At 60.1% G+C, this 56,776-nt stretch carries 52 protein-coding genes and 4 tRNA genes (1 of these 56 running past the window's edge); 22 read left to right on the top strand and 34 right to left on the bottom strand.

Translation table 11 applies throughout. From position 1 onward, the window contains the following. Window positions 1-69: 69 nt before the first annotated feature. The 5 genes from relA to J1G18_RS19385 all read right to left on the bottom strand — a co-directional run bounded on the left by relA (window position 70) and on the right by J1G18_RS19385 (window position 7,029). Window positions 70-2,313 carry a GTP diphosphokinase gene (gene relA / locus J1G18_RS19405; protein WP_223008293.1) on the bottom strand — a complete coding sequence of 748 codons (2,244 nt, stop codon included), beginning with the start codon at window positions 2,311-2,313 and terminating at the stop codon, window positions 70-72. Between the two features lie 101 nt (window positions 2,314-2,414). Next, complete coding sequence (rlmD, locus tag J1G18_RS19400; RefSeq protein WP_223008292.1) at window positions 2,415-3,791, bottom strand: 23S rRNA (uracil(1939)-C(5))-methyltransferase RlmD; 1,377 nt, start codon at window positions 3,789-3,791, stop codon at window positions 2,415-2,417. Next, window positions 3,791-4,693, bottom strand: coding sequence for a cysteine synthase CysM (gene cysM, locus J1G18_RS19395; RefSeq protein WP_027612303.1), 903 nt, complete (start codon window positions 4,691-4,693; stop codon window positions 3,791-3,793). The genes rlmD and cysM overlap by 1 nt, the downstream gene beginning before the upstream one ends. 202 nt (window positions 4,694-4,895) lie before the next feature. Continuing rightward, complete coding sequence (locus J1G18_RS19390) at window positions 4,896-6,320, bottom strand: sensor histidine kinase (protein ID WP_223008291.1); 1,425 nt, start codon at window positions 6,318-6,320, stop codon at window positions 4,896-4,898. Further along, complete coding sequence (locus J1G18_RS19385) at window positions 6,307-7,029, bottom strand: response regulator transcription factor (RefSeq protein ID WP_223008290.1); 723 nt, start codon at window positions 7,027-7,029, stop codon at window positions 6,307-6,309. Before J1G18_RS19385 ends, J1G18_RS19390 begins: the two co-directional genes overlap by 14 nt. A gap of 217 nt (window positions 7,030-7,246) precedes the next feature. Between J1G18_RS19385 and J1G18_RS19380 the strand changes: the two genes are divergently transcribed. Both J1G18_RS19380 and J1G18_RS19375 read left to right on the top strand, forming a co-directional pair. Next, window positions 7,247-10,000 (top strand): response regulator, encoded by a 2,754-nt coding sequence (locus tag J1G18_RS19380; RefSeq protein ID WP_098968440.1) that lies wholly within the window; start codon window positions 7,247-7,249, stop codon window positions 9,998-10,000. Between the two features lie 83 nt (window positions 10,001-10,083). Continuing rightward, complete coding sequence (locus J1G18_RS19375) at window positions 10,084-11,073, top strand: 2-hydroxyacid dehydrogenase (RefSeq protein WP_135296355.1); 990 nt, start codon at window positions 10,084-10,086, stop codon at window positions 11,071-11,073. Window positions 11,074-11,085: 12 nt separating this feature from the next. On the opposite strand, the gene J1G18_RS19370 is transcribed toward J1G18_RS19375, so the two are convergent. Beyond that, on the bottom strand, window positions 11,086-11,526 hold the full coding sequence (locus J1G18_RS19370; RefSeq protein WP_098965080.1) for a hypothetical protein: 441 nt from the start codon (window positions 11,524-11,526) through the stop codon (window positions 11,086-11,088). Between the two features lie 133 nt (window positions 11,527-11,659). Between J1G18_RS19370 and J1G18_RS19365 the strand changes: the two genes are divergently transcribed. Next, entirely contained in the window at window positions 11,660-12,094 is a 435-nt protein-coding gene (locus J1G18_RS19365; protein WP_025112952.1) for a hypothetical protein, read from the top strand. Beyond that, window positions 12,094-12,498, top strand: coding sequence for an META domain-containing protein (locus J1G18_RS19360; RefSeq protein ID WP_098965082.1), 405 nt, complete (start codon window positions 12,094-12,096; stop codon window positions 12,496-12,498). The genes J1G18_RS19365 and J1G18_RS19360 overlap by 1 nt, the downstream gene beginning before the upstream one ends. Window positions 12,499-12,708: 210 nt before the next feature. Here the strand turns inward: J1G18_RS19360 and J1G18_RS19355 are convergent, their stop codons facing one another. Next, entirely contained in the window at window positions 12,709-13,176 is a 468-nt protein-coding gene (locus J1G18_RS19355) for a TlpA disulfide reductase family protein (protein ID WP_096796797.1), read from the bottom strand. A gap of 114 nt (window positions 13,177-13,290) precedes the next feature. On the opposite strand from J1G18_RS19355, the gene arsC reads away from it, so the two are divergent. Genes arsC through J1G18_RS19340 form a run of 3 tightly spaced genes read left to right on the top strand, consistent with a single transcriptional unit; the run spans window position 13,291 to window position 14,665 of the window. Next, on the top strand, window positions 13,291-13,644 hold the full coding sequence (arsC, locus tag J1G18_RS19350) for an arsenate reductase (glutaredoxin) (protein WP_134787104.1): 354 nt from the start codon (window positions 13,291-13,293) through the stop codon (window positions 13,642-13,644). Continuing rightward, entirely contained in the window at window positions 13,641-14,237 is a 597-nt protein-coding gene (gene wrbA, locus J1G18_RS19345) for an NAD(P)H:quinone oxidoreductase (RefSeq protein WP_134787105.1), read from the top strand. Before arsC ends, wrbA begins: the two co-directional genes overlap by 4 nt. Before the next feature lie 2 nt (window positions 14,238-14,239). Beyond that, on the top strand, window positions 14,240-14,665 hold the full coding sequence (locus tag J1G18_RS19340) for a DUF2069 domain-containing protein (protein WP_098965087.1): 426 nt from the start codon (window positions 14,240-14,242) through the stop codon (window positions 14,663-14,665). Window positions 14,666-14,778: 113 nt separating this feature from the next. On the opposite strand, the gene J1G18_RS19335 is transcribed toward J1G18_RS19340, so the two are convergent. Together J1G18_RS19335 and ttcA are read right to left on the bottom strand one after the other, a co-directional pair. Next, window positions 14,779-15,453 carry a DNA-3-methyladenine glycosylase I gene (locus J1G18_RS19335; RefSeq protein WP_098965089.1) on the bottom strand — a complete coding sequence of 225 codons (675 nt, stop codon included), beginning with the start codon at window positions 15,451-15,453 and terminating at the stop codon, window positions 14,779-14,781. 132 nt (window positions 15,454-15,585) lie between these two features. Further along, window positions 15,586-16,410: a tRNA 2-thiocytidine(32) synthetase TtcA gene (gene ttcA / locus J1G18_RS19330; RefSeq protein WP_007968702.1), complete on the bottom strand. Its 825-nt coding sequence runs from the start codon at window positions 16,408-16,410 to the stop codon at window positions 15,586-15,588. A gap of 445 nt (window positions 16,411-16,855) precedes the next feature. Here ttcA and J1G18_RS19325 point away from each other — a divergent pair, with 445 nt between their 5' ends. Continuing rightward, entirely contained in the window at window positions 16,856-17,458 is a 603-nt protein-coding gene (locus tag J1G18_RS19325; protein ID WP_007917515.1) for a Yip1 family protein, read from the top strand. Between the two features lie 148 nt (window positions 17,459-17,606). Next, the gene (locus J1G18_RS19320) at window positions 17,607-18,101 is read left to right on the top strand and encodes a SprT family zinc-dependent metalloprotease (protein ID WP_003227192.1); all 495 of its coding nucleotides are present in this window, start codon (window positions 17,607-17,609) and stop codon (window positions 18,099-18,101) included. A 110-nt stretch (window positions 18,102-18,211) separates the two neighbouring features. On the opposite strand, the gene J1G18_RS19315 is transcribed toward J1G18_RS19320, so the two are convergent. Beyond that, entirely contained in the window at window positions 18,212-19,393 is a 1,182-nt protein-coding gene (locus tag J1G18_RS19315) for a CaiB/BaiF CoA transferase family protein (protein WP_223008289.1), read from the bottom strand. Window positions 19,394-19,650: 257 nt separating this feature from the next. After that, window positions 19,651-20,985: a dicarboxylate/amino acid:cation symporter gene (locus tag J1G18_RS19310; protein ID WP_027612291.1), complete on the bottom strand. Its 1,335-nt coding sequence runs from the start codon at window positions 20,983-20,985 to the stop codon at window positions 19,651-19,653. A 350-nt stretch (window positions 20,986-21,335) separates the two neighbouring features. Between J1G18_RS19310 and J1G18_RS19305 the strand changes: the two genes are divergently transcribed. Then, the gene (locus J1G18_RS19305) at window positions 21,336-22,334 is read left to right on the top strand and encodes an AraC family transcriptional regulator (protein ID WP_223008288.1); all 999 of its coding nucleotides are present in this window, start codon (window positions 21,336-21,338) and stop codon (window positions 22,332-22,334) included. A gap of 205 nt (window positions 22,335-22,539) precedes the next feature. Here J1G18_RS19305 and J1G18_RS19300 read toward each other — a convergent pair whose 3' ends face one another. Together J1G18_RS19300 and J1G18_RS19295 are read right to left on the bottom strand one after the other, a co-directional pair. After that, entirely contained in the window at window positions 22,540-23,886 is a 1,347-nt protein-coding gene (locus tag J1G18_RS19300) for an ATP-binding protein (RefSeq protein WP_223008287.1), read from the bottom strand. Then, on the bottom strand, window positions 23,883-24,560 hold the full coding sequence (locus tag J1G18_RS19295; protein ID WP_134787108.1) for a response regulator transcription factor: 678 nt from the start codon (window positions 24,558-24,560) through the stop codon (window positions 23,883-23,885). The genes J1G18_RS19300 and J1G18_RS19295 overlap by 4 nt, the downstream gene beginning before the upstream one ends. 221 nt (window positions 24,561-24,781) lie before the next feature. Here J1G18_RS19295 and J1G18_RS19290 point away from each other — a divergent pair, with 221 nt between their 5' ends. Together J1G18_RS19290 and J1G18_RS19285 are read left to right on the top strand one after the other, a co-directional pair. Next, window positions 24,782-25,573, top strand: a complete 792-nt coding sequence (locus J1G18_RS19290) for a dienelactone hydrolase family protein (protein ID WP_135296360.1) — start codon at window positions 24,782-24,784, stop codon at window positions 25,571-25,573. A gap of 161 nt (window positions 25,574-25,734) precedes the next feature. Beyond that, window positions 25,735-26,460, top strand: coding sequence for a 4'-phosphopantetheinyl transferase (locus J1G18_RS19285; RefSeq protein ID WP_223008286.1), 726 nt, complete (start codon window positions 25,735-25,737; stop codon window positions 26,458-26,460). 117 nt (window positions 26,461-26,577) lie between these two features. On the opposite strand, the gene J1G18_RS19280 is transcribed toward J1G18_RS19285, so the two are convergent. Together J1G18_RS19280 and J1G18_RS19275 are read right to left on the bottom strand one after the other, a co-directional pair. After that, on the bottom strand, window positions 26,578-28,188 hold the full coding sequence (locus tag J1G18_RS19280) for an ATP-binding protein (RefSeq protein WP_223008285.1): 1,611 nt from the start codon (window positions 28,186-28,188) through the stop codon (window positions 26,578-26,580). Continuing rightward, the gene (locus tag J1G18_RS19275) at window positions 28,185-28,907 is read right to left on the bottom strand and encodes a response regulator (protein WP_098965100.1); all 723 of its coding nucleotides are present in this window, start codon (window positions 28,905-28,907) and stop codon (window positions 28,185-28,187) included. Before J1G18_RS19275 ends, J1G18_RS19280 begins: the two co-directional genes overlap by 4 nt. Before the next feature lie 850 nt (window positions 28,908-29,757). Here J1G18_RS19275 and J1G18_RS19270 point away from each other — a divergent pair. After that, on the top strand, window positions 29,758-32,652 hold the full coding sequence (locus J1G18_RS19270; protein WP_095137143.1) for a ribonucleoside-diphosphate reductase subunit alpha: 2,895 nt from the start codon (window positions 29,758-29,760) through the stop codon (window positions 32,650-32,652). Window positions 32,653-33,412: 760 nt separating this feature from the next. On the opposite strand, the gene flgE is transcribed toward J1G18_RS19270, so the two are convergent. From flgE to J1G18_RS19240, 6 genes are all read right to left on the bottom strand, one after another. Then, on the bottom strand, window positions 33,413-34,729 hold the full coding sequence (flgE, locus tag J1G18_RS19265) for a flagellar hook protein FlgE (RefSeq protein ID WP_098965102.1): 1,317 nt from the start codon (window positions 34,727-34,729) through the stop codon (window positions 33,413-33,415). 30 nt (window positions 34,730-34,759) lie between these two features. Then, window positions 34,760-35,488, bottom strand: a complete 729-nt coding sequence (gene flgD / locus J1G18_RS19260) for a flagellar hook assembly protein FlgD (protein ID WP_223008284.1) — start codon at window positions 35,486-35,488, stop codon at window positions 34,760-34,762. 15 nt (window positions 35,489-35,503) lie between these two features. Next, a complete protein-coding gene (gene flgC, locus J1G18_RS19255; protein ID WP_007963049.1) occupies window positions 35,504-35,947 on the bottom strand; it encodes a flagellar basal body rod protein FlgC in 444 nt (147 codons plus the stop codon). Between the two features lie 3 nt (window positions 35,948-35,950). After that, window positions 35,951-36,358, bottom strand: a complete 408-nt coding sequence (gene flgB, locus J1G18_RS19250; protein WP_007917581.1) for a flagellar basal body rod protein FlgB — start codon at window positions 36,356-36,358, stop codon at window positions 35,951-35,953. Window positions 36,359-36,722: 364 nt separating this feature from the next. Further along, a complete protein-coding gene (gene cheR, locus J1G18_RS19245; RefSeq protein WP_007963053.1) occupies window positions 36,723-37,550 on the bottom strand; it encodes a protein-glutamate O-methyltransferase CheR in 828 nt (275 codons plus the stop codon). Window positions 37,551-37,596: 46 nt separating this feature from the next. Then, the gene (locus J1G18_RS19240; protein ID WP_095137138.1) at window positions 37,597-38,529 is read right to left on the bottom strand and encodes a chemotaxis protein CheV; all 933 of its coding nucleotides are present in this window, start codon (window positions 38,527-38,529) and stop codon (window positions 37,597-37,599) included. Window positions 38,530-38,611: 82 nt separating this feature from the next. Between J1G18_RS19240 and flgA the strand changes: the two genes are divergently transcribed. The 4 genes from flgA (at window position 38,612) to J1G18_RS19220 (ending at window position 41,215) form a co-directional block, all read left to right on the top strand. Beyond that, window positions 38,612-39,373 carry a flagellar basal body P-ring formation chaperone FlgA gene (flgA, locus tag J1G18_RS19235; protein WP_223008283.1) on the top strand — a complete coding sequence of 254 codons (762 nt, stop codon included), beginning with the start codon at window positions 38,612-38,614 and terminating at the stop codon, window positions 39,371-39,373. A gap of 160 nt (window positions 39,374-39,533) precedes the next feature. After that, complete coding sequence (flgM, locus tag J1G18_RS19230; protein ID WP_007917589.1) at window positions 39,534-39,860, top strand: flagellar biosynthesis anti-sigma factor FlgM; 327 nt, start codon at window positions 39,534-39,536, stop codon at window positions 39,858-39,860. A gap of 48 nt (window positions 39,861-39,908) precedes the next feature. Beyond that, window positions 39,909-40,376 (top strand): flagella synthesis protein FlgN, encoded by a 468-nt coding sequence (locus tag J1G18_RS19225; protein WP_007963060.1) that lies wholly within the window; start codon window positions 39,909-39,911, stop codon window positions 40,374-40,376. Between the two features lie 92 nt (window positions 40,377-40,468). Continuing rightward, window positions 40,469-41,215 carry a flagellar brake protein gene (locus J1G18_RS19220; protein ID WP_134787111.1) on the top strand — a complete coding sequence of 249 codons (747 nt, stop codon included), beginning with the start codon at window positions 40,469-40,471 and terminating at the stop codon, window positions 41,213-41,215. A 257-nt stretch (window positions 41,216-41,472) separates the two neighbouring features. Here the strand turns inward: J1G18_RS19220 and J1G18_RS19215 are convergent, their stop codons facing one another. The 4 genes from J1G18_RS19215 to J1G18_RS19200 form a co-directional block, all read right to left on the bottom strand. After that, window positions 41,473-42,849: an MFS transporter gene (locus J1G18_RS19215; protein ID WP_134787112.1), complete on the bottom strand. Its 1,377-nt coding sequence runs from the start codon at window positions 42,847-42,849 to the stop codon at window positions 41,473-41,475. 69 nt (window positions 42,850-42,918) lie between these two features. After that, the gene (locus J1G18_RS19210) at window positions 42,919-44,160 is read right to left on the bottom strand and encodes a glutamine synthetase family protein (RefSeq protein ID WP_177416214.1); all 1,242 of its coding nucleotides are present in this window, start codon (window positions 44,158-44,160) and stop codon (window positions 42,919-42,921) included. 200 nt (window positions 44,161-44,360) lie between these two features. Continuing rightward, entirely contained in the window at window positions 44,361-45,053 is a 693-nt protein-coding gene (locus J1G18_RS19205) for a sensor histidine kinase (RefSeq protein WP_223008282.1), read from the bottom strand. Beyond that, window positions 45,050-46,654: a tetratricopeptide repeat-containing response regulator gene (locus J1G18_RS19200; protein WP_047295822.1), complete on the bottom strand. Its 1,605-nt coding sequence runs from the start codon at window positions 46,652-46,654 to the stop codon at window positions 45,050-45,052. Before J1G18_RS19200 ends, J1G18_RS19205 begins: the two co-directional genes overlap by 4 nt. Window positions 46,655-46,786: 132 nt before the next feature. Between J1G18_RS19200 and J1G18_RS19195 the strand changes: the two genes are divergently transcribed. After that, a complete protein-coding gene (locus J1G18_RS19195; protein ID WP_316851790.1) occupies window positions 46,787-48,238 on the top strand; it encodes a lysozyme inhibitor LprI family protein in 1,452 nt (483 codons plus the stop codon). Window positions 48,239-48,320: 82 nt separating this feature from the next. Here the strand turns inward: J1G18_RS19195 and J1G18_RS19190 are convergent. After that, window positions 48,321-48,397: transfer RNA gene (locus J1G18_RS19190), tRNA-Arg, on the bottom strand. A gap of 294 nt (window positions 48,398-48,691) precedes the next feature. Between J1G18_RS19190 and J1G18_RS19185 the strand changes: the two genes are divergently transcribed. Then, window positions 48,692-48,922 carry a hypothetical protein gene (locus tag J1G18_RS19185; RefSeq protein ID WP_098965150.1) on the top strand — a complete coding sequence of 77 codons (231 nt, stop codon included), beginning with the start codon at window positions 48,692-48,694 and terminating at the stop codon, window positions 48,920-48,922. Between the two features lie 20 nt (window positions 48,923-48,942). Beyond that, a complete protein-coding gene (locus J1G18_RS19180) occupies window positions 48,943-49,122 on the top strand; it encodes a PA3371 family protein (protein ID WP_098965152.1) in 180 nt (59 codons plus the stop codon). Here J1G18_RS19180 and phnN read toward each other — a convergent pair. Then, complete coding sequence (gene phnN, locus J1G18_RS19175) at window positions 49,097-49,666, bottom strand: phosphonate metabolism protein/1,5-bisphosphokinase (PRPP-forming) PhnN (protein WP_098965153.1); 570 nt, start codon at window positions 49,664-49,666, stop codon at window positions 49,097-49,099. The two genes, J1G18_RS19180 and phnN, sit on opposite strands and share 26 nt — an antisense overlap. 388 nt (window positions 49,667-50,054) lie before the next feature. On the opposite strand from phnN, the gene J1G18_RS19170 reads away from it, so the two are divergent. Next, complete coding sequence (locus tag J1G18_RS19170; protein WP_003178899.1) at window positions 50,055-50,381, top strand: Arc family DNA-binding protein; 327 nt, start codon at window positions 50,055-50,057, stop codon at window positions 50,379-50,381. Between the two features lie 232 nt (window positions 50,382-50,613). Here J1G18_RS19170 and mgtE read toward each other — a convergent pair whose 3' ends face one another. Beyond that, a complete protein-coding gene (gene mgtE / locus J1G18_RS19165; protein WP_027612263.1) occupies window positions 50,614-52,056 on the bottom strand; it encodes a magnesium transporter in 1,443 nt (480 codons plus the stop codon). 321 nt (window positions 52,057-52,377) lie between these two features. Between mgtE and J1G18_RS19160 the strand changes: the two genes are divergently transcribed. Continuing rightward, window positions 52,378-52,896: a cell envelope protein SmpA gene (locus J1G18_RS19160; RefSeq protein ID WP_223008281.1), complete on the top strand. Its 519-nt coding sequence runs from the start codon at window positions 52,378-52,380 to the stop codon at window positions 52,894-52,896. An 18-nt stretch (window positions 52,897-52,914) separates the two neighbouring features. On the opposite strand, the gene J1G18_RS19155 is transcribed toward J1G18_RS19160, so the two are convergent. From J1G18_RS19155 to alaS, 6 genes are all read right to left on the bottom strand, one after another. Next, window positions 52,915-52,991: transfer RNA gene (locus J1G18_RS19155), tRNA-Arg, on the bottom strand. A gap of 71 nt (window positions 52,992-53,062) precedes the next feature. After that, window positions 53,063-53,139, bottom strand: a tRNA-Arg gene (locus J1G18_RS19150). 107 nt (window positions 53,140-53,246) lie between these two features. Beyond that, window positions 53,247-53,337, bottom strand: a tRNA-Ser gene (locus J1G18_RS19145). A gap of 62 nt (window positions 53,338-53,399) precedes the next feature. After that, window positions 53,400-53,588: a carbon storage regulator CsrA gene (gene csrA, locus J1G18_RS19140; RefSeq protein WP_002554426.1), complete on the bottom strand. Its 189-nt coding sequence runs from the start codon at window positions 53,586-53,588 to the stop codon at window positions 53,400-53,402. 188 nt (window positions 53,589-53,776) lie between these two features. Next, window positions 53,777-55,018, bottom strand: coding sequence for an aspartate kinase (locus J1G18_RS19135; protein ID WP_025112914.1), 1,242 nt, complete (start codon window positions 55,016-55,018; stop codon window positions 53,777-53,779). Between the two features lie 90 nt (window positions 55,019-55,108). Continuing rightward, on the bottom strand, window positions 55,109-56,776 hold the 3' portion of the coding sequence (gene alaS / locus J1G18_RS19130; protein WP_223008280.1) for an alanine--tRNA ligase. It continues 951 nt past the right edge of the window; the window shows 1,668 of its 2,619 coding nt (coding positions 952-2,619); the start codon falls outside the window, past its right edge; it ends in the stop codon at window positions 55,109-55,111.

The following is a 56,776-nucleotide window of genomic DNA, read 5'->3' as shown; positions in this document are numbered from 1 at the left end:
CAGCGCAAATATCGACTGACACGCCCTCTTCGCGAGCAAGCCCGCTCCCACCTTCGAACGAAGCCATCTTCACGGAGTACGGTTACGCCGCGTCTCGATGATGTTCGGCAACTGCGAAATCCGCCCCAGCAAGCGCCCCAGCGCATCCAGCCCGGGAATCTCGATGGTCAGCGACATCAGCGCGGTGTTGTCTTCCTTGTTCGAGCGGGTATTGACCGCCAGCACGTTGATCCGCTCGTTGAGCAGCACCTGCGAGACGTCCCGCAGCAGACCGGAACGGTCGTAGGCGCGGATGACGATGTCCACCGGATAGGTGAGCACCGGCACCGGGCCCCAGTTGACCTGGATGATCCGCTCCGGCTCGCGCCCGGCCAGTTGCAGCACCGAGGCGCAGTCCTGCCGGTGAATGCTCACGCCGCGGCCCTGGGTGATGTAGCCGACAATCGCGTCGCCCGGCAGCGGCTGGCAGCAGCCGGCCATCTGCGTCATCAGGTTGCCGACACCCTGAATCTGAATGTCGCCGCGCTTGCCCGGCTTGTAGCCAGTGGCTTTGCGCGGGATCAACTCCAGCTGTTCGTTGCCGCGTTCCGGCTCGACCAGTTGCTGCGCCAGGTTGACCAGTTGCGCCAGACGCAAGTCGCCGGCACCGAGGGCGGCGAACATGTCTTCGGCGGTCTTCATGTTGGCCTTTTCGGCCAGCTTGTCGAAGTCCACCGCCGGCAGACCGAGGCGATTGAGTTCGCGCTCGATCAGGGTTTTACCGGCCGCGACGTTCTGGTCACGGGCCTGCAACTTGAACCAGTGAACGATCTTCGCCCGCGCCCGCGAGGTGGTGACGTAACCCAGGTTCGGGTTCAACCAGTCGCGGCTCGGCGTACCGTGCTTGCTGGTGATGATCTCGACCTGTTCACCGGTCTGCAGGCTGTAGTTGAGCGGCACGATCCGCCCGTTGATCTTCGCGCCCCGGCAGTTGTGACCGATTTCGGTGTGCACGCGGTAAGCGAAGTCCAGCGGCGTCGCGCCTTTCGGCAAATCGATGGCGTGGCCGTCGGGGGTGAAGATGTACACCCGGTCCGGTTCGATATCGACCCGCAGCTGTTCGGCCAGACCACCGATATCGCCCAGCTCCTCGTGCCACTCCAGCACCTGACGCAGCCAGGAGATTTTCTCTTCGTAGTGGTTCGAGCCGGATTTGACGTCGGTGCCTTTGTAGCGCCAGTGCGCGCAGACGCCGAGCTCGGCCTCCTCGTGCATCGAGTGCGTACGGATCTGTACTTCCAGCACCTTGCCTTCCGGACCGATTACCGCGGTGTGCAGCGAGCGGTAGCCGTTCTCTTTCGGGTTGGCGATGTAGTCGTCGAATTCCTTCGGGATGTGCCGCCACAGGGTGTGGACGATGCCGAGCGCGGTGTAGCAGTCGCGCATTTCCGGCACCAGCACGCGCACGGCGCGCACGTCGTAGATCTGGCTGAACTCCAGACCCTTGCGCTGCATTTTGCGCCAGATCGAATAGATGTGTTTGGCCCGGCCGCTGATGTCGGCGTCGACGCCGGTGGCCTGCAATTCGTCCTTGAGCTGGGTCATCACATCGCTGATGAACCGCTCACGGTCCAGCCGCCGCTCATGGAGCAGCTTGGCGATCTGTTTGTATTGATCGGGTTCCAGGTAACGGAAGGACAAGTCCTCCAGCTCCCACTTGATATGACCGATGCCGAGCCGGTGCGCGAGCGGCGCATAGATGTCGAAGACTTCCCGGGCGACGCGGTTGCGCTTCTCGTCGTCAGCGGTTTTCACCGCGCGAATGGCGCAGGTACGTTCGGCCAGTTTGATCAGCGCGACACGAACGTCGTCGACCATCGCCACCAGCATCTTGCGCAGGTTTTCCACCTGGCCCTGAGTGCCCATCACCATCGACTGGCGCGGGCTGAGGCTGGCACTGATTGCCGCCATGCGCTGCACGCCGTCGATCAGTTTGGCCACGACGGGACCGAAGCGCTGGCTGACCGCCGCGAGTTCGATCTGACCTTCGCGGACGCCGCGATACAGCACCGCCGCGACCAGCGAATCCTGATCGAGTTTGAGGTCGGCGAGGATCTCGGCGATCTCCAGTCCCGTGCTGAAACTGCCGGAGCCTTCGGCCCACAGATTCTTCTTGGCATTGGACTGCTGTTCGGCCTCGCGAGCGAACTCGCAGGCTTCTTTCAAGGCTTCGCGATCCAGTGCCATGTCGACACTGACCGCGTGATCGAGCCAAGCCTCGAGATTGATACTGCCGTCAGTGTTGATCGGCTGGTGTGCTCTCACCTGTACCATGCTGCTTTACCTTCCCTACGACGCAGATTCAATGCGTCAAATCGCTGACCCTCAACGCCCGTATGCGCTCGCGGGGCTAAAGCGAGCGCCGCCCGGACAGGTCAGACGGATTCAGACGAGCCATCCTGGCTCGCTTCAAATAACGCCATGGCCTCGACATGTGCCGTCTGAGGAAACATATCGAGAATCCCGGCACGTTTTAACCGGTAGCCCTGCTTGATCAATTCGACCGTATCGCGCGCCAGAGTTGCAGGGTTGCACGATACATACACCAACCGTTTCGCACCCAGGGTCGCGAGCTTGCGCACCACCTCGAAAGCACCGTCACGCGGTGGGTCCAAGAGTACCGCAGAAAAGCCGTTTCCGATCCACTGGGCATCGGTCAAAGGCTGGGATAAATCGGCTTGAAAAAACTTTGTGTTATGCAAATTGTTGCTAGCAGCATTGGCAGCGGCACGGTCGACCATGGTCTGCACGCCCTCCACCGCCACCACTTCACGCACGCTTTTGGCCAGCGGCAAGGCGAAGTTACCCAGACCGCAGAACAGGTCGAGCACGCGCTCGTCACCGGTCGGCTTCAGCCAGTCCAGCGCCTGCGCGACCATCGCCTCGTTGACCCCAGCGTTGACCTGGATGAAATCCCCTGGCCGCCAGGCCAGATCCAGATCCCACTGCTCCAGGCGATAGCCCAGCGCCTGCGTGGCATCCACCGGTTGCGGCTGGCCTTCGCCATGCAACCACAGTTGCGCTGCATGGAACTGGCAGAAATCCTTGAGGATCGTCAGGTCGGCTTCGGACAGCGGCGCCATGTGTCGCAACAACACCGCCAGCGATGAACCACTGAACAACTCGACATGCCCCAGCGCCTGCGGTTTGCTCAAACGACGGAGCATCTCCGGCAAGCGGGTCATGATCGGTTGCAAGGGCTGTACCAGCACCGGGCATTCGTTGATGGCGACGATGTCCTGACTGCCGGCAGCGCGGAAACCGACTTCAAGCTGCTTGGCTTTCATGTCCCAGCGCACGGCGATCCGCGCGCGGCGGCGATAGCCGAATTCCGGGCCAGTCAACGGCGCAGCCCATTCGTCAGGCGCGACCCCGGCGACCTTCGACAGCTGCTCGGCGAGCATGCGCTGTTTCAGGGCAAGCTGCTCGGCGTGGGGCAAGTGTTGCACGCTGCACCCGCCGCAGCGGCCGGCATGCTGACAGGCTGCCGCACGACGCAACTCGCTGGCCTTGAACACGCGCTCGGTGCGCGCCTCGACCACTTTGCCGTGGGCGCCAAGTACCCGCGCCTCGACCTCTTCACCGGCAAGGGCGCCGAGGACGAACCAGGTTTTGCCTTCGAAAAACGCGATGCCGCGACCGTCATTGGCCAGGCGCTCGATGTTCAAGCGCTGTTTTTTGCCGGTCGGAATTTGCGCGGCCTTGCTGCCGCCGGTGGGCTGGAAGCGCAGGCCTCTCTCGTGCTTGGCCATCAGTTGGGCGCGTCGAAAATGCCGGTCGACAGATAACGGTCGCCACGGTCGCAGATGATCGCGACGATCACCGCGTTTTCAACTTCTTTGGACAGGCGCAGCATGGCTGCCACCGCACCACCCGAGGACACGCCACAGAAGATGCCTTCTTCGCGGGCCAGACGCCGGGTGACATCCTCGGCTTCGCTTTGCGCCATGTCGACAATACGGTCGACGCGGTCGGCCTGATAGATCTTCGGCAGGTATTCCTGCGGCCAGCGACGGATACCGGGAATGGCCGAGCCTTCCATCGGTTGCAGCCCGATGATCTGCACGCTGTCGCTCTGCTCTTTCAAGTAGCGCGAGACGCCCATGATGGTGCCGGTGGTGCCCATCGAACTGACGAAATGGGTGATGGTGCCCTGGGTCTGACGCCAGATTTCCGGGCCGGTGGTGGTGTAGTGCGCTTCAGGGTTGTCGCCATTGGCGAACTGATCAAGCACCTTGCCACGGCCTTCGGCTTCCATCCGCTGGGCGAGATCGCGAGCGCCTTCCATGCCCTCTTCCTGACTGACCAGAATCAGCTCGGCACCGTAAGCGGTCATCGCCGCTTTACGTTCGGCACTGGAGTTGTCCGGCATGATCAGGATCATCTTGTAACCCTTGATCGCGGCGGCCATGGCCAGCGCAATCCCGGTGTTGCCCGAGGTCGCTTCGATCAGCGTGTCACCGGCGTGGATCTGCCCGCGCAGTTCGGCACGGGTGATCATCGACAGCGCCGGACGGTCCTTGACCGAACCCGCCGGGTTGTTCCCTTCGAGCTTGAGCAATAGGGTGTTGCTGGTGGCACCGGGCAGGCGCTGCAAACGCACCAGCGGAGTGTTGCCGACGCAATCGGCGATGGTTGGGTACTGCAGGGTCATGGCGTATTCGCAATCCAGACGTGCGGGGGCGCCTATCATACCGGCAAACGTTCGCAGGCCATATCACGCAAAGTGCGGTGCTTATGGTTTCTGGGAATAAGCAGATGAATGTCGCACCGGTGGTGCGACTTTTGAGTTCAGCGGTGAATCGAAGGGCCCCTTCGCGAGCAAGCCCGCTCCCACAGGAGGGTGGCGGTGTTGGTTATACAATCTGCGGACGACACACATCCAAAGTGGGAGCGGGCTTGCTCGCGAAGGCGTCAGCCGTCACGCCGCCGTCATCGGCAATCAGCCGAAAATTCAAGCGCAACCCTGCCCCACCATTCTCCGCCCACACCATCCCGCCCTGGCGCTGCACCGCATTCCTCGCAATGCTCAACCCCAGCCCAAACCCGCCATCCCCCGGGCGCGAGCCGTCGAGGCGGGTGAAGGGCGAGAAGATCCGTTGCAGATCGCCCTCGGCCACCCCGCCGCCCTGATCCTCCAGCCATAAATGCCAGTAATCGCCGTCACGCCGTCCATCGAGGCGCACGATGCCGCCCTCGGGCGAATGCCGAATGGCGTTGCGCAGAATGTTCTCCAGCGCCTGCGCCAAAGTATTGAGGTTGCCGCGCACCCAGCACGACGCCGGCACCGCGCACTGCAATTGCAGGCTCAGCCAGCCGCTTTCATAACAGGCATTGTCGGTGAGCATTTCCCACAAGGCCTGAATCTGGATCGCCTCGTCCGGCAGCGGCGCACGCTCGGTGTCGAGCCACGCCAGTTGCAGGGTGTCTTCGACCAGTCGTTGCATGCCGTCGACTTCACGGCCGATGCGCTCGCGCAGTTGCCGTAGATCCTGTTCGCTTTCACTGGCCACCCGCAGCCGGCTCAGCGGCGTGCGCAGTTCATGGGACAGGTCGCGCAGCAATTGCTGTTGCAAGGCGACGGTGGATTGCAGGCGTTCGGACATTGAATCGAAGGCCCGCGCCAGTTCACCGAGTTCGTCCGGGCGCTGGGTAATGCCGCTCGACAGACGCACATTCAATTGGTCGGCACGCCACGCATTGGCCTGCTTGCGTAGATTGTTCAGCGGCACCACCAGCAAGCGATACAGGCCGACACACAGCAACAGAGTGAACAGCCCCGGAATCACGCCATTGGTGATCACCCGCCAGAACACCCGGTATTTCCCCGGCAGGAAGCGCTCGGGCAACTCGATCACCAGACTGCCGGCGGACGGATTCTGCGGAAACGGTACGCGCAGCCATGGCCGGCCTTGCTTGTGGATCGGCCAGTCGAGGCCGCGTAAAAAGGTCAGGTGCTGGATTTCCTGTTCATTCAGCGGATCGCTGCTCAACGACTGCAGATTGCGGTCGATCACCCCGACCCAGGCGGCCTCACGCAGCTCCATGCTCTGCAACCAGTTATCGACCCCGTCACGCTCACCGCGCTGCCACGCCCGCTCGGCTTCGCCGGCATAGCGGCTGAGGGTGCCGCGCGCCTCGTCGGAGAGATACTGGTTGCGCTCTTCCATGTAGCGGCCCCAGGACCAGCTCAGCCAGATCATCAACAGACAGAACGCTACCAGCAGACACGCCAGTTTCCAGAACAGCGAATGCCGCCCCGGCAGGTCAGAGACTTTCATCGGTGGCACTCAGCACATAACCCTTGCCCCACACCGTGCGCACTTCCCGTTCGGCGTAACCGATGGCCTTGAGTTTGCGGCGGATCTGGCTGATGTGCATGTCGAGGCTGCGGTCGTGGGCCGCGTAGCCGCGTTGCAGCACATGCTGATAAAGGAAGGCCTTGCTCAGCACTTCTTCGTCGTTGCGATTGAGGGTTTCCAGCAGACGGTATTCGCTGCGGGTCAGGCCGGCAGCATGCTGGTTATAGAAGACTTCGCACTGTTCGTCGTCGAAACGCAGCGCGCCGTGGATCGTAGCCGGGGCAATCGCTGCCGGACGTCGATCCAGCGCCACCCGGCGCAGGATCGCTTCGATCCGCACATGCAACTCGGCCATGCTGAACGGCTTGGGCAGGTAATCATCGGCGCCCAGGCGAAAACCGCTGATGCGATCGGCCTCGGCGCCCAGCGCCGACATCAGCAGCACCGGCGTCGAATGGCTCTGGCGCAATTGCGTCAGCACCTTCAGGCCGTCGAGCCCCGGCAGCAGAATGTCCATCAGCACCACGTCGAACGGCTGGTGACGCGCAATGTTCAGCCCTTCCTGACCGTTCTGGCACCAGGTCACCGCAAAGCCGCTGCGGCCCAGATGCTCGTGAACATAGGCGCCCAGCACCGGGTCGTCCTCAATGGCGAGAATGCGTGGCAGGTCGGTGGAAACAGGAGTCATGAGTATCTGCTAATAATTCTCAGTTGGCCGATTATTCAAGATTGCCCGCCATCGGGCAACCCAAGCTTGACCGGCCGGACAAACGCGCCAGGCCGCGCCGACCAATGGCGACATGATTTTTCCGAAGATTGCCCGCCTGCAAATCGCTACACTGCGCCAATGTCGCGTGCCGGACGCACGTGCGAGTCAACAGTTCAGCGGGATGCAGGAGATGGGTGTGCTCAAGAAACTGGGAATCAAAGGTCGCGTGTTGTTGCTGACCCTGTTGCCCACCAGCCTGATGGCGTTGGTGCTCGGTGGCTATTTCACCTGGATGCAACAGTCCGATTTGCAGACCCAATTGATGCAGCGCGGTGAAATGATCGCCGAACAACTGGCGCCGCTGGTGGCGCCCGCCATGGGCCACGGCAACACCGATCTGCTCGAACGCATCGCCACCCAGTCCCTCGAACAACCTGACGTGCGCGCCGTCACCTTCCTCGCCCCCGACCGCACACCGCTGGCGCACGCCGGCCCGACCATGCTCAATCAGGCGCCCAGCGGTGACAGTGCACAACTGCAACGGCGCAGCGGCAATGACGCCACCCGTTACCTGATGCCGGTGTTCGGCAAGCATCGCAACCTCGCTGGTGATCTGATCCCCGAAGAATCCGACCGTCTGCTCGGCTGGGTCGAACTGGAGCTGTCGCACAACGGCATGCTGCTGCGCGGTTATCGCAGCCTGTTTGCCAGCCTGCTGCTGATTGCCGCCGGTCTGGCGGGCGCGGCCCTGCTCGCGTTGCGCATGGGCCGCACCATCAACCGCCCGCTGAGCCAGATCAAACAGGCAGTTGCCCAGCTCAAGGACGGTCATCTGGAAACCCGCCTGCCACCGCTCGGCAGTCAGGAACTGGACGAGCTCGCCTCGGGCATCAACCGCATGGCCGGCACCCTGCAGAACGCTCGCGAAGAACTGCAGCACAGCGTCGATCAGGCCACCGAAGACGTGCGGCAGAATCTGGAAACCATCGAGATCCAGAACATCGAACTGGATCTGGCACGCAAAGAGGCGCTGGAGGCGAGCCGGATCAAATCCGAGTTCCTCGCCAACATGAGCCATGAGATCCGCACGCCGCTCAACGGCATTCTCGGTTTCACGCATCTGTTGCAGAAAAGCGAACTGACGCCGCGCCAGCTCGACTATCTGGGCACCATCGAAAAGTCCGCCGACAGCCTGCTGGGGATCATCAACGAGATTCTCGATTTCTCGAAGATCGAGGCCGGCAAACTGGTGCTCGACCACATCCCGTTCAACCTGCGCGATCTGCTGCAGGACACCCTGACCATCCTGGCCCCGGCCGCCCACGCAAAGCAGTTGGAGCTGGTGAGTCTGGTTTATCGCGACACGCCGCTGTCACTGGTCGGCGACCCGCTGCGCCTCAAGCAGATCCTCACCAACCTGGTCAGCAACGCGATCAAGTTCACCCGCGAAGGCACCATCGTCGCCCGCGCCATGCTTGAAGAAGAACACGAAGACAGCGTGCAGTTGCGCATCAGCATTCAGGACACCGGCATCGGCCTGTCGAGTCAGGACGTGCGCGCGTTGTTCCAGGCATTCAGTCAGGCCGACAACTCGCTGTCGCGCCAACCCGGCGGTACCGGTCTGGGTCTGGTGATCTCCAAGCGTCTGATCGAACAGATGGGTGGCGAAATCGGCGTCGACAGCACCCCGGGCGAAGGCTCGGAATTCTGGATCAGCCTGAGCCTGCCGAAAACCCGCGACGACAGCGAAGACCTGCCGGGCCCGCCACTGCTCGGGCGTCGCGTGGCGGTGCTGGAAAATCACGAACTGGCACGTCAGGCCCTGCAGCATCAACTGGAAGACTGCGGCCTCGACGTCACGCCGTTCAATACGCTGGAGAGCCTGACCAACGGCGTCACTGGCGCGCACCAGACCGATCAGGCGATCGATCTTGCGGTGCTCGGCATCACCAGCAACGACATGCTCCCGGAGCGCCTGAATCAGCATATCTGGGACCTCGAACACCTCGGTTGCAAAGTGCTGGTGCTGTGCCCGACCACCGAACAGACGCTGTTCCATCTCTCGGTGCCCAACCCGCACAGCCAGCTGCAAGCCAAACCAGCCTGCACGCGCAAACTGCGTCGGGCGTTGGCCGATCTGGCCAATCCACGCCAGCCGCGTAACGAGCCGGGTGAACCGCTGTCGAGCCGTGCACCGAAAGTGCTGTGCGTCGACGACAACCCGGCCAACCTGTTGCTGGTGCAGACCCTGCTCGAAGACATGGGCGCCAAGGTTCTGGCCGTGGAAAGCGGCTACGCAGCAGTCAAAGCGGTGCAGAGCGAATCCTTCGATCTGGTGCTGATGGACGTACAGATGCCGGGCATGGACGGACGCCAGACCACCGAAACCATTCGCCAGTGGGAAAGCGAACGGCATAGCACACCGCTGCCGATCGTCGCCCTCACCGCCCACGCCATGGCCAACGAAAAACGCGCCTTGCTGCAAAGCGGCATGGATGACTATCTGACCAAGCCGATCAGCGAGCGGCAACTGGCGCAAGTGGTGCTGAAGTGGACCGGTCTGGCCTTGCGCAATCAAGGAACGGAACGGGCCAGCGACAGCGCGGCGGGTGGCAGTGAGTTGCCGGTGCTCGACCACGAAGAAGGCCTGCGCCTGGCCGCCGGCAAGGCCGATCTGGCAGCCGACATGCTGGCCATGTTGCTCGCCTCGCTGGAGGCCGACCGCGAAGCCATTCGTGCCGCCAGTGAAGCTCGCGATCAGAACGCGCTGATCGAGCGCGTGCATCGTTTGCACGGTGCGACCCGATATTGTGGCGTGCCGCAGTTACGCGCGGCCTGTCAGCGCAGTGAAACCCTGCTCAAACAGGGCGATCCGAAGGCAGTGGTGGCGCTGGAAGAACTGGAGCGGGCGATCAATCGACTCGCGACGCAAGCCAGGATCAGCGCCTGATCCACGGCAATGCCGGCAGCGGCATCCGCCGTTAAAGTGGTGGCCGTCAACGCTGACTCGCCACCCCGTTCCAGGAGGAATTCATGCGCACGCTCGTTTTCAGCAGCCAGACCTATGACCGCGACAGCTTCCTCGGCGCCGAATGCCCGACCGGGATAGAACTGCACTTTCAACCGGCCCGGCTCAGTCTCGACACCGCCGCCCTGGCCGAGCAGCACGAGGTGGTCTGCGCCTTCATCAATGACGACCTCAGTGCGCCGGTGCTGGAGCGCCTCGCCGCCGGTGGCACACGGCTGATCGCCCTGCGCTCGGCGGGCTACAACCATGTTGATCTGCTCGCGGCAAAACGCCTCGGGCTGGCCGTGGTGCGGGTACCGGCCTACTCGCCACATGCGGTGGCCGAACACGCGGTGGCGCTGATTCTGGCACTCAACCGACGCCTGCACCGCGCCTACAACCGCACCCGCGAAGGCGATTTCACGCTGCACGGGCTGACCGGTTTCGATCTGGTGGGCAAGACCGTGGGCATCGTCGGCACCGGGCAGATCGGCGCGACGTTCGCGAAAATCATGCACGGTTTCGGTTGCCAATTGCTGGCCTACGACCCGTACCCAAACCCTGAGATCGTGGCGCTGGGCGCCCGTTACCTGAGTCTGCCGGAGCTGCTCGCGCAGTCACGGATCATCAGCCTGCACTGCCCGCTCAACGCCCAGAGCAAACACTTGATCAACCGCGAGTCACTGGCACACCTGCAACCGGGGGCGATGTTGATCAACACCGGACGCGGCGGCCTGGTCGACACGCCGGCGCTGATCGACGCCTTGAAAGACGGCCAACTGGGCTATCTGGGACTGGATGTGTATGAAGAAGAGGCGCAGCTGTTTTTCGAGGATCGCAGCGACTTGCCGTTGCAGGACGACGTATTGGCGCGGCTGCTGACTTTCCCGAACGTGATCATCACCGCGCATCAGGCGTTTCTGACCCATGAAGCGCTGGGCGCGATTGCCGCGACCACCCTGCACAACATCGCGACCTGGGCTGCAGGTGCACCGCAGAACCAGGTCGAGGGTTGAAGGCTTGCCGGTTTACTTCGGCGACAGCGACGAGGCCAGGATCAGCAACGCCAGCCAGCCAAAACCGAAAAAGCGCTGCTTCATCGAATGACCGTTACGCAGCAGGAACCAGACAAAGACCATCGGCAGCAGGAACACCATGATCTTCAACCAGCCTTCCACCGGACGCGAACCGTCGGCGTTGGGCTGAAGTTGAGGTGCGGGTTCCGGTTGCCGGCGGCGGCGACCGACCGCCGCCGGTGAAACGCGCGGCGCGGGCTCAGGGGCTGGTGGCGGGATAAACGCCTCGGGCACGGATTTATTGCGCGGCAGGCTGCCAAATGAAATCGTCGCGGCGGCGGCTTGCGCCGGTGTGTGCTCATGCTGCTGCGCCATCGGAGCACCACAATGAATGCACGCCTTTGCTTCCGAGCTGATGCTCCGCTTGCATTCATAACATTCGATCAGCGCCATGTTCCGTTCCCTCAGAGTGAAGGGCGGCAGTTTGCCATGAGCGCCGGACGATTTGAACCGGATCGAAGGTCGCACGTGTACGCCATCCTGCAATCCAGCCCGTGCTAGCATGTCGCGCAGATTTGGAGGACCCATGGTCGAACACGATTTCCGCTACACCCTGATGAACCCGCAACACACCCTCACCGAATGCCGCGCCCTCGTACCGGGCCGCTATCAGGTCACCGGCAACGGTGGCTCGATCCGCAACGGTGACGTCCTGTTGGTCACCCTCAAAGGCAGCAAGGACTTGTCCATGCGCCTGACCGTCGACACCGTGCGCCACCTGATCAATCCGCCGGGCCAATGGACCGCGATGACCACCGGCCCGGTCTTCGGCGAACTGGCGATCCACACCTGGCAGGTCAACTGCGACAGCTGCGCCAAAGAGCTGAACTTCGAGTTCGCGGTGGACGCCAAGCTGGGCAAGACCGCCGAGAAACCGGCCGCCACGGCGCGCATCGCCGAGCTGGGCTGGAAAGCCGTCGGCGACAAGCACCTGTGCCCGAAATGCCAGGAGCCTGCGTGATGAAACGCCTTGCCCTGCCGCTGCTGGTCGGTGCCGCTCTGGTAGGCTGCGCCGCAGAGCCTGTGCAATTGCAGCAAAACCGCAGCTACATTCTGGAGTGGATCGGCGAGCGGCCATTGATGGATTACAGCCATCTGACCGTGACCCTCGGTGACGATGGCCGCGCATACGGCAATGGCGGCTGCAACCACTGGTTCGCACCGTACACCCTCGAGGGTGACAAGCTGAGCTTCGGCCCGATCGGCAAGACCCGCAAACTCTGCGCCCCGGCGCTGATGGAGCAGGAACAACGCTTCCTGCAGGCGCTGCAAGGCGTTGAGCGCTGGGATATCTCGCCGATCGAGCAGATGCGCTTCTGGCCGGCCGAAGGCAAGCCGTTGCGCTGGTGGCTGGAAGAGGGTTAACCCTCAAGAACGCCAAACCCTCACCCTAACCCTCTCCCAAAGGGAGAGGGAACTGATTGGGGGGTTCTGAAAGTGTGCGCCGACTTGAAGGATCTTCGCTGAATCCATAATCGACACGATCTTCCAGGTCGATGGAAGCGCCAGACACCTCGGTCAGCTCCCTCTCCTTCTGGGAGAGGGCTGGGGTGAGGGTTGCTCTTTAGAGGCAGCTCACTTTGTCGCCTGCAACGCCTCCAGCTTGGCCATCACCCCCGCCGCCGTCTGCTCGCCCATCAACTGCTCACGCACCTTGCCCTTGTTGTCGATGATGTAGGTCACCGGCAAGGCCTCACTGCGCGGCAGGTCGAACAGGTCCGCCGGATCCTGCGCCAGCACGGTGAACTTGATGCCCAGCTTCTCGCTGGCGCTCTTCAGGTCTTCACCCTGGACGTTGTCGAAGTTGACCCCGAACACGCCGATGTTCTTGCTCTTGAGTTCGTCAGCCAAATGATTGAGCTCAGGAATTTCCGTGCGGCACGGGCCACACCATTCGGCCCAGTAATTGATGACTACCCATTGTTTGTCCAGACGCTCGGACGCAACCTTCTGACCATTCTGGTCAATGCCGTAGTCGTTGCCGCAGCCCCCCAGCATCAACGCCCCGATTATCGTCAATGCCGCTGCCAATCGCCGTGTCATGTCATGTTCCCTGGTCAAAAATTGAATGCGCCTGCGACCCATCGCCTCTGAAGGTTCTGGATTGCGCGCTGCACAGTTAGAATAGCCGCCACTTTACGCCAGAAGCGACCCGTCATGACCGATCTGACGCTTTATCACAATCCGCGCTGCTCGAAATCCCGCGGCGCGCTGGAACTTCTCGAGGCCCGTGGCCTGACCCCGAACGTGGTGCGTTACCTCGAAACCCCGCTGAATGCGGTGCAAATCAAGGCACTGCTCGGCAAGCTCGGGATCAGCGCGCGTCAGTTGCTGCGCAACGGAGAAGATGAATACAAAATGCTTCAGCTGGCTGACGAAAGCCTCAGCGAAGCGCAATTGATCGACGCCATCGCCCAGCATCCAAAACTGATGGAACGACCGATTCTCGAAGTCGGCGACAAGGCTGTGATCGGTCGTCCGCCGGAAAATGTGCTGGAGCTGCTGCCGTGAGCGCGCCGTACATTCTGGTTCTGTATTACAGCCGCAACGGCTCGACCAACGAGATGGCCCGGCAGATCGCCCGCGGTGTCGAACAGGCCGGTCTCGAAGCGCGCCTGCGTACCGTGCCGGCAATTTCCACCGAGTGCGAAGCGGTGGCCGCTGACATTCCCGACGAAGGCGCGCTGTATGCCACGCTCGATGACCTGAAGAATTGCGCGGGTCTGGCTCTCGGCAGCCCAACGCGCTTTGGCAACATGGCCGCGCCGCTCAAGTACTTCCTCGACGGCACCAGTAACCTGTGGCTGACCGGTGCACTGGTCGGTAAACCGGCCGGCGTCTTCACCTCCACCGCCAGCCTGCACGGCGGCCAGGAAACCACCCTGCTGTCGATGATGCTGCCGCTGTTGCACCACGGCATGCTGATCACCGGCCTGCCGTATAGCGAGTCGGCGCTGCTGGAAACCCAGGGCGGCGGTACGCCGTATGGCGCCAGTCATCACGCCGGGGCCGATGGCAAAAAAGGTCTCGATCAGCACGAGATGGCGCTGTGTCGCGCACTCGGCGCACGCCTGGCCAAGACCGCGCAAAAACTGGAGGGCTAAGGGTGGCGAAGAAGCCGAAAGTCCTGCCCTCCGTCGAGTGGCTCGAACCCCGCGTCAAGGCGATGCGGATCGTCAGCCTGTTGTGCTTCTTCGGCCTCGCCGGGCTGCTCGCCGCTTACTACCTGGTGTTCGCCGACCTGCACGGCGCCCGACCGTGGGTGATCCTGCTGGTCGAGCTGATCCCGTGGCTGATCCTTGCGCCGGGGATGCTGATGGGCAACGCGCGTGCGCACTCGTGGATGTGCTTTGTGGTGAATCTGTATTTCATCAAGGGCGCACTGGCAGCGTATGACCCGAACCGGCAACTGTTTGGCGTGCTGGAGATGGCCGCGAGCCTGGCGCTGTTCTGCTCGGCGCTGCTGTATGTGCGGTGGCGGTATCAGTTGAATCGCAAGCTGGCTGGCGAGGGCGAGATTTCCGCCGCCTGAGCTGACGCCTTCGCGAGCAAGCTCGCTCCCACAGTTTTTGTGTCGATCACAATATTGTGTTTCAACAAGAATCCTGTGGGAGCGGGCTTGCTCGCGAATGGGGCGATGCGGTCTTAATGGTTGACGGTGTACGCCAGCATCATCGAAATCTGGCTCATCGGCCGCCCGCCACTCTGTTCATGCCACTGATTGAACGCGTTCTGCACAATCGCCAGATCGCGCAGACTGGTCGGCGCCTTGTCGACGATCTTCTGTGCATTCAGCGCCGCGACCACGTCGTAGCTCGGCACGAACGTGTCCTTGCCGACCATGCGCAGGAAGCGCGGCGCCGACAGCCCGCCCAACTGACTCCCGTGCTTTTTCAGGTAGGTCCACAGACCGACGATATCGGTCACCGGCCAGTCGGCGATCAGCGCGCCGAAACTGCCCTTGTCCTTTTCCACATCGAGGATGAACTGGGCATTGCGCGGCACGCTCTTGAGCTTGCCCAGGTGGCGAATGATTCGCGCGTCCTGCATCAGGCGTTCGAGGTGTTCGGCGCTCATCAGCACGACTTTTTCCGGGTCGAACCTGAAGAACACTTCTTCGAAGGCCGGCCACTTGGCGTCCACCAGGCTGTGCTTCAGACCAGCGCGAAACACGCGCAGGGCCATGGTCGAGAGGTAACGATCGTCGCTGATCTTGCGCAATTGCGCGGGAGTCTTGGGAACGGGCAGATGGGCTTCCAGTTCAGCCGCCGAACCGAAGCGGTTCAGACAGTATTCGTGCAGCCACTTGTAATCGCGCATGCCCTCTCCTATTGAATGAAACAAAAAACCAATGTGGGAGCGGGCTTGCTCGCGAAGACTGAGTGTCAGTCGGCGCATATAGCGACTGATACACCGCCTTCGCGAGCAAGCCCGCTCCCACAGGGACAGTGTTTACAGATTGACCACGTTGACGAAGCGCGAAGCCGCGGTCTCGTCGATCTTCAGGCTGGTGAAGTCGAACAGGTTGCGGTCGGCCAGTTGCGACGGCACCACGTTCTGCAGACTGCGGAAGATGCTTTCAGTTCGGCCCGGAGTCTTGCGCTCCCAGTCCTGAAGCATTTCCTTGACCACCTGACGCTGCAGGTTTTCCTGCGAACCGCAGAGGTTGCACGGGATGATCGGGAATTCCTTGAAGTCCGAGTAGGCCTGGATGTCTTTCTCGTTGCAGTAGGCCAGCGGACGGATCACCACGTTGCGCCCGTCGTCGGCGCGCAGCTTGGGCGGCATCGCCTTGAGGGTGCCGTTGAAGAACATGTTGAGGAAGAACGTCTCGACGATGTCATCGCGATGGTGACCGAGGGCCATTTTGGTCGCGCCGATTTCGTCGGCGAAGGTGTACAGCGTGCCGCGACGCAGGCGCGAGCACAGCGAGCAGGTGGTCTTGCCTTCCGGCACCAGCTCCTTGACCACCGAGTAGGTGTCCTTCTCGACGATGTGGTACTCGACGCCCAGCTCTTTCAGATAGGCTGGCAGCACATGCTCGGGGAAACCCGGCTGCTTCTGGTCCATGTTCACTGCGACGATCTCGAACTTGATCGGTGCAACCTTCTGCAGGTGCAGCAGCACGTCGAGCATGGTGTAGCTGTCCTTGCCCCCGGACAGGCAGACCATGACCTTGTCGCCGTCTTCGATCATGTTGAAATCGGCGACCGCTTCGCCGGCCAGGCGGCGCAGGCGCTTTTGCAGTTTGTTCTGGTTGACCGTAAGAGTGCCCATGACGCGAAATCCGTGAGGTGTGACGAAAGGCGGGCATTTTACGCAAAAAACCCGCTGAGGGCGAAGGACCGTGGGTCTGTCACTTTCAACCGATCCCCTGTGGCGAGGGAGCTTGCTCCCGCTGGGGTGCGAAGCGCCCCCAAACCTGCAGCCGCTATTTTCCTGACGCACCGAACCGCAAGGATTGGCGACTGCTGCGCAGCCGAGCGGGAGCAAGCTCCCTCGCCACAGAGTCGATCCGGCCTCGAATGTGCAAGACCCTGCCGCGATTACACCCCGTGTTTACAGCGCAATTTGCTCTAAGCCCCTAGTCCCTGTGCGGTTAAGTCCTTTCTATACTGCGACATAAGGTCGCACACATCTGAAGACCTGAATTTGCTCGGCCACCTTTGGCCCGTAGGCGCTCCGTTGGGGGGCGATGGCAATAACAAGAGGAGTGACTGGCATGATCCATCACGTAGTGGGACTTTTTACCCACCCCGATCAGGAATGGAAGGAAATCCGTGGCGACCAAGAGGAAAGCATCAGCCACATGTACCTGACACACACGCTGATCCTGGCGGCGATTCCGGCGGTTTCGGCGTTTATCGGCACCACTCAGGTCGGCTGGGTGATCGGCAATCGCGCACCGGTGATGCTCACCGTCGAAAGTGCGATCTGGATGACCGTGATGTCGTACCTGGCGATGCTCGGCGGGGTCGCGGTGATGGGCGCGTTCGTGCACTGGATGGCCCGCACCTATGACGCCAACCCGAGTCTGGCCCGTTGCGTGGCATTCGCCACCTACACCGCGACACCGTTGTTCGTCGGCGGATTGGCGGCGCTGTATCCACACATGTGGCTGGGAATGATCGTCGGCACGGCGGCCATCTGCTACACGGTGTATCTGCTGTACGTGGGGCTGCCGACGTTCATGAACATTCCGTCGGACGAAGGCTTCCTGTTTTCCAGCTCAGTGCTGGCGGTGGGTCTGGTGGTGCTGGTGGCCATCATGGCGTTCACCGTGATTGTCTGGGGCCTCGGCGTGGGGCCGGTGTATACCAACTGACAAGCTTCACCCCAGAGAAAAACAAGATCTGCCAATACAGGCCGCCGCAAGGCGGCCTTCTCGTTTGGCGGATGACCATTCGGCAGGTCAGCGATTCGCAAGTCAGGAACGTTGCGGCATACTCGACGCCTCTGGAGATCCATCAAGCATGCCCGAGCAACTCAATACCCGCGTCGAAGACTGTTACCAACTCGCTGAAGCCTTTTTCAAACGTCATTTCCAACGCCCGGTCGTCAGCCTCAAGCTGCGCGGGCAAAAAGCCGGTGTCGCGCATCTGCACGAGAACCTGCTGCGCTTCAATCCGCAGCTGTACCGGGAAAACACCGAACACTTCCTCAAGCAGACCGTGGCCCACGAAGTCGCGCACCTGATCGCCCATCAACTGTTCGGCGACCGTATCCAGCCGCACGGCGAGGAGTGGCAACTGATCATGCGCGGGGTTTACGAGCTGCCGCCGGATCGCTGCCACACCTACGCAATCAAACGCCGCAGCGTGACCCGCTACATCTACAAATGCCCGTGCGCCGACAGTGATTTTCCGTTTTCGGCGCAGCGTCATAGCCTGGTGCGCCAAGGGCGACGGTATTTATGCCGTAGATGCCGCAACACTTTGGTGTTCAGTGGTGAGATGCGGGTGGAATAGCCGGTTCGGTGTTGTCGCCGCCGACGCCTTCGCGGGCAAGCCCGCTCCCACATTTTGAAATGCATTCCCCTGTGGGAGCGGGCTTGCTCGCGAAAGGGCCGGCACAGACGCTAGAGAATCACCTTGGCACGCCGCAACTCGGCAATCTGCTCAGCATCAAACCCCAACTCCCCCAACACCTGCTCAGTATGCTGTCCCAACCCCGCGCCAACATGCCGCGGCGCCGGCAGCGCTTCGGAGAACTTCAGCGGACAGGCGATCTGCGCCTGGGTCGTGCCATCGCCACGCGGCACCTGGGTCACCAGTTCACGCGCCTGCAACTGCGGATGCTGCACCGCCTCGCTCAGGTTCAAGACCGGTTCGACACAGGCATCGACCTCGGCAAACAACGCGCGCAGCTCGGCAAAGTCGTGCTTCTCGAATTCGACTTTCAACGCATCCTTCAATAACCGTTGCTGCTCGGGTTTCGGCGACAAGCCCTGCGCCGCCAGCTCCGGCCGGCCCAGCGCTTGACACAGTTGCTGCATGAACCCCGGTTCAAGACTGCCCACCGACAACCAGCGCCCGTCGCGAGTGCGGTAGTAGTCGTAAAAGCTGCCGCCATTGAGCATCTGCTCTTCCCAGTGCGGCTCCTCGCCACAGGCCAGATAGCCGGCACCGGCCATGGCGTTCAGGCTGAAGGCGCAATCGGTCATGCTCACGTCCAGATGCGTGCCCTGCCCGGTCTGCTGCCGGGCGATGACCGCCGCCAGCAGGCCGATCACCCCGTGCAACGATCCGCCCGCCACATCCGCCACCTGCATGCCCAGCGGCAACGGCCCGCTGTCGGCGCGGCCGGTGTAACTGGACAGACCGGCCAGCGCCAGGTAGTTGATGTCATGCCCGGCGCGATCCTTGTACGGCCCGGTCTGGCCGTAGCCGGTGATCGACACGTAAATCAGCTTCGGGTTGATCGCCCTCAGCGCCTCATAACCCAGACCCAGACGCTCCATTACACCGGGGCGGAACTGCTCGAGGACAATGTCGTAGTCGGCCAGCAACTGCCTGACCACCTCCAGCGCCTCAGGCTGTTTGAGATCCAGCGCCAGACTGCGCTTGTTGCGGTTGAGGTAAGCGTGGCTGGCGGACACACCTTGATCATGCGGCGGCAGCATCCGCAGCAGGTCCATGCGCGTCGGTGATTCAATGCGCAGCACCTCGGCGCCCATGTCCGCCAGCAACAGCGAGGCGAACGGCCCTGGCAGCAGGGTCGAGAAATCCAGAATTTTCAGTGAGGTCAGCGGCGCGGACATGGGCGATCTCCTTGGGCGATGCACCCAGCCTAGGCAGCGCTGCCGCGCACGGCAATCACCGGATGCATCAGCGGCAGTGACCGTAATGCTCAAATCGCAGGCAATAAAAAACCCCTGTAGCGAGGGGATTCATCCCCGATGGACTGCGCAGCAGTCCCCCTTCTATCTAAGAAGGGGCCGCTTCGCGACCCATCGGGGATGAATCCCCTCACCACAAGGGCTCTCAGACTCCAGCATTACACTGGAGCCAATTCAGATTACTTGACGTTGCTCGGAGTAGCACCTTCAGCCACACCCAGGTCATCTTCCGGACGGGTATCGGCGATACCGCGACCGCCCGAAGCCAGCTCGGATTGCAGCACGTCGGTGTCCAGCTCTTTCACCCACTTGGCAACCACGATGGTCGCCACGGCGTTGCCGACCAGATTGGTCAGGGCGCGGGCTTCGGACATGAAGCGGTCGATACCGAGGATCAGCGCCAGACCGGCCACCGGCAGGTGACCGACCGCCGACAGAGTGGCGGCCAGCACGATGAAGCCCGAACCGGTCACACCGGCGGCACCTTTGGAAGACAGCAGCAACACCACCAGCAGGGTGATCTGATGGGTGATGTCCATGTGCGTGTCGGTGGCCTGAGCAATGAACACTGCAGCCATGGTCAGGTAGATCGCGGTACCGTCGAGGTTGAACGAGTAACCGGTCGGGATCACCAGACCCACGACGGATTTCTTCGCGCCCAGACGCTCCATCTTGATCAGCATGCGTGGCAGTACCGATTCCGAGGACGAGGTACCGAGTACGATCAGCAGTTCTTCACGGATGTAGCGGATCATCTTCAGCACGCTGAAGCCGTGCATGCGGGCGATGGCACCCAGCACGATCAGGATGAAGGCCAGGCAGGTGATGTAGAAGCAGGCCATCAGTTGACCCAACTGCACCAGCGAGCCGACACCGTAAGCACCGATGGTGAACGCCATCGCGCCGAAGGCACCGATTGGCGCGAGCTTCATGATCATGTTGATGATGTTGAACATCACGTGGGCGAAGCGATCGATGAAGTCGAGGATCGGACGGCCATAGTCACCCAGGCGATGCAGGGCGAAACCGAAGATCACCGAGAACATCAGCACTTGCAGGATGTCACCGGTGGCGAACGCGCCGACGATGGTGGTCGGGATCACGTTGAGCAGGAAGCCGACTACGCTCTGGTCTGCGCCTTGCTGCACGTAGGTCGCGACTTTCGAGGCGTCGAGGGTGCTGACGTCGATGTGCATGCCGTTGCCCGGCTGCACGATGTTGACCACGATCAGGCCGACCAGCAGGGCGATGGTCGAAACGATTTCGAAGTACAGGAGTGCATAACCGCCGGTCTTGCCGACCGACTTCATGCTTTGCATGCCAGCGATGCCGCTGACTACGGTGCAGAAGATGATCGGGGCAATGATCATTTTGATCAGCTTGATGAACCCGTCACCCAGTGGCTTTACCGCCACACCGAACTGCGGGTAGTAGTGACCAAGGGCAATACCGATGATGATCGCGACGATCACCTGGAAATACAGAGATTTGTACAGTGGCTGACGAGTCGTCATTGCAAGTGTCCTCAAGCGTCCCGCGGGCAACATCCATCTGTTGGGCGCAGAACCTGAATTGCGAACCCTCCTGCACTGGAGGGATTTGTTGTTCGAGCAGCGCTTTTCCCTCGGGATAAACGCACGCTTCTGTCGCTCTTATCGCAAACGCCGTGCCACTTTGGTGCAATTCGCTGCAAGCCTTTTGATATCAGGGGATGCAGAGTATTTTTTGTCACTGCCCGGTGACGCCAGTGTGGCGGATTTCCGCCAAGTCAGCGGCTCTCGTCCTACAATTTGGCGGAAATCCGCCTTGTTGCCCTGCGCATGCCCCGGCTACCATCCGGCGCTTGAGGAAGGATCTGCCGCTTATGCGCGAACGTACCATCGCCAGTCATTTCGCCCGCGCCGCCCTCGGTGGCGCGCGCCGTTCGGGGTTCGACTATGCGCCGCTGCTGCAGCAACTGGGCATCAGTCCCGAGTTGCTCGATGAACCCCGGGCGCGAATTGCACCGGAGCAATTCACCCAACTGATCCAGAGCCTGTGGCTGGCGCTGGATGATGAGTACCTGGGCTTCGGCAACGCGCCAAGCAAACCCGGCAGCTTCGCGATGATGTGCCACGCGCTGATCCACTGCCGCAATCTGGAGAAGGCACTGCAACGCGGTTTATTGTTTTATAGCCTATTCCCCGAGGCTCCGCGCCTGAGCCTGAGCCGCGAAGACGAATGGGTACGCCTGAGCCTTGATGACTCGCAGTTATGGGACCCGGATCACTTTCTCAGCGAGAGCCTGCTGGTGATCTGGCATCGCCTCGGCAGTTGGCTGATCGGCCAGCGGATTCGTCTGGAGCAGGCCACCGTCAGTTACCCGAAACCGGCGCACGGTGCCGAGTACGACCTGTTATTCCCCTGCCCTTTGGTGTTTTCCGCCCAGCAGAGCAGCCTGCTGTTTCACAGTCGCTATCTACACATGCCGCTGTTGCAGGACGAACGCACCCTCAAGCACTTTCTCGAACGCTCACCCGCCGACCTGCTATCGCGCCCGGACGACGGCGACAGCCTCAGCAGTCGCCTGCGCCGCTTGCTCAGCCGCGACAGTGCGCAGTGGCCGGACCTCGAAGCGGTGGCCGCGCAGCTGCACATCAGCCCGCAAACCCTGCGTCGGCATTTGCGTGAGGAAGGCAGCAGTTTTCAGGAGTTGAAGGATCAGTTGCGCCGCGACATCGCGATTTATCACCTGGGCCGGGCGGACCTGTCGTTGCAACAGATTGCCGAGCAGTTGGGGTTTTCCGAGCCCTCGGCGTTTCACCGGGCGTTCAAGAAATGGACCGGGCTGACGCCGGGGGCGTATCGGGCGCAGGAGCAGTGAGGCTTTAACGTCAAAAGCCCCTCACCCTAACCCTCTACCGGAGGGAGAGGGGACTGGATGGGGGAAGCTCGATAAATACGCCGACCTGAAAGCTCTCTGCTGAATCCATATTCGAGGCAAATCACTCAGGTCGATCATTTTCTGGAGACACTTAGGTCAGTTCCCTCTACCTCTGGGAGAGGGCTAGGGTGAGGGCAACTTCCAATTAAACCGCAGGAAACTGAATCCTGAACGCCGCCCCGCCCATCGGCGAATCCCCGAGCATCAGCTTGGCGTTGTAGCTTTCGATGATGTCCTTGACCACCGCCAGCCCGATGCCCTGCCCCGGGTGCTGACGATCCAGACGTTCGCCGCGCTCGAGGATCCGCGCGCGCTGATTCGGCGGCACGCCGGGGCCGTCGTCTTCGATACACAATTCGATACCGGCCAGGCTCTCACGCACGCTGATGCGCACTTCGCCCAGGCACAGGCGATAGGCGTTTTCCAGCAGGTTGCCCATCATCTCCAGCAGCGCGCCCTGCTCGATCGGCACGTAGCAGTGCTCCGGCAGATCAAACGCCACCCGCACGTGTTTGTCGCGGTAGACCTTGTCCAGCGTGTCGCACAGGCTTTTGAGTACCGGTTGCAGTCGCACTTGATGGCGCACCAGGCCGCTTTTGCGCAGGCTGGCGCGCTGCAGTTGATAGCTGATCTGCTGGCTCATGCGCTCGATCTGGGTTTGCAGCACCCAGGCTTGATCGCGATCTTCCGGGCGTTGGGCCATGTCTTCACTGACCCCTTGCAGTACCGCCAACGGGGTTTTCAGGCTGTGCGCCAGATCATCGAGGGAGTCACGGTAGCGGCTGCGCTGCTGGCGCTCACTGTGCAGCAGACGGTTGAGCGAGCCGGTCAGGCGCAGCAGTTCGCGCGGGTGTTGTTCGCTGAGGCTTTCGCGAGTGCCGCTTTCGATTTCATCGAGCTCCTGACTCAACCGGCGCAAGGCTTTCAAACTCCAGGTCAGGCCAATCCACAACAGCGCAAGCAAGACAAACAGTGCAGCACCAAAGCCCAGATAAAGGTTGTCGCGCAGGCCTTCGAGCGTCGATTCGTACTCGTGCACCGGTTGCAGGGTCACAAAGCTGAATGCCGCACTCTTGCCCCCGAGCAACTTGACTTCGACGTCGTAGACAAAAAATTCCTGACCGCTGGCCTGGCGAATCCGCGCGAACTCATTGCCCATGCCGTCGTAACGCGGCTTGTAGTTGATCTGCCCTTCTTCTGTGCCCTTGGAGCGCCAGACCAGATGCCCCTCGCGATCATAGATGTAGCCCAGCAGACGCCCGTCAGTAAGGTTGAATCGCTCGTCAGGCAACTGCGCCGGCATCTGCAGGCGACCGTTCTCGATACGTGCCGCCGAAATCAGCGTGGTCACATCCGAGGCCAGGCGCTGCTCGATCGAGTCCTGCAATGCCAGGCTGAACGCGCCTTGCATGGCCGGCAGCAAGCCAAGCATGAACAACACCGCCAACGTGGTGGCGGCGAGCATCAAACGAACGCGAAGAGAACGAATCAAGTGCAGCGCTCATTGAACAGGTAGCCGAGACCGCGCACGGTGTCGATCGGTTTGAACCCGCCCGGTCCTTCGAGCTTGCGGCGCAGGCGGCCGACCAGCACTTCGATCACGTTCGGATCGCGCTCGTCGTCATCCGGATAGAGCTGCTCCATCAGGCGATCCTTGGGCACCACTTGCTGGTGGTGGCGCATGAGGTATTCGAGGATGCGGTATTCGTAGGCAGTCAGCGCCAGCGGCTCTGCATCCAGCGATGCCTGCTTGCGATTGAGGTCCAGCAACAGCGGTCCGGCGACGATGGTGGACTGGGTGAAGCCGCTGGAGCGACGCAGCAAGGCGTTGAGTCGCGCCTCGAGTTCTTCGAACTGGAACGGCTTGACCACGTAGTCGTCGGCACCGGCCGCCAGGCCTTCGACCTTGTCTTGCCAGTTGCCGCGCGCGGTGAGGATCAGGATCGGAAAGGTCTTGCCGGTCGAGCGCAACTGCCGGATCAAGTCCAGACCGCCCATGCCTGGCAGGCCGAGGTCGATGACCGCCAGATCGAAGTTGAACTGTCCGGTCTGGTACAGCGCCTCTTCGGCATTGGCCACGGACTCGACCACGTGACCGCTCTCCGTCAGGCGGGTTTGCAGGTGATGGCGCAACAGCGCTTCATCTTCGACGACCAACAGTTTCATAACGCTCTCCCGGGCAAATCAAAAAGCTCCAACGTCAACAGCATACTTGTGAGGGCGAGTCTGCTCGCGAAGGCGACGGCACAGGCGACAACTTTCTCATTGCTGTTCGATAGGCTGCAAGGTTAGCAAGCCGCCCCTGTACCTGCCCTGAACACTCGGTGAACCTGCACTGAATCAAATCGACTAGGCTGTCCTGACCACTTTCGATAAGGAGACCGACCATGCGCCTGTTCCTCGCCCTCGCCTTGCTCACCGCCAGCAGTCTGGCCAACGCCGCGATCAAGACCCAGGAGATTCCCTACCAGAGTGCCGACGGCACCAAACTGATCGGCTACTACGCCTACGACGACGCGATCAAGGGCAAACGCCCTGGAGTCGTCGTGGTGCATGAATGGTGGGGCCTTAACGATTACGCCAAACGTCGCGCCCGCGATCTCGCCGAACTGGGCTACAGCGCGCTGGCGATCGACATGTACGGCGAAGGCAAGAACACTGAGCACCCGAAAGATGCGATGGCGTTCATGCAAGCCGCGACCCAGGATGCCGCGGCCTCCAGCAAACGTTTCGAGGCCGGGTTGAACCTGCTGAAAAAGCAGCCGCAGACCGACGTCAATAAAATCGGCGCCATCGGTTACTGCTTCGGCGGTGGCGTGGTGCTCAACGCCGCGCGTCAGGGCGAGCCGCTGGCGGGCGTGGTGAGTTTCCACGGTGCGCTGGCGACCACCACCCCGGCGACGCCCGGCAGTGTGAAGGCAAAGGTTCTGGTCGAGCACGGTGCGCTGGACAGCATGGTCACCCCGGACAACGTCACCGCATTCAAATCCGAGATGGACAAGGCCGGCGCCGACTACACATTCGTCAGCCTCGACGGCGCCAAGCATGGTTTCACCAATCCGGATGCCGATCGTTTGAGCCACGGCGATCATGGTGGCCCGGATATCGGTTACAACAAGGCGGCCGATGAAAAATCCTGGGCGGACATGAAGGCGTTCTTCCAGAAAATCTTTGGCTGATCCACATCCACCCTGTAGGAGCTGCCGAAGGCTGCGATCTTTTGATCTTAAAAAAGCAAGATCAAAAGATCGCAGCCTTCGGCAGCTCCTACAGGATTAGCGCCGCCAGATACAGGATTTGGCTCTACCCAGCATCCGCGCCAACCGGCAAAATGCCCGCCATGAATTCCAGCCCGCCCCTCCCCGCCTGCTGCACCCCGCTCGACGCCCATTGGCCGTTGCCCAACGTGTTGCCCGAGACCGTGCTGCTCAGTACCCGTTTCGACCCGAAGCAACTGCTCGGCGATGACTTCCAGCGCAGCGCCATCGAGCCGCCGCCGAGCATTCAGCGCTCGGTGGCCAAACGGCAGGCCGAGTTTCTTGCCGGACGAATCTGCGCCCGGGCTGCGCTGCAGCAACTGGAAGGCTCAAACGTGATTCCGGCGATTGGCGAAGACCGCGCACCGGTGTGGCCGGCGCACATCTGCGGCTCGATCACTCACAGCACCGGACACGCGGCGGCGATTGTCGCCAACAAGCGGCACTGGCGCGGCTTGGGCATGGATCTGGAAAACCTGCTCGAGACCGAGCGCGCCGAACGCCTGGCCGGGGAGATTCTGACGCCGCCGGAGCTGCAACGCATGGCCGCCGGTGCGCGGGAACAACTGGCGTTGTGCGTGACCCTGACGTTTTCGGTGAAAGAGAGCCTGTTCAAGGCGCTGTACCCGATTGTGCAGAAGCGTTTCTACTTCGAGCACGCCGAGGTGCTGGAGTGGACGGAGCAGGGTCAGGTCCGGTTGCGTTTGCTGACTGACTTGTCTGGCGAATGGCGTCATGGCACCGAGCTGGAAGCGCAATTTGGTGTGCAGGATGGGCAGTTGTTGAGTCTGGTCAGCATTCCGGCCTGAGGATTTTTCGGCGACTGTTGCACCGCCTTCGCGAGCAAGCCCGCTCCCACCCTTGAAATACATTCCCCTGTGGGAGCGGGCTTGCTCGCGAAGGCGCCATTTCTGCTAACGCAAAACTCAGCGGCGCTCCTGATTCCTCGGCCAACTCAGACTGAAACAAGCCCCACCCAGACTCTTGCTCTTGTTGATCAGCGCCCGACCGTCATGCCAGTGAATGATCCGCCGCACAATCGACAGCCCCAGCCCATGCCCACCAGAGGCCCGGGTGCGGCTGTCATCCAGACGCAGGAACGGCGTGAAGATCCGCTCCCACGCCGACTCCGGCACACCCGGCCCGTCATCCTCGACATCGACCCGGCAGCGCAACTGCCCGACCTGATAACTCACCGTGACGTTAGAGCGTGCATGGCGCATCGCGTTGCTCACCAGATTCTGCAACGCGCGGTGCAGGAAGCGCGGCTCGGCTTCGACCCAGGCGCCATCGTTGTCCGCCGCTGACAGGCACAACCCGCGCTGCACCGTGACCTCGGCACGCAACGGCGCCAGTTCTTCAATCACCTGATTGACCAGCGCATCGAGGTCGATGCGTTGAAAAGTCAGCGATGGCGAACCCTGTTCCAGCCGCGCGTAAGTGAGCATTTCATCCACCAGCTTATCGAGATCCTCGATGTCGTGATCCATGCCCTCGCGGTATTTTTCCAGCGCCTGCGGGGTGGTGGCCGAGCCGATCATTTCCAGACCGAAACGCAGGCGCGCCACGGGTGTACGCAATTCATGGGACACCGCGCGCACCAGCTCGCGCTGGATCGCCAGCAACTGCTGCAAGTGCTCGGCCATGCCGTTGAACGCTGCAGCCAGTCGCCCGACCGAGTCAGCTCCGCGGGCCGGCACGCGGGTTTCCAGGCTGCCCTTGGCGATGCGTGTGGCCGCGGCTTCGAGTCCGCGCAGACGTCGTTCGAGCTGACGCACCAGCAGATATACGATCAGACCGATCAAGGTCAGGCCCAGGGCAGCGATCAACACCAGCCATTGCGGCGGATACGGATTCATCTGATACAGCGGGCCGATCTCCAGCACCCACGGCGTACCGACCATGCCGGCAAACACCCGGATCGAATCCCCGCCCTTGCCAAGCGCCATCACCGTATCGCCCTCGGACACTCGGCGGCTCTGGTCTTCGTCCATGTCGGCCTCGTTGACCGTGACCAGTCGCAGATCAAAACCGAAGCCTTTCTCTTCCTTTAACTGCGCCAGTCGTTTGGGCTGTTCGCTCACCGGGAAGCGCACTAGCTCATCGGCCAGCAGATAAATAGTCGCGCGCGCCAGTTGCTCGCTGATCTGCTGCACGTCGCCGGTGAGCACCAATTGTTCTTTATCACTGACCAGTCGATAGACCCGCGCCGCATGCGGGCCGGTCTGCTCTACCAAGGCCTGACCGCGCTGCACCCGGGCGCGCTGAGAGAGATCCAGATCGGTCTCGGAAAACTTCTTCAGCGCCAGCGGAATCCCCAGCAGACGCTCCCAGACCAACAACGCCCGGTGGCGCTCGGTTTCGTTCATCGGTTGCAGGTTGTCGGCCATCAGCGAGAACGTGCCGTGGGCCAGGCGCTCGCGGTATTGCTCGCTGCGCACCTGATTGAGCAGGTGCAGCGCCAGCACACCAAGCACCGCCACCAGAATCAGCGCCGCGCACATGCCGCCATAGATGCGCAGGAAGATCGAGTTCACAGCGCCAGATCCACACAGGCTTCAGGGACGAACAGGTAGCCTTTGCTACGGATGGTCTTGATCAGGCGCGGATGGTCGGGGTCATCGCCAATCTTCGGGCGAATGCGCGAGATGCGCACATCGATCGAGCGGTCCTGACCGTCATAGCCGATGCCGCGCAACGCAGTGAAGATTTCTTCGCGAGAGAGGATTCGCCCGGCGTTCGACACCAACAGCCAGAGCAGGTCGAATTCGGCACTGGTCAGTTCGATGCCGCTGTCGCTGAGCCAGGCTTCGCGCAGGGCGTTGTCCACCACCAGCGGGCCGAATTGCAGGCGACGGCTTTTTTCCGCGATCGGTTCGGCGCTGTCACTGCGTCGCAGCAAGGCCTGAATCCGCGCCAGCAACAGCCGTGGACGCACCGGTTTGCACACGTAATCGTCAGCGCCGAGGTCGAGACCCTGAATCTGGTCAGCATCGTCGGTGCGCGCGGTGAGCATCAGGATCGGCCCGTCGTAACGATCGCGCACCTTGCGGCAAATGCTCAGGCCGTCTTCACCGGGCAGCATCAGGTCGAGGATCACCAGGTCCGGCTGCTCCTTGATGATCCGCGCCGCCGCCAGCGCGCCGTTGCCTTCGATCTCCACGCGCAATCCATTGGCTTGCAGGTATTCGCGGGTGAGTTCGGCCAGACGCTGGTCGTCCTCGACTATCAATACCTGCCAGGCTTCTTGCTCCACCGGTGACCTCTGCTTGCTGTTTTTATTAATAAGGAAGAATGCTCGGCCTGACTCAATTCCCCTGTGGGAGCGGGCTTGCTCGCGAAGACGGCGGCATGGTCAACATGGAAATTGCCTGACCCGCCGCTTTCGCGAGCAAGCCCGCTCCCACATTTTTCCCGTCTTTTTGTCATCTTTCGGGAGGATAAGAATGGGTAAACACTGCCCGATTGTATAAACGGCGTACAGCCAGAACACAAGTCGGCAAATGCGTTCGGACAAGGCGGTTTTTTGTGGTAGGGTTCGCGCCCTTAAAAATCCGCTGAAGCGTTTTTCCCGAGTGAAAAACAGTGACAAACGGTCTAACTCAGCAGGTTCGCGGCCTACACGCGAATCAGCCCTTTCGCACACAATTTACGCACAGGTTTATCCACAGGCTATACGTTGCAATACTCCCCCAAAACGCATTATCTTGTAGCCCGTGCGTAAAAAAACCCTACATGTAGGGGTTTTCGCAAAAAACCAAACACAAACCGGACAGTGAATTCAAGGCTTTTTATTGCCATTGTCGGGTTGAACCAAACGTATTTTCGAAAGCCCAAACCGCGCCTGCGGATGGCTACCGTTTTTCAGTCGACCACGACGATAACGGTACGGGTGTTGCAGTGACGAATCTGCTCCCCGAAAGGAATGCGGTCTCACGCGTATCGCGCGAACCGAAGACTTCGGCATGGAAGCGGCGCTCACAAGGCCCCCTTCCTGAACTGTCCCGAAGTCGTTATGCCCGGCGCGTGCCGGTTGTAGTGCTTCAGGACGGAACGGTGGGCACCTTGATGGTGCCCAAACAAACATAGAGAACGTGGAGACACCCATGCAAACCGACACAACTCGCGAGAACCCGCAGGGCACCTTGCCGCAGGCCGCCGATTCGAATTCGGATCTGGCCGCCACCGCGCCTGGTCAACTGCGCGTGATCAAGCGTAATGGCACTGTCGTTCCTTACACCGATGACAAGATCACCGTCGCTATCACCAAAGCGTTTCTCGCAGTTGAGGGCGGCACCGCTGCCGCTTCGTCGCGAATCCACGACACCGTTGCGCGCCTGACCGAACAGGTCACCGCGACCTTCAAGCGTCGCATGCCGTCGGGCGGCACCATCCACATCGAAGAGATCCAGGACCAGGTCGAACTGGCCCTGATGCGTGCCGGCGAGCAGAAAGTCGCTCGTGACTACGTGATCTACCGTGACGGCCGCTCGAAAGAACGCGCAGCCCATGCGCCGGTAGAAGCTGCGGTCGACGCGCACCCGTCGATCCGTATCACCCGTGCCGACGGTAGCCTCGCGCCGCTGGACATGGGCCGCCTGAACACCATCGTTACCGAAGCCTGCGAAGGCCTGGCTGAAGTCGATGGCGACCTGATCCAGCGCGAAACCCTGAAAAACCTGTACGACGGCGTGGCCCTGAACGACGTCAACACCGCACTGGTGATGACCGCGCGTACCCTGGTTGAACGTGAACCGAACTACTCGTTCGTCACCGCCCGCCTGCTGATGGACACCCTGCGTGCCGAAGGCCTGGGCTTCCTGGGTGTGGCCGAGAGCGCCACTCACCACGAGATGGCCGACCTGTACGCCAAGGCACTGCCGGCTTACATCGCCAAAGGTATCGAGTTCGAACTGCTGAACCCTGTGCTGGCCACCTTCGACCTGGAAAAACTGGGCAAGGCGATCAACCACGAGCGCGATCAGCAATTCACCTACCTGGGCCTGCAGACCCTGTACGACCGTTACTTCATCCACAAGGATGGCGTGCGTTTCGAACTGCCGCAGATCTTCTTCATGCGCGTGGCCATGGGCCTGGCGATCGAAGAGAAGCAGAAAGAAGACCGTGCGATCGAGTTCTACAACCTGCTGTCGTCCTTTGACTACATGGCTTCGACTCCGACCCTGTTCAACGCCGGTACCCTGCGTCCACAGCTGTCGAGCTGCTACCTGACCACCGTTCCGGACGACCTGTCGGGCATCTACCACGCGATTCACGACAACGCCATGTTGTCGAAATTCGCTGGCGGCCTGGGCAACGACTGGACCCCTGTGCGTGCACTGGGTTCGTACATCAAGGGCACCAACGGCAAGTCGCAAGGCGTGGTTCCGTTCCTGAAAGTAGTGAACGACACCGCCGTAGCCGTTAACCAGGGTGGCAAGCGCAAAGGCGCTGTGTGTGCCTACCTGGAAACCTGGCACATGGACATCGAAGAGTTCATCGAACTGCGCAAGAACACCGGTGATGATCGTCGTCGTACCCACGACATGAACACCGCCAACTGGATCCCTGACCTGTTCATGAAGCGTGTCTTCGATGACGGCAAGTGGACCCTGTTCTCGCCTTCCGAAGTGCCGGACCTGCACGATCTGACCGGCAAAGCCTTCGAAGAGCGCTACGAGTACTACGAAGCCCTGACCGAGTACCCGGGCAAGGTCAAGCTGTTCAAGACCATCCAGGCCAAAGACCTGTGGCGCAAAATGCTCTCCATGCTGTTCGAAACCGGCCACCCATGGCTGACTTTCAAGGATCCGTGCAACCTGCGTAGCCCGCAGCAGCACGTCGGCGTGGTTCACAGCTCGAACCTGTGCACCGAGATCACCTTGAACACCAACAAGGACGAGATCGCCGTTTGCAACCTGGGCTCGATCAACCTGCCGAACCACATCGTCGACGGCAAGCTGGACACCGCCAAGCTGCAACGCACCGTAAACACCGCCGTGCGCATGCTCGACAACGTGATCGACATCAACTACTACTCGGTGCCGCAAGCGAAGAACTCCAACTTCCGCCACCGTCCGGTCGGTCTGGGCATCATGGGCTTCCAGGACGCGCTGTACCTGCAGCACATCCCTTACGGTTCCGACGCTGCCGTCGAGTTCGCCGACAAGTCGATGGAAGCGGTCAGCTACTACGCGATCCAGGCGTCCTGCGACCTGGCCGACGAGCGTGGTGCTTACGAGACCTTCAACGGTTCGCTGTGGTCCAAAGGCATCCTGCCACTGGATTCGCAACAGATCCTGATCGAGCAACGTGGCCAGAAGTACATCGACGTTGACCTGAACGAAACCCTGGACTGGGCACCGGTTCGCGCCCGTGTACAGAAAGGCATTCGTAACTCCAACATCATGGCCATCGCACCGACCGCGACCATCGCCAACATCACTGGCGTATCGCAGTCGATCGAACCGACCTACCAGAACCTGTATGTGAAATCGAACCTGTCGGGCGAATTCACCGTGATCAACCCGTACCTGGTTCGCGACCTCAAGGCTCGCGGTCTGTGGGACTCGGTCATGATCAACGACCTGAAGTACTACGACGGTTCGGTTCAGCAGATCGAGCGCATCCCGCAAGAACTCAAAGAGCTCTACGCGACCGCGTTCGAAGTGGACACCAAGTGGATCGTTGACGCGGCCAGCCGTCGTCAGAAGTGGATCGACCAGGCCCAGTCGCTGAACCTGTACATCGCCGGTGCCTCGGGCAAGAAGCTCGACGTGACCTACCGCATGGCCTGGTACCGTGGTCTGAAAACCACTTACTACCTCCGTGCCCTGGCTGCGACCAGCACCGAGAAGTCGACCATCAACACCGGCAAGCTGAACGCTGTTTCCAGCGGCGGCAACCACGGCGATGATTCGGTTCTGGCCGCTCCGGCAGGTCCGGCACCAGTGCCAAAGGCTTGTGCGATCGACGAGCCGGATTGCGAAGCTTGCCAATAAGCTGAGCCGGGTCAGGCGTCGCGAGACGCCTGATGCTTCCAGACAAAAGAAACCCCCGACAGACTTCTGGTTTGTCGGGGGTTTTCTTTTGTCTGCCATTTATGTGCAGGAGCTGTCGAGTGAAACGAGACTGCTGAAGTGATTATGTGAATCTGGCGGAGATTGGTCGGCTCACAGGCCGCTATCGCTGGCAAGCCCGCTCCCACAGGGATTGAGTACACCGGCAAGAGATTGGTCGGCTGTCAGACCGCCTTCGCGAGCAAGCCCGCTCCCACAGGGATTGAGTACACCGGCAAGAGATTGGTCGGCTGTCAGGCCGCGATCGCCCGCAGGCTGGCTCCTACAATTCAGAAAGCGTACAGCCCATGCGGCAAAGCCGCCCCACTCAACAGGATGAGCGCAAGCTCGGCTGCAGCTTTTGATCTTCAAAGCCCGTCGGCAGGCTGAGTGGAGGGATTTATCCGGGGGCGGGAGCGTAGCGACCGTTTGGCGAAGCCAAACACATCGAGAGGAGGTGCAGCGAAGCAAACCGGAGGCGATGCGCCCGGATCGATCCCGGAGCGAAGGAACCCGAGCCTAAGCGAGGGCCGAACGTTGGGGCCAAGCGTTTTGGTTACTTTTGGGCGTCTGCAAAAGTGACTCGCCGTAAGGGCGAAACCCTAAGTAGCTGTTACCGCAGCAACGGATAAGCCCACAAAACAATAGCCCACAAAAAAGCCCCTCAAAAAGAGGGGCTCCCTTGCACAACCAGAAACCGCAATCAGGTCATCTGAATGATGGTTTGCATGATGGTGCTCTGGGTCGAAATGGTCTTGGCGTTCGCCTGATAGTTGCTCTGGCCCTTGATCAGGTCCACCAGCTCGTTGGTCAGGTTAACGTTCGACTCTTCCAGCGAGTTGGATACCACCTCACCCAAGGTCCCGGTTTTCGGCGCGTCGTAGCCCGGAATACCGGAAGCGAAGGTCTCTTTCCAGCTGGTACCACCGATAGCCTGCAGGCCCTGTTCGTTGGTGAAGCTGGCCAGCGCAACCTGGCCGATGGCCTTGCTCTGGTTGTTGCTGAAGTTGGCGAACAGGGTACCGGTGCCATCAATGGTCAGGTTGGTGATCTGGCCAGTGGCGTAACCATCCTGAGTCGGGATCGAACGGGCGGTATCGGCGTTGTACTGGGTGGTCTGAGCCATCGAAATGGTGATGCCTGCCGGGTTCGCGGCTGCACCATTAGGCTTGAATGTACCGTTGATCACATTACCCGGGACCCAGCCACTGAGCTTGAGGTCACTGCTGATCACCGGACCCGGCAGAGTGCTGACCTGAGTCAGCTTGCCAGCGGAGTCAAACGTCATGGTCGAAGGTGTCGGCGCGGTGACCTTCGGATCGCTACCGGTAGCGTCCGGATTACGACCGTCTACCAGGGTGTAGACCTTCCAGGTGTTGGCACCGGTCTTGACCACGTACTGATCCATCGGGTGCATGTTGCCCTGACTGTCATAGATCGGCGTGCTGAACGATTTGGTGTAGGTCGCGAGGTTGTTCGGATCGAACTTGCCGGCGGGCACTGTGTCGTCGATTACTGGAGCGGTCGAGTCCAGGTTGATGGTCGAGGTCACCAGCGAGGTGGACTTCGGCGCCAGGTTGGAAGTGTCGATCTTCAGGTCAGTCAGCACACCATTGATGATCTTGCCGTTGGCATCCACACCGTAACCCTGCAGGCGCGAGGTGTAGTCGGTGTTGGTGATGTAACCAGCGTTGTCGACCTTGAAGGTACCGGCACGGGTATAGGAAACCGAACCGTTGTTGCTCATGGTGAAGAAACCGGAACCGTTGATACCCATGTCCAGCACGTTACCGGTGTTGTTGATGTCACCCTGGGTGAACTGCTGAGAAACGTTGGCCAGGCGTACACCGTTACCGATGACCTTGCTGCCACTGCCCAGACGGGTCGACGAGTAAACGTCTTCGAATTCTGCACGGGACGATTTGAAACCGGCGGTCGCGACGTTGGCGATGTTGTTGCCGGTCACGTCCAGTTGTTTGTTGGCTGCATAGAGACCGCTAAGGCCGATATTGAAAGACATATTCCACTCCTTTGTGCCGGTTAGTCGGCTCTATATACCAATGGTTTGTACTTTGGACAGGGCGACGGTGCCCTTGCCGGACAGGTTGAGCATCAGCTCGCCACCGGTCTGGCTGATGGTCACGCTGTTGACCGTGGCTGGCAGGTAGGTCGCCATATCGGTCGCGGTGCCATTGATCGAGGCGTTGGCTTTGACGGTATAGGTACCGGTCTTCACCAGATTGCCGTCCTTGTCCTTGCCGTCCCAGGTGAAGCTCGCGCTGCCTGCGGCGCGACTGCCCAGATCGATGGTGCGAACCACCGTGCCGCTGCTGTCGGTAATGCTGACCGTGCCACCGGCAATCGACGACGGCACGGTGACCGAACCGGTCATGCCTTTGCTTGGGTCGTCCAATTGCACGGTGTTGGTCTGCACGATCACGTTACGGCCAACCAGCGACGACGCCTGCAGGGCTTGCGAGGAGCTGTAGTTGCCGGCCAGCGAACTGACGGTGCTGTTGAGGGTGGTGATGCCCTCAAGGCTGCTGAACTGCGCCAACTGCGCTACGAAAGCGCTGTTGTCCTGCGGATCAAGCGGGTTCTGGTTTTTCAGCTGGGTGACCAGCAGTTGCAGGAACGCATCCTTGCCCAGGGCTTTGCCGCCAGTGGCGCTGTTGGTGGCCGAAGCAATGCCACCGGTGGTCGAACTGCTCGTTTTCTTCGAGGAGTTCGCCAGGATGTCATTCATGCTCAGGCTGCTGGTGGTATCGGTAACACTCATGGCAGTCGCCCCTTATTACTGACCGAGGGTCAGTACCTTCTGCATCATGGTTTTGGCGGTGTTCATCATTTCGGCGTTGGTCTGGAACGACCGGCTCGCGGAAATCATGTCAGCCATTTCTTCCACCACGTTGACGTTCGGGTAGTAGACGTAGCCCTTGGCGTCGGCGGCCGGATGGTTCGGCTCGTAACGCGCTTCGAGGTTGCTCTGGTCTTCGACCACGCCGAGTACCTGCACGCCCTGCCCTGCGGCGTCCTGGCTCTGGAACAGCGAGTTGCTGCCAGTGTTCTGGCCGCCCTGGAACATGGTGGCGAACACCGGGTGACGGGCGCGGTAGGTCTGGTCGATGCTCGACGAAACGGTTTCGGCGTTGGCGATGTTCGAAGCCACGGTGTTCAGACGCGTGGTTTGTGCGCTCATGCCGCTGCCGGCAATGTTGAAAACGCTGGACAGGGACATGGATTACTCTCCGCGCAGGGCTGACACCAGCCCTTTGAATTTGCTGTTGAGCAGAGTGAAGCTGGCCTGGAAGCCGACCGCGTTTTCCGCGTAGTTCGACTGCTCAAGCTGAGCGTCAACGGTGTTCTGGTCGATCGAAGGCTGCATCGGCGTGCGATACATCAGCGACTCGTCGCCATTGCCCAGGCCTTCAGCTTCGATGTGACGGCTGTTGGTCATGTTCAGGGCGATGGTGCCGTTGGCGTTCTTCTGGGTCTGTGCTTCAAGCACTTTGGAGAAGTCCAGATCCCGAGCCTTGTAGTTCGGGGTATCGGCGTTGGCGATGTTGTTGGCCAACACTTCGGCACGCTGGGCGCGGAAGCCCAGTGCCTTTTCGTGAATGCCGAGCGCTTTATCGAAGCTGATGCTCATGTCGGGAACCTTCGGGTGACCGGTTTTTCGTACCTGAGCTTTAGCAAGCGCCGTGCCAAACAGAACAACCCCCATAAACCGGGGCTTTGCGAGGAGCCGGCAAAGCGGCAATGCCAGAAAAGCGGCAACCGGTTTCCGCTGGCTGCCGCTTTTCTGCCGCTTGCGTGCTCTCGCCGACACCGGACAACTGTGGGAGCGGGCTTGCTCGCGAAAGCGTCATCTAAGTCAGTATTTGTTTTCCTGACACACCGCCTTCGCGAGCAAGCCCGCTCCCACAGGGGATTTGTGGTGTGTGAGGGAGATAATTCAGGCACAAAAAAACGGGAGCCCCCAAGGACTCCCGTTTCTCGTGTTGCCGATGCAATCACTTCGCCTGGTAAATGATCCCCGGGCTGCACTGGACCATCTGGTAATGATCCGGCAGACCGTTCAGCGCTTCGGACGCGCCAAGGAACAGGTACCCGCCCGGCTTCAGCGTGCTGTGAATGCGCAACAGGATGTCTTTCTTCACCTCGGCGGAGAAGTAGATCAGCACGTTGCGGCAGAACACGATGTCGAACTTGCCCAGACTCGCGTAGCTGTCGAGCAGGTTGAACGAACGGAATTCCACCCGGTTCTTGATCGGCGCCTTGATCACCCAGCGCCCCGGCCCTTTCGGGTCGAAGTAGCGCTGCAGACGATCGGCAGACAGACCGCGACCGATCGCCAGGCTGTCGTACTCGCCGGTCTTGCAGTTGGTCAGCATGCTGCCGGACAAGTCCGTGGCAACGATCTGCACGCCCATCTTCAACTGACCGAGGTTGCTGCGCTCGAACTCGTCGATCGACATCGACAGCGAATACGGTTCCTGACCCGACGAGCACGCCGCCGACCAGATCCGCAGACGCTGGTTGGGACTGGCCTTGATTGCCTCGGGCAGCACCTTGTTCTTCAAGACTTCAAACGGATAGGTGTCCCGAAACCACAGGGTTTCGTTGGTCGTCATGGCATCGACCACCTGCTCGCGCAAACCGCTGCGCGGCTGGGTCTGGATGCGCTGTACCAGCTCACCCAGGGACTTGATGCCTTGCTGCTCCATCAGTTTGTTGAGACGGCTCGAGACCAGGTACTGCTTGTTTTCACCGAGCAAAATGCCACAGGCTTTTTCCAGGAAGACCCGGAATTGTTCGAAATCCAAATTACCCGTAGACAATGATGCCGCCTCTTAAATCGTGTTGACCGCCAGGGACAAAAGGTCCCTAGCTGATATCTGCTGCTTTGATCCGGTCGACTACCCGGGATGCCAGGTCATCAGGACGGAATTTGGCCAGGAAGTCATCGGCACCGACTTTCTTGACCATCGCCTGATTGAATACCCCCGACAACGAAGTATGCAGGATGATATGAAGCTTTTGCATGCGCGGGTCGCTGCGGATCTCCGCCGTCAGGGTGTACCCGTCCATCTCCGGCATCTCGATGTCGGAAATCATCATCAGGAACTCTTCTTCCGGCTTCTTGCCCTCTTCGACCAGCTTGCGCAGGTAATCCAGCGCCTGCTTGCCGTCGTTCAGCGCCACCACTTCAACCCCGATCGTCTGCAGGCAACGCGTGACCTGCTTGCGCGCCACCGACGAGTCATCGACCGTCAGCACCCGCAGCGACAACGCCTTGCTCTGGGTCTCAACATCGACCACACCGACCGAAATCGCCTCGGGCGTCGGCGCCACTTCCGCCAGCACCTTCTCGACATCGATGATTTCGACTAACTGATTGTCGACCCGAGTCACAGCCGTCAGGTAGTGATCGCGCCCCGTGCCCTTGGGCGGCGGATGGATCTCTTCCCAGTTCATGTTGACGATGCGCTCCACCGAGCGAACCAGGAAACCCTGGGTCTTGGTGTTGTACTCCGTGATGATCACGAACGGACTGTTCTTGTCTTTCAACGCCCCGGAACCGGTCGCCATTGCCAGATCAAGGATCGGAATGGTCGCCCCCCGGATATTCGCCACCCCGCACACGACAGGACTGGACTTGGGCATCAACGTCAGCGACGGGCATTGCAGCACTTCCCGCACCTTGAACACGTTGATGCCGTAGAGCTGCTGACCGTCAAGACGGAACAACAACAGCTCCAGGCGATTCTGCCCTACCAGTTGCGTGCGCTGGTTCACCGAATCCATTACACCAGCCATGCCCAGACTCCTACACCAACGCCAAGTGTTGTTGCGACGCACATTCATTGCTAAACGGCACGGCGCTTGCTTTTTAACTCGTATGAACGCTCAAACGATATTTTTCCGACGCCTGACCTCCCGCACCCGCAAAGCGCTGTGCGCGGTGTCTGCCGTCTGCTTCTTCTTCGCTGGCAGCCCTGCCGGTGCTGATACGGTTACCTTGCCTGACATGCTTATCGGCGTCACCCAAGGCTTTCTTGAGTTCACCGTAGAAGACTATCTGGCTACCAGTCAAACGGAAGGCCGCTACGAAATCGAGGTCAACCAGCTCGACCCGCGTATGCGCATGCCTATGTGCGACAAGGAATTGACAGCGTCGCTGGAGAGTCCGGCCCGTCCGCTGGGCCGGGTAACGGTCAAGGTCCGGTGCGAGGGAAGCTCGCCGTGGACGGTGTTCGTGCCCGCTCAAGTCCGCCTGTTTCGCGAGATTGTCACCACCACCCGCCCGCTGAAACGCGCCGGAATTATCGAGCCGCAGGATGTGACCTTGCGTGAACGCGACATCAGCCAGATCAATCAGGGTTTCCTGACGTCGGTGGATGAAGCCATCGGGCAGAAATTGACCCGACCAACGGTCGCCGATCAGGTGATTACCCTGGTGCATCTGGAACAGGCTGAAGTGGTGCGCAAGGGTGATCAGGTGGTCATCATCGCCCGCAGCGGTACGCTCGCTGTGCGCATGCCCGGCGAAGCCCTGGCCAATGGCGGTTTGAAAGAACAGATCCGGGTGAAAAACCTCAATTCCAACCGGGTGATCAAGGCGCAGGTCATCGCGCCGGGTCAGGTGGAAGTGGCCATGTAAAACGCTCAGGCAGAAAACTGGCGCCGGCCTCGATGCTTCCCTAAACTGTGCCGCAGCAGAACACGCTTCGGCACATGCAGCTCATTGCAAAGTGAGCCTAAAGTTTTCCAGGGAATGGCCGAGAACATGGCAAGCGTCCAAATTCCCAGAGGTTTTTAACATGGTCATCGATTTCAGCCGTTTGAACAGCTCCTCGTCACTTACGGGCAGTACACGTACCAGCAACGCCAAGGAAACCGCCGAATCCGGCACCTCCGCGCCGCTGAATACCCAGGCCGAAACGGCCAGTACCGCAAAAAGCGGGGAATCGGTACACCTCAGCAATGAGGCTCAACAGTTGCAGAAGGTCACTGACAAGCTGCGCGATCAGCCTGCCGTCGACAAAGCCCGGGTGGCCGAGTTGAAAGCAGCGATTGCCGATGGCAGCTATAAAGTCGACAGCAACCGTGTAGCCAGCAAACTGCTCAACTTCGAAGCCCAGCGCTAGGCTTTTGCCGGCGCCAGGCTTTTGGACGCTTAAAACCCAAGGCCAGCCATGCACGACACTAATTTATTGCAACTGATCACCGACGACTTTGCTCCAGCTCAACAATTGCTGGAGTTACTGCAAACCGAGTCCCTCGCTTTGCACGGTCGTGACATGCCTTTGCTCGAAGACATTCTGGCGCGCAAACAGGCATTGATCATTTTGCTTGAACAGCATGGCCGCAAGCGCAGCGAAATCCTCGCCAGCCTCAACCTGCCGCTCGACCGTCAGGGCCTGGAGCAACTGGCCAGCCACTCGAGCATTGGCGACCAGTTGCTGGCCCAGAGCGACGTGTTGACCGACCTGATTGCCCAGTGCCAGGCGGCCAACGTCAAGAACGGCCAGTCGATCCAGATTCAGCAGGCCGCCACGGCCAATCAGCTGAAAATCCTCACCGGGGGCGAGCCGCCAGCGTTGTATGACGCCTCGGGCACTTTCGCCAAACCCACCAAGCCGCGTACGCTCAGCCAGGCGTGAGCCATTCGATGTGCCTGCACTATCAACCCGCGAAACATGCTGGCAAAATGCTGGCTAGTCGTAGTCAAATTTTGTCTGGAGATTGAGAAAACGTGCCAAACGCCCTAAGCGCGGATGATAGTCCGCAGCCACCAAAGGTGCTGACCACGCCCCTGGAAATCTCCAGCAACCTGCGCCAGCTGCAAGAAAGCCACGATCCACTGATCATCACGTTCCACGAGCGCAGCCAGCGTTTCCAGAGCTACCTGATCAAGGTCGACCGCGAAACCGCAACGATTGCCCTGGACGAAATGATCCCGCGCGATGGCGAGCGTTTTCTGCTGGCGGGCGAACCGTTCAAGGTCGAAGGCTTCCACGAGGGCGTGCGCATCGCCTGGGAATGCACCGGTAAGCTGAACATTGAAGAGTCCGAGGGCGATCGCTTCTATACCGGCGAACTGCCGACCGAAGTCGTTTACCACCAGCGCCGCAACGCCTTTCGCGCAGCCCTCAAGCTGACCGATCTGGTCAGCGTCGAACTCGGCGGCGAAAAGCTCAAGGCGCCAATCAACGGCAAACTGCTGGATATTTCCGCCACCGGTTGCAAGCTGCGCTTTGAAGGCGACATCACCGACCGCCTGCAACTGGGCCAGGTCTATGACCGCATGATCGCCACCCCGCTGTTTGGCAATCAACCCATCTCGGTCGAACTGCGCTATCTGCACTTCGAAGAAAAGCTCAACATCACCTTCGCTGGTCTGCGTTTCCACAACATCAGCGGCCAGGCGGCGCGCAACGTCGAACGCTTCGTCTATCAGTTGCAGCGTGAAGCACGTCGGTTCGATAAAGACGATCTGTGATTCGTACAGGCAAATAGAAAGGGCAGCCCCTCGCGGGACTGCCCTTTTCTATTTCCATTGTCCAGTCCTGGCCTGGAGATCCCTGTGGCGAGGGGATTTATCCCCGATGGGTCGCGTAGCGCCCCCAAAACCTGCCGATGCGCAGTATCAGATACTTCGCATGCGTTGATTTTGCGACTGCTTCGCAGCCGGTCGGGGATAAATCCCCTCACCACAGTTAAAGCATCATTCTTTGAACAGCCTTACCCTCACCCGATTCAGGGTCTGGCCCCACTGATGTCCGGCGTCGGTTTATCGCCCTCATCAGCCGGATCAGCTTCCACCGCCGCTTCAGGCTGCACTTCGGGTTCCGGCTCCGGTTCTGGCGTAACCGTGGTCTGCATCTGCTCCTGCACCACCTGCTCATCCACTCGCGGATCGAGTGCTGCCACCAACGGCGAGCTGGACATGCTGTCCGGCATCGCAACGTGATGCAGCGGTGCGTCGTCGACCTGATGAAGATTGGTCACCGCTTTCGGGCGAATGCGCCACACCAGCACCAGCGCGAAGAAACTGAAAAACGCGTACAGGCTCTGACTGCCAAACAGCTTCATCAGCACACCTGCCAGCAGCGGGCCGATGCTCGCACCGACACCGTAGGTCACCAGCAGCATCGCCGTCAGCGACACCCGGCGATCGCCCTCGACGTGGTCGTTGGAAAACGCCACCGCCAGCGGGTACAGGCAGAACTGCACCAGCGAACACATGAACCCGACGACAAACAGAACTTCCAGCGGCACCTGCGGCAGGATCGCCAACGGCAACGCCGCCACCGCCAGGAACCCGGCAAAACAGCGAATCAGCAGCGCCCGGTCATAACGGTCGGACAACCAGCCCAACGGCCACTGCACCAGCAGCCCGGCAAAAATGCAGCTACCCATGAACAGACCGACCTGCTCGGTCGACAGCCCCTGCTGCGAGGCATACAGCGGTGCCAGACCGTAGAACGAGCCGATGATCAGACCGGCCCCCAGCACCGTGCTCAACGACTGCGGCACGCGCTTGATAAAGAAGCGCGGCTCCATCGGTGCCGGATGCAGTGGCGCCGGGTGAATTCGCCGGGTCAGCGCCACCGGCACCAGACACAGGGCAAAACACAGCGCGACCAGCATCAGCAGCTCCAGGCCGAGGCCCGGATGCATGACCAGAATCAACTGACCGAGCACCAGCCCCAGATACGAAGCGATCATGTAGCCGCTGAACACCAGCCCGCGCTGGTTGGCGTCGGCCTGCTCGTTGAGCCAGCTCTCGATCACCATGTATTGGCACATCATGCCCAGACCGACGATGGTCCGCAGCACCAGCCACGCCGGCAGCCAGTCGACCAGGCCATGCCCGAGCACCGCCGCGCCGACGATCCCGGCACACGCCGAATAAGCGCGAATGTGGCCGACCCGGGCAATCAAGCGGTGACCGATCTTGCCGCCCAGTACCAGGCCGAAATAGTTGGCCGCCATCAGCGCACCGACCCACAGTCCATCGACATGGTCAGCGGCCAGGCGCAATGCCAGGTAAGTAGATAGAAGGCCCGAGCCGATCAACATCATCAGCGAGGCGAAATACAGCGCTCGAAAGGATTTCCAGATTTGGCGCATCGGCGTTCCGAGCGGCTCCTTGCAGTGAGTATCGGACTATCAAGACGATAGCCCGACGGCGACAGTTAGTCAGGCCTGGGCTGCTAGAACACGCCGTTCCCAGGGAGTGATTTCATCAAAGAAGCTGGTCAACTCCATGGTCTTCGAAGCGATGTAGCCTTCGATGAACTCCTGTCCGAACAGTTCCCTGGCCAATTGGCTACGTTTCAGACGCTCGAGCGCGGCATGCAAGGTACACGGCAACGAAAGATTGTCCGGCACTTCGAATTCGCCCTGAATCGCCGCACTCGGCTCCAGCGCATGCTCGATGCCATGCAAGCCGGCGGCCAGGCTCGCGGCAATCGCCAGATACGGGTTGGCATCGGCGCCAGGCAAACGGTTTTCCACGCGTCGAGCCACCGGCGAACTGGCCGGAATCCGCAGCCCTGCAGCGCGGTTGTCATGGGACCAGCAGGCATTGTTCGGCGACGCATACGGGTGACACAGACGCTGATAGGAGTTTACGTTCGGCGCAAACAGTGCGGTGAAATCAGCCATGCCCGCCTGCTGCCCGCCGATGAAATGGCGGAACATTGCGGTCGGCTGGCCGTTCTCGTCGCTGAACACGTTGTTGCCAGTGGCGATCTCGACCAGGCTCTGGTGAATGTGCATCGAACTGCCCGGCGTGTGCGCCAGCGGCTTGGCCATGCACACTACGCTCAGACCATGCTTGAGCGCGACTTCCTTGAGCAGGTGTTTGAACAGGAAGGTCTGATCGGCGAGCAACAGCGGATCACCGTGCAGCAAGTTGATCTCGAACTGGCTGACGCCCATTTCATGCATGAAGGTATCGCGCGGCAGACCGAGGGCGGCCATGCATTTATAGACTTCGCTGAAGAATGGCCGCAGGCCATTGTTGGAACTGACACTGAACGCCGACTGCCCATCCTCGCGACGCCCGTCGAGGCCGACTGGCGGACGGAACGGCTGAGTCGGATCGGTGTTCGGTGCGAAGACGAAGAATTCCAGCTCGGTCGCCACTACCGGCGCCAGACCGCGTGCGGCGTAACGGGCGATGACTTTCTTGAGTTGGCCACGGGTCGACAGGTTGGAGCTTTCGCCGCTCAGTTCGTCGGCATCGCAGATGGCCAGGGCACGTGGCTCGTCGCTCCATGGCAGGGGATGGATCATGCTTGGCTCGGCCACCAGCGCGAGGTCGCCGTCATCGCTGCCGTAAAACCGCGCCGGCGGATAACCGCCCATGATGCATTGCAGCAGCACACCCCGCGCCATCTGCAAACGCCGCCCTTCGAGAAAACCCTCGGCGGTCATCACCTTGCCGCGCGGCACGCCGTTCAAATCCGGCGTGACACATTCAATCTCATCAATGCCGGTCAGTCGCTGTGCGAGTGAACGCTGGCCATCGGTTGTCATGACGCAATCCTTGTTATTGTGCGAGCCGCAAGCGGCGACCCGTACAAAATAGGCTCCGGCTGTTCGGAATATCAAGCAGCGTCAAACAAAAACCCGGGTCACGGCAGATAAAGGCTGAACACCCCGCCACCCAGTGCTCCGCCATTGCGAATTTCGGTGTGCCCGACCACGCCATTGCGCTGATGCAACGCAGCAATCCGGTTGGCGAAATACAGACCCAACCCGGTGCTGCCGCTGCCGTGATTGATGCCCTGCACGTAATCGGCCTGCCGCTCGAGCATCTCGGCCGGGTAACCGTCGCCGTCATCGTTGATGCTCAACACCAGTTGCCCAGCCTCGTCGCTCACGGTAATCAGCAGCGACTCGCGGGCATAACGAATCGCGTTGTTGATGCAGTTGCCCAATACCGACGCAACCAATTCGCGATCGAAGAAACCCAGCGGGCTCAGCGGATCAACTTCGTAGGTAGCAATGATCCCGCGACTGGCGAACACCTCTTGATGCGCGGCCAGTTGCGCCTCAATGAAATCATCCAGCTCGTGATACGCCGGTTGCAGCGGCAACTGGTTGACGCCGAGCTTGTACAGCCCGAGCAGTTGCACCAGCATGCCGTTGAGGTGGGCGAACTCGAAGTCGATCACACCCTGCTCCGCCCCACCGCGTTGCGCTTCGGGCAAGCGCGCCAGCCACTGGCTGTGGGCTTGCATCAGCATCGCCAGCGAGTTCTTCATGTCATGAACGGTGGAGGCGATCACCGTGGAGAAATCCAGCGCCTGCTCGTCTTGGTTCATTCGCCAAACGCCTTGCTTTTCAGCTTCTGATAACGCGCATAGCGCGCGTCGGTGTCGGGCATCAGGCCGACCATTTTCAGGCAGGCCCGACATTCTTCCAGCTCCGCCGACGGCACACTGGTGTCGGTGCCATGCAGCAGCGACTGGGCCATGTTCAGCGCGATACTGATGTTCTTCGGTTGCATCTTCAGCGCCTTGCGGAACACCTCGCGGGCCTCCACCAGATTGCCGGTCTTGTACACGCGCACGCCCTGACGGTTGAGGTCGGCGGCGGCGTTGCTCGAACTGAGGATAGTCGGATCGTCGGTGAGCTTGGCGATGTCTTTCATCACCGCCGGATCGTCACCGTAGATCTCCGCACAGCTCTTGAGCATCGAAGTGCCCGCCTCGGCCTGACCGAGCATCTGCAATTGCTTGGCGACCAGCAGCGCCGCTTCAGGGCTCATGAACTGTTCCATGCCGTCGAGGCGCATCAGTGCTTGTTCGGTGAGTTTGTCGGCGGTCTCGGCATCGTTGAGCAGCAGACTGGTGGCCTTCATCAGCCGCGCACGAATCTGCAGGCCGGGGTCAGACGGGTTCTCTTTGGCGACGGCGCTGAGCGTGGTGTTGATCTCCAGCCGCGTGCGCGTGTCGAGCCCGCGCTCACTGCCCTTGCTGATCAAGGCATGGGCCAGACCGAGATTGCTTTCCGGGTCCTTGAAACGCGACTGCGCGCCCTGCGCCACCGCCTGACGATAGGCCCGGGACGCGGTGTCGAAATCCTCGTTGGCCATCGCCAGTTTGCCGAGCAACGCCTGCCGGCGCACCGCCAGCGGCGACAAACGAATCGCCTCCTCCAGCACCCGCTGCGCGCCTTTGGTATCGCCCTCGGCGACCAGCACATCGGCCATGCCGTCGTACAGCGCCGGCATCATCGGGAACACTTTCAGCGCTTTTTCGTAGACATCTTTGGCCTGCGCCACTTGCCCACGCTTGAACAGCAACTTGCCCAGCCCGGCAAACGCCCACGGCAACGGCCGATCAGCAATGATGCTGTCGTAGAGGCGTTCAAGCGCTTCGTTCTGGTTCATGTCGCGCAGCGCATCGGCGCGATAACGCAGGCACAGCGGCGAATAACGGATGTCCTGCTTGCACAGCGCAATACAGGCATTGAGCACCTCGACCGGTTTACCGCGATCAAGGGCTTGCAGAATCGGTTTGAGCAACGTCTTGCGCTGCTCCAGACGCTCCAGGCGCTGCGCCAGGCCGGAGCGGTTGAACGGCTTGGTCAGGTAAGCATCCGGCTCATGCTCCAGCGCACTGAGCACCATCGCCTGACTGGTCTCGGCCGTGACCATGACAAACACCGCTTCATGGCTGATGAGCTTTTCCGACATCAAGTCTTCGAGCACCTGCTGGCCGTTCTTCTTGCCGTCGCCGAGATGGAAATCCTGCAGAATGAAATCGTAGGACTTCTGCGCACACATCTTCAGCGCTTGCTCGCCGGTATCGGCGGTATCCACATCCTTGACCCCCAGTTCGCGCAGCATCGAGCGGACGGAACTGCGGAAATCCGAGAAATCATCGACGATCAGAAAACTCTTTTGGTGATACGACAGCATCGAGGATTTCCAGGCAATTGAAGTAGGTGAACCGGGGGCGTTTTCACAGGCGCGCAGATGATAGCTGGAGGCCAAATGCTATCAAGCGATTTCGCGCGAGTCTGAGGTCGCCGAAGGAGTTATCGGCAAGGAGTGGGGTTCTCTGAAGTGGAGGGGTTCAAGATTCCTTGTGCAGCGATTACCCTGCGCGCCGGGTCATCTTTTCACTACAGGGTTTATCTCGTGTACATCAAAGGACGTTGCATCGTGTCCGCCTGTGCGCTGCTGTTTTTCCAGCAGGCAATGGCGGGAGGAATGGATTGTGCGAAAGCGGCGAGTGCCGTGGAGAAGGCTGTTTGTGCGGATAAAGGGTTGTATGAGCTGGATGCGCAGATGGGTGCTGCATACAGCAAACTCATGAAGTCAGCGCCAGATAAAACGGCCGAGCTTAAAGGCGCTCAGCGCCTTTGGCTAAAGACCCGCAATCAATGCGTTGAAAATGTCAGTTGCCTTAATCAGCGCTATCGCGAACGGCTCGAATCATTGCAAACGCAATGGATCGATACGCTGGCGTACTTGCCCGACGAGATAGACAGACAGGCGATGGTCGAGCTGCAGCAACGTATCGAGGCGGCGAGCAAGGTTGATCCCGAGTTTGCTCTGGAAAAGACTCTAGGTGCATTCACGGTAAGCCTTGATAAAACTTCGTTTGCCGGTGTTCCCGATGATGATGAGCAAACGCATTTTCCCGAAACGATCCCGAAAGGAGTGAGCCTGGATGAATGGAAGGCATTAAATGCGTCCAACATCACAGGTGCCTCTGAAATGGGTCAAACGACTTACACCCTTACCGATCTGGATGGCGATGGATTGCGCGACCTGATCGTTGAAACCTACTCAGGCGGCACCGGGTTGTTCTGGTACGCCGAAACCTGGCGCGGCACAGGAAGCAGGTTCACCAGACGAGGTGCCGAAGCTGCTACCGAACCCAACGCCGAGACCACCCTTTTCTACACCAATGATCGCGGCGCCAACCAAGCGGTCAACTGGATCAAGGTGCATGACAGAATTTACGCCGCCTATCGAGATGGCGCTTACGGTGTTGATAAGGTCTATCTGCTCAACCCCCTGCGGATCAATCATCAGGTCCCCACGATAACGGTGCAGTATGGTTATGAACTGAACGTGCCTCGCACTCAGGCGAATCAGGACAATCCGACAGCCTATGAACTGACCCCCACCGTACAAAAGGCACTCATTCTAGGTTTATCCAAGATAAGAAATACGGAGTCGAAGAACTCGGCCCCCATCTGCCCAATCCCCTCATCAGGCCCGGGGGACGATGACTATTACAGCTACGGCGCAAGTTATTACGCGATTGAACCCGTCGCCGATTTCCCGGTGATCATCGGCGACGACTGCTTTATCGCCAGACTGATCAATTGGTTTGGTAGCTACGATGAAAAAGTCGGGCTGTTTGCGCAACTGGCGTTGCGAAAGCCGGGATCAGAAGAGCAGGCACAAATCTATACGGTCAACGGGCGCCGCCACATAACTCAAGTAAGCATCTCAATAGGCAAAGCCGAGGGTGGCGCGGCAAACTAGACAGCAGCAATGAAAACGAAAAAGCCCCGCCAGATCATCCTGTGCGGGGCTTTTTTGCGAGCCTTGGCGAGGCTCTGAATGATGGTGTCCCAGGGCAGGTTCGAACTGCCAACCTTCCCCTTAGGAGGGGGATGCTCTATCCAATTGAGCTACTGAGACACTGAGTTATCGCGGCCGGACGCGGCGCGACGGACGGCGTGCATGTTAACGGCCAGCCCCTGATTTGTCATGTCGTCCGTGGGCTTTTTAAGTGTAGGCAGGCGCCTTGCAATACTGCGGGAACATTTACCGTGCAATTTGCACTACCTCAAAAAGCCATCATTGCAGATTGCAACCCTCTCCCTATGAAAAACCCTTGCAAATCCTTGTTTTTAAAGGACTTCACAGCGGTTAGACTGTTGGCACGACGGCTGCTTTGTCTGTTCTCACAACAGCACAAACGGAGTCCGCCCCATGAACAGCACTCTCCTGCTCGCAAACGCTATCGCACTGGCGGTTTTGGTTGGCTTTCATTTTGTTCCAGAGAGTGCTGAACCGGTGGCTCAGCGTATGCCGCATTATTTGCAGGTGCAGAAAGCGCCGCAGTTGGCGGTGCTGAGCGATCAGAGCGACTTCGCGGCGCAGCCAGTCAATGAGCCTGAGCAAGCACTGCCGACGCGCGACACCGAACGTCTGGTTTTTTGAAATATCTTCAGGAGTACAGCATGTCCAGATCAGCCGCAGGATTTCTGATCCTCGCCTTATTGAGTGGCGTTGTGCATTTTTCGCTGTTCGAGGAAACCTCACTCACCCTGCCCCTGATTGGCTGCGGCGTGTTTGCGGTGTTGTTTGTGCTGGCCCTGGTGGCCGGGCGCAGGATCAAGTTTGATCCGGTGCTGCGTTAAGACGGATCAAGCCCAGCAGTTGCTTGACGGCGTCCGCCAGGTCGCCCGAGTTGTCGATCAGATGCACGGGCAAGTCAGTTGCCCTTCTGTCCTTGAACAGCGCATTGCGCGCCAGTCTCGCATCGATCTGCTCAGGCGTCTCCCGCCCTCGTCTGAGCAGGCGTTCACGCAAGACCTCATCCTTGACCGTCAGCAGCACCGGCAGCAGCGTCGGATAGCGCTCAAGCGCCTGACGCAGGTTGGCGCGTGAGCCGTTCACCAGCACAGATCGTCCAGCGCGCAACCATTCGTCGATTTCTGCCGGGATACCATAAGCCAGCCCATTGGCCTGCCAGGACAGCGAGAAATCCCCGGCTTGCTGGCGTCGCTCGAACTCTTCGGGCGTCACGCCGATGGCATCCTCACCCACCGATTCCGCTGATCGGGTAATCACTCTGCGGATGATTTCGCATTTCAACTCACGCAAAGGCTCACGCGCGGCCTCGATCAGGCTGTCCTTGCCTGAACCGGAGGGTCCCATCAGATAAATAAGCCTGCCATCCATCCTGAAAACGCCCTCCAACGGGTGTTTGCCCTAGTAAATCGGCAAATTGCCACTATCCTGTACAGGTAAGGAACAAGGATTGAAAGCCGCATAGCATGCACGTTCTGACGTCTTCGGACATCAACAGATGTGCACCCGGAAGCGGTCATTGATGCGGACCAAGGCAAAGTTTTCAAACCAGTCCGCATTTCTGATAATTGGTGCTGGCATTACGCCTTTACCCAGCTCAATATTTGTCACAGAATTGACGCCAATGATCTGGCAATTTTGAGGCATGATGCGGGCCTCTTAACAATTCAGGTTGAACCATTTGGCGCGGATGCTTGTCCTACCACACATCCTGCGGCCAATCCCGAGAACCGCTCCCCTGAACTAACCGGTTAAATATATGCGCCCATTGAAACAGGCAATTTATTCCAGCCGTACGGCTGACAAGTTCGTCGTACGTCTGCCAGACGGGATGCGTGAACGCATTGCCGAGGTGGCTCGCAATCATCATCGCAGCATGAACTCCGAAATCATTGCGCGCCTTGAGCAGAGTCTTATTCAGGAAGGTGCACTGGGCGAAGAGTTGAGCATGCGCCTGGACAGCCCGGAGCTTTCGCTGCATGAGCGTGAGCTGCTGCAACGCTTCCGTCAGCTGTCGCACCGTCAACAGAACGCACTGGTGTCGCTGATCGCTCACGACGCCGAGATGGCCGCAGACGCGTCCTGAGTTGCGCCGAACATCTCAAGCCAGCCTAAGTGCTGGCTTTTTTTTACCCGGATTTTAATCACGACAATCCAAGGCAGACTTTGTGGTGAGGGGATTTATCCCCGACGGACTGCGCAGCAGGCCCTCTTCCGGGGTCGCTGCGCAACCCATCGGGGATAAATCCCCTCACTACAGATAACTACACAGGCACAAAAAAGCCCGCCATTTCGGCGGGCTTTTGTATGGCAGCGAATCAGAGCAGGAAGATCGTCGCCAACCCCAGAAAGATGAAGAAGCCACCGCTGTCGGTCATGGCCGTGATCATCACGCTGGCGCCCATCGCCGGGTCTCGGCCCATCTTGGCCAGCGTCATCGGGATCAACACCCCCATCAGCGCCGCGAGCAGCAGGTTGAGAGTCATCGCCGCCGTCATCACCACACCCAGCGACCAGCTGCCGTAAAGCAGGTAGGCGACCACACCGATCACCCCACCCCAGACCAGACCATTGATCAACGCCACCGCCAGCTCCTTGCGCATCAGACGCGAGGTGTTGCCGGTGCTGACCTGGTCGAGCGCCATGGCACGCACGATCATGGTGATCGTCTGGTTACCGGAGTTACCGCCGATACCCGCCACGATCGGCATCAGCGCCGCCAGCGCCACCAGCTTCTCGATCGAACCTTCGAACAGACCGATCACCCGCGACGCGACAAAGGCAGTGATGAGGTTGATCGCCAGCCACGCCCAACGGTTACGCAGGGATTTCCAGACGGAGGCGAAGATGTCTTCCTCTTCGCGCAGACCCGCCATGTTGAGGACTTCGCTTTCACTCTCTTCACGAATCAGGTCGACCATTTCGTCGATGGTCAGACGGCCGATCAGCTTGCCGTTCTTGTCGACCACCGGGGCCGAGATCAAGTCGTAACGCTCGAACGCCTGAGCCGCGTCATAGGCGTCTTCGTCCGGATGAAAACTCACCGGATCGCTGGCCATGACTTCAGAAACCTGTTTCTCCGGATCGTTGACCAGCAGACGCTTGATCGGCAGCACGCCCTTGAGCACGCCGTCGTAATCGACCACGAACAGTTTGTCGGTGTGGCCCGGCAGCTCTTTGAGCCGACGCAGGTAGCGCAGAACCACTTCGAGGCTGACATCCTCACGGATGGTCACCATCTCGAAGTCCATCAGCGCACCGACCTGCTCCTCGTCATAGGACAGGGCCGAACGCACGCGCTCGCGTTGTTGCTGGTCGAGCGTCTCCATCAGCTCATGGACGACGTCTCGCGGCAGCTCGGAGGCCAGGTCAGCAAGTTCGTCGGCGTCCATGTCCTTGGCCGCAGCCAGGAGCTCGTGATCGTCCATGTCGGCGATCAGCGTTTCACGAACGGAATCGGATACTTCGAGAAGAATGTCGCCGTCGCGATCAGCCTTGACCAGTTGCCAGAGCGTCAGACGGTCGTCCAGCGGCAAGGCTTCAAGGATGTAGGCAACGTCGGCGGAGTGCAGATCATCGAGTTTGCGTTGCAGCTCGACGAGGTTCTGCCGGTGAACCAGGTTCTCGACCCGGTCGTGGTGCGCGCCTTCCTGGCGATGAGTCAGGTCTTCGACGACCTTCTGGCGCTGCAGCAGCTCAACGACCTGAGCCAGGCGATCCTGCAGGCTTTCCTGGGTTTTCTTTACTTCGATTTCGGACATAGGCGAACTCCACTCCCAGCAGCGGGGCACGCCGGAAGGATCAATCAGTCAATTCATGATTGGTGAAACGGGCTACTGAGTAACTACTGGGTAAGTCCATGGAGGTTTTCCATAAGCCCCGGCGGGGCTGACGGGCGCAATGATACACCGCCTGACGGTTTTAAACGTTAAAAAATCTCGGCCGAAACAAGCGCTTGCGAAACAAACCTGAGCGCTGTCCTGATCCTTGCAAATGCGACGACTCATTCTGAAAAGAAAACACACCGGCGCTCAAAAATGTAGCGGCTACCCTTGAGCGTAGACCGTCAAGGAGGACGTCGAATGCGCTCTGCAACATCCAGTTTTTTACTCATCACCCTGCTCTGCCCGCCGCCCGCCGGGGCCACCACCAGCCTTCACCGCTGCGAGGCAGCCGACGGCGGCATCACCTTCACCAGTCTGAGTTGCGCGAACGACGAGCAGCGCTCGGTACAGCACGTTCACCCCTACTCGCCCGGATCCGTCGTACCGATCATGCCGGAACACAACCATGAGGAAATATCCGGTATGACAATCAGGGGACGTGAACCGGGCATCGTTGGCCGCCTGGAGGACAAATGCGGCAACCTGATCGATGCCAGGCAGCGCCGCGCAGCAATCATCAATCAACGAGTGATTGCCGGCATGAGCCAACAGGATGTCGAGAGCGCGCTCGGCAAACCGGACAAGGTGAATATTCGAACGTCGACGACGAGCTATCGCTATGACCTGAAAAGAGGCCGCAGTGCTCAAGTCGATTTTGACGAGAAGGGATGCGTGAAAGGAAAAGCCAAATCGCAGGCAACAAAAAGCCCGCGTTAAACGCGGGCTTCTTGAATATGGTGCACTCGACAGGATTCGAACCTGTGACCGCTCGGTTCGTAGCCGAGTACTCTATCCAGCTGAGCTACGAGTGCATTTGTGTTTTTAAACCAGACCACAACTGGCTGAAGCCGAGTTCTTTATATCGCTATAAACAACTCTTAAATGGTGCACTCGACAGGATTCGAACCTGTGACCGCTCGGTTCGTAGCCGAGTACTCTATCCAGCTGAGCTACGAGTGCATTTGTTGCGCCGCATTATAGCCCGTCTAATCTCTATTCCAACCACTTTTTCTAATAAATTCAACAACTTACAGAAAAAGCCAGATTACAACGTACTAAGCAAATAATGGCGGAGAACGGGGGATTCGAACCCCCGACACCCTTTTGAGGTGTACTCCCTTAGCAGGGGAGCGCCTTCGGCCACTCGGCCAGCTCTCCGCAACACGGGGCGTATATTAACCACCTTCTTCCCCGTTTGCAAACATAAAAATCGATAAAAATTAATGGCTTGGTTCTTCGTCCTTCTCTTTCTTTATACGCAGGTAAATTTCCTCACGGTGCACGGCAACCTCTTTCGGGGCGTTGACGCCGATGCGCACTTGATTTCCTTTGACGCCGAGCACGGTCACGGTGATTTCGCCATCACCGATAATCAGGCTTTCTGCGCACCGACGAGTCAGAATCAGCATACCTTTCTCCTCACGCATTTCATTTCAGGGACAACAGTCTGCAAAAAAAAGGCACCCGACCTACAACCGGAGCGATCGTAGCCCTACATGCCTGAGTATTGACCAGCGCGAGCAAAAGAACAGTTCAGGGCTCGCGCCATTCAAAAAATAAAGGGCGCGGTCAGACCGCGCCCTTCAGGTGACCGGATTTACTCGCCCTGACGGGCCGGCGCATCCAGTTCGAAAGCCGTGTGCAGGGCGCGCACGGCCAGCTCCAGATACTTCTCTTCGATCACCACGGAAACCTTGATTTCCGACGTCGAGATCATCTGGATGTTGATGCTTTCCTTGGCCAGGGATTCGAACATGCGGCTGGCCACGCCTGCGTGGGAACGCATGCCGACGCCGACGATCGAGACCTTGGCAATCTTGGTGTCGCCCACCACTTCCCGGGCACCGATCTCGCGAGCGGTGTTTTCCAGCACGGTCTGTGCGGCCTGGTAGTCGTTGCGGTGCACGGTGAAGGTGAAGTCGGTGGTGTTATCGTGCGCAACGTTCTGCACGATCATGTCGACTTCGATGTTCGCGGCACTGATCGGGCCGAGAATCTTGAACGCCACGCCCGGGGTGTCTGGCACGCCACGGATGGTCAGCTTGGCTTCATCGCGGTTGAAAGCGATGCCGGAAATGATCGGCTGTTCCATGGTTTCCTCTTCATCAATAGTAATGAGGGTGCCCGGACCCTCCTTGAAGCTGTGCAGTACGCGCAGCGGAACGTTGTACTTGCCGGCGAATTCCACCGCACGGATCTGCAGCACCTTGGAACCGAGGCTGGCCATTTCCAGCATCTCTTCGAAGGTGATCTTGTCCAGACGCTGAGCGACCGGCACCACACGCGGGTCAGTGGTGTAGACACCATCGACGTCGGTGTAGATCTGGCACTCGTCAGCCTTCAAGGCAGCCGCCAGTGCCACACCTGTGGTGTCGGAACCGCCACGGCCGAGGGTGGTAATGTTGCCGTGCTCGTCGACGCCCTGGAAACCGGCGACAACCACCACGCGACCTGCTTTCAGATCACCGCGAATCTTCTGGTCATCAATCTGCAAGATACGCGCTTTATTGTGCGCACTGTCCGTCAGGATCCGCACCTGATTACCGGTGTACGACACCGCCGGCACACCGCGCTTGATCAGCGCCATGGCCAACAGGGCAATCGTCACCTGCTCACCGGTGGAAACGATCACGTCCAGTTCACGCGGAACCGGTTGCACGTCGCCACTGATTTGCTTGGCCAGATCGATCAGACGGTTGGTTTCGCCGCTCATTGCAGACAGCACAACCACCAGGTCATCGCCGGCATCGCGGAATTTCTTAACCTTGTCGGCGACCTGCTCGATTCTCTCGACAGTGCCGACCGAGGTGCCTCCAAATTTCTGTACGATCAAAGCCATTTCAAAGCCGCCTCTGCCCATGAAGGGCGCCCAATAATCACTCGAACAGCCGCCGGGCCCGCCACTAGACTGCGGGCCCGACGGGCCGTCTTATAAACCCTGCTCGACGAATGGAACGGTCAGCGCCAGTGCGCCATCCAGTGCGCCGGCGTCAACACCGCCGCCCTGCGCCATGTCCGGACGACCACCGCCCTTCCCGCCCACTGCCGCAGCAGCCTGTTTCATCAAATCACCGGCTTTGAGTTGGCCAGTCAGGTCCTTGGTTACGCCTGCAACCAGTACGACCTTTTCCTCATGGACACTGCCGAGCAGGATCACTGCGCGGCCGAGTTTGTTTTTCAGCTGATCGACCAGCGCCAGCAGCGCCTTGCCATCCTGACCATCCAGACGTGCGGCCAGAACCTTCACGCCCTTGACGTCGAGTGCCGAGTTCGACAGATCGTCGCCCGCGGCGCTGGCAGCCTTGGCCTGCAACTGCTCGAGTTGCTTTTCCAGCGCGCGGTTGCGCTCCAGCACGGCCGACAGCTTGTCGATCAGATTGTCGCGGCTGCCCTTGACCAGGTTGGCCGCTTCCTTGAGTTGTTCTTCTGCAGCGTTCAAGTAGGCCAGTGCCGCAGCACCGGTGACTGCCTCGATACGACGCACACCCGATGCCACACCGCCTTCGCTGATGATCTTCAGCAGGCCGATGTCGCCGGTACGGTTGGCGTGGATACCGCCACACAGCTCGACGGAGAAATCGCCGCCCATGCTCAGCACGCGCACGTTGTCGCCGTACTTCTCGCCGAACAGCGCCATCGCGCCTTTCTGCTTGGCGGTTTCGATGTCGGTTTCTTCAGTTTCAACTGCGGAGTTCTTGCGGATCTCGGCGTTGACGATGTCTTCCAGCGCTTTGATCTGCTCCGGCTTGATCGCTTCAAAGTGGCTGAAGTCGAAGCGCAGACGCTGGCTATCCACCAACGAACCCTTCTGCTGAACGTGCTCGCCCAGTACCTGACGCAGCGCAGCGTGCAGCAAGTGGGTGGCCGAGTGATTCAGCGAAGTCGCGTGACGCACCTCGGCATCGACATGGGTTTCCACTGGCGCGCCGATGGTCAGACTGCCGGAATCCAGAACACCGTGGTGCAAGAATGCGCCGCCGGTCTTGGTGGTGTCACGGACGTCGAAACGTGCGTTACCGGCCTGGAGGAAACCGCAGTCGCCAATCTGGCCGCCGGACTCAGCGTAGAACGGCGTCTGGTTCAGCACGATCACCGCCTCTTCGCCTTCACTCAAGACGTCGACCGACTGGCCATCTTTATAGATAGCGACGATTTTTGCCGAACCGCTGGTGTCTTTGTAACCGGTGAACTCGGTGGCCACATCAACCTTGACCAGGGTGTTGTAGTCCAGACCGAACGAGCTGGCGGAACGCGCACGAACACGCTGGGCTTCCATTTCACGCTCGAAGCCGACTTCGTCGACGGTCAGGCCGCGCTCGCGAGCGATGTCGGCCGTCAGGTCCATCGGGAAACCGTAGGTGTCGTAGAGTTTGAACACCACGTCGCCTGGCACCACGGTGCCTTTGAGTTCCAGCAGATCCTGTTCGAGAATCTTCAAGCCGTGCTCCAGGGTCTTGGAGAACTGCTCTTCTTCAGCCTTGAGTACGCGCTCGATGTTGCTCTGCTGCTTCTTCAGTTCCGGGAAGGCTTCGCCCATCTCGGCGACCAGTGCAGCGACGATCTTGTAGAAGAAGCTGCCGGTGGCGCCCAGCTTGTT

This window comes from Pseudomonas sp. MIS38, assembly GCF_019891575.1.
In the GTDB taxonomy this organism is placed as follows: Bacteria; Pseudomonadota; Gammaproteobacteria; order Pseudomonadales; family Pseudomonadaceae; genus Aquipseudomonas; species Aquipseudomonas putida_A.
Note: the sequence above shows the minus strand (reverse complement) of the source record. Positions and strands in the feature narration are given on the sequence as shown.

What these genes read in the sequence shown, in the direction of transcription:
- relA (WP_223008293.1), bottom strand. Translation starts at nt 2,313, where the DNA reads ATGGTACAGGTGAGAGCACACCAGCCGATCAACACTGACGGCAGTATC.
- rlmD (WP_223008292.1), bottom strand. Translation starts at nt 3,791, where the DNA reads ATGGCCAAGCACGAGAGAGGCCTGCGCTTCCAGCCCACCGGCGGCAGC.
- cysM (WP_027612303.1), bottom strand. Translation starts at nt 4,693, where the DNA reads ATGACCCTGCAGTACCCAACCATCGCCGATTGCGTCGGCAACACTCCG.
- J1G18_RS19390 (WP_223008291.1), bottom strand. Translation starts at nt 6,320, where the DNA reads ATGAAAGTCTCTGACCTGCCGGGGCGGCATTCGCTGTTCTGGAAACTG.
- J1G18_RS19385 (WP_223008290.1), bottom strand. Translation starts at nt 7,029, where the DNA reads ATGACTCCTGTTTCCACCGACCTGCCACGCATTCTCGCCATTGAGGAC.
- J1G18_RS19375 (WP_135296355.1), top strand. Translation starts at nt 10,084, where the DNA reads ATGCGCACGCTCGTTTTCAGCAGCCAGACCTATGACCGCGACAGCTTC.
- J1G18_RS19370 (WP_098965080.1), bottom strand. Translation starts at nt 11,526, where the DNA reads ATGGCGCTGATCGAATGTTATGAATGCAAGCGGAGCATCAGCTCGGAA.
- J1G18_RS19365 (WP_025112952.1), top strand. Translation starts at nt 11,660, where the DNA reads ATGGTCGAACACGATTTCCGCTACACCCTGATGAACCCGCAACACACC.
- J1G18_RS19360 (WP_098965082.1), top strand. Translation starts at nt 12,094, where the DNA reads ATGAAACGCCTTGCCCTGCCGCTGCTGGTCGGTGCCGCTCTGGTAGGC.
- J1G18_RS19355 (WP_096796797.1), bottom strand. Translation starts at nt 13,176, where the DNA reads ATGACACGGCGATTGGCAGCGGCATTGACGATAATCGGGGCGTTGATG.
- arsC (WP_134787104.1), top strand. Translation starts at nt 13,291, where the DNA reads ATGACCGATCTGACGCTTTATCACAATCCGCGCTGCTCGAAATCCCGC.
- J1G18_RS19335 (WP_098965089.1), bottom strand. Translation starts at nt 15,453, where the DNA reads ATGCGCGATTACAAGTGGCTGCACGAATACTGTCTGAACCGCTTCGGT.
- ttcA (WP_007968702.1), bottom strand. Translation starts at nt 16,410, where the DNA reads ATGGGCACTCTTACGGTCAACCAGAACAAACTGCAAAAGCGCCTGCGC.
- J1G18_RS19325 (WP_007917515.1), top strand. Translation starts at nt 16,856, where the DNA reads ATGATCCATCACGTAGTGGGACTTTTTACCCACCCCGATCAGGAATGG.
- J1G18_RS19320 (WP_003227192.1), top strand. Translation starts at nt 17,607, where the DNA reads ATGCCCGAGCAACTCAATACCCGCGTCGAAGACTGTTACCAACTCGCT.
- J1G18_RS19315 (WP_223008289.1), bottom strand. Translation starts at nt 19,393, where the DNA reads ATGTCCGCGCCGCTGACCTCACTGAAAATTCTGGATTTCTCGACCCTG.
- J1G18_RS19310 (WP_027612291.1), bottom strand. Translation starts at nt 20,985, where the DNA reads ATGACGACTCGTCAGCCACTGTACAAATCTCTGTATTTCCAGGTGATC.
- J1G18_RS19305 (WP_223008288.1), top strand. Translation starts at nt 21,336, where the DNA reads ATGCGCGAACGTACCATCGCCAGTCATTTCGCCCGCGCCGCCCTCGGT.
- J1G18_RS19295 (WP_134787108.1), bottom strand. Translation starts at nt 24,560, where the DNA reads ATGAAACTGTTGGTCGTCGAAGATGAAGCGCTGTTGCGCCATCACCTG.
- J1G18_RS19290 (WP_135296360.1), top strand. Translation starts at nt 24,782, where the DNA reads ATGCGCCTGTTCCTCGCCCTCGCCTTGCTCACCGCCAGCAGTCTGGCC.
- J1G18_RS19285 (WP_223008286.1), top strand. Translation starts at nt 25,735, where the DNA reads ATGAATTCCAGCCCGCCCCTCCCCGCCTGCTGCACCCCGCTCGACGCC.
- J1G18_RS19270 (WP_095137143.1), top strand. Translation starts at nt 29,758, where the DNA reads ATGCAAACCGACACAACTCGCGAGAACCCGCAGGGCACCTTGCCGCAG.
- flgE (WP_098965102.1), bottom strand. Translation starts at nt 34,729, where the DNA reads ATGTCTTTCAATATCGGCCTTAGCGGTCTCTATGCAGCCAACAAACAA.
- flgD (WP_223008284.1), bottom strand. Translation starts at nt 35,488, where the DNA reads ATGAGTGTTACCGATACCACCAGCAGCCTGAGCATGAATGACATCCTG.
- flgC (WP_007963049.1), bottom strand. Translation starts at nt 35,947, where the DNA reads ATGTCCCTGTCCAGCGTTTTCAACATTGCCGGCAGCGGCATGAGCGCA.
- flgB (WP_007917581.1), bottom strand. Translation starts at nt 36,358, where the DNA reads ATGAGCATCAGCTTCGATAAAGCGCTCGGCATTCACGAAAAGGCACTG.
- J1G18_RS19240 (WP_095137138.1), bottom strand. Translation starts at nt 38,529, where the DNA reads ATGGCTGGTGTAATGGATTCGGTGAACCAGCGCACGCAACTGGTAGGG.
- flgA (WP_223008283.1), top strand. Translation starts at nt 38,612, where the DNA reads ATGAACGCTCAAACGATATTTTTCCGACGCCTGACCTCCCGCACCCGC.
- flgM (WP_007917589.1), top strand. Translation starts at nt 39,534, where the DNA reads ATGGTCATCGATTTCAGCCGTTTGAACAGCTCCTCGTCACTTACGGGC.
- J1G18_RS19225 (WP_007963060.1), top strand. Translation starts at nt 39,909, where the DNA reads ATGCACGACACTAATTTATTGCAACTGATCACCGACGACTTTGCTCCA.
- J1G18_RS19215 (WP_134787112.1), bottom strand. Translation starts at nt 42,849, where the DNA reads ATGCGCCAAATCTGGAAATCCTTTCGAGCGCTGTATTTCGCCTCGCTG.
- J1G18_RS19210 (WP_177416214.1), bottom strand. Translation starts at nt 44,160, where the DNA reads ATGACCGCCGAGGGTTTTCTCGAAGGGCGGCGTTTGCAGATGGCGCGG.
- J1G18_RS19205 (WP_223008282.1), bottom strand. Translation starts at nt 45,053, where the DNA reads ATGAACCAAGACGAGCAGGCGCTGGATTTCTCCACGGTGATCGCCTCC.
- J1G18_RS19200 (WP_047295822.1), bottom strand. Translation starts at nt 46,654, where the DNA reads ATGCTGTCGTATCACCAAAAGAGTTTTCTGATCGTCGATGATTTCTCG.
- J1G18_RS19185 (WP_098965150.1), top strand. Translation starts at nt 48,692, where the DNA reads ATGAACAGCACTCTCCTGCTCGCAAACGCTATCGCACTGGCGGTTTTG.
- J1G18_RS19180 (WP_098965152.1), top strand. Translation starts at nt 48,943, where the DNA reads ATGTCCAGATCAGCCGCAGGATTTCTGATCCTCGCCTTATTGAGTGGC.
- phnN (WP_098965153.1), bottom strand. Translation starts at nt 49,666, where the DNA reads ATGGATGGCAGGCTTATTTATCTGATGGGACCCTCCGGTTCAGGCAAG.
- J1G18_RS19170 (WP_003178899.1), top strand. Translation starts at nt 50,055, where the DNA reads ATGCGCCCATTGAAACAGGCAATTTATTCCAGCCGTACGGCTGACAAG.
- mgtE (WP_027612263.1), bottom strand. Translation starts at nt 52,056, where the DNA reads ATGTCCGAAATCGAAGTAAAGAAAACCCAGGAAAGCCTGCAGGATCGC.
- J1G18_RS19160 (WP_223008281.1), top strand. Translation starts at nt 52,378, where the DNA reads ATGCGCTCTGCAACATCCAGTTTTTTACTCATCACCCTGCTCTGCCCG.
- csrA (WP_002554426.1), bottom strand. Translation starts at nt 53,588, where the DNA reads ATGCTGATTCTGACTCGTCGGTGCGCAGAAAGCCTGATTATCGGTGAT.
- J1G18_RS19135 (WP_025112914.1), bottom strand. Translation starts at nt 55,018, where the DNA reads ATGGCTTTGATCGTACAGAAATTTGGAGGCACCTCGGTCGGCACTGTC.